This window comes from Mucilaginibacter lacusdianchii (assembly GCF_009770985.1).
GTDB lineage: Bacteria > Bacteroidota > Bacteroidia > Sphingobacteriales > Sphingobacteriaceae > Mucilaginibacter > Mucilaginibacter lacusdianchii.
Window position 1 is genome coordinate 979,901 of record NZ_WSRW01000003.1, and the last position, 57,671, is coordinate 1,037,571.

54 protein-coding genes (2 of these 54 running past the window's edge) are annotated in these 57,671 nt (G+C 39.7%); 21 read left to right on the forward strand and 33 right to left on the reverse strand.

Annotation, left to right across the window (positions count from 1 at the left end):
• The 7 genes from GPM24_RS17800 to GPM24_RS17830 all read right to left on the reverse strand — a co-directional run.
• A protein-coding gene (locus GPM24_RS17800; RefSeq protein ID WP_199269783.1) for a D-2-hydroxyacid dehydrogenase crosses the window boundary here: on the reverse strand, positions 1–707 show its 5' portion. Its footprint begins 250 nt before the window's first position; only the first 707 of its 957 coding nucleotides appear in the window; it begins with the start codon at positions 705–707; its stop codon lies beyond the left edge, outside the window.
• A gap of 103 nt (positions 708–810) precedes the next feature.
• Positions 811–1,881: a 3-phosphoserine/phosphohydroxythreonine transaminase gene (serC, locus tag GPM24_RS17805; RefSeq protein WP_158828453.1), complete on the reverse strand. Its 1,071-nt coding sequence runs from the start codon at positions 1,879–1,881 to the stop codon at positions 811–813.
• Positions 1,882–2,020: 139 nt separating this feature from the next.
• Entirely contained in the window at positions 2,021–2,686 is a 666-nt protein-coding gene (gene rpe / locus GPM24_RS17810; protein WP_158828454.1) for a ribulose-phosphate 3-epimerase, read from the reverse strand.
• A gap of 76 nt (positions 2,687–2,762) precedes the next feature.
• On the reverse strand, positions 2,763–3,041 hold the full coding sequence (locus tag GPM24_RS17815) for a hypothetical protein (protein WP_158828455.1): 279 nt from the start codon (positions 3,039–3,041) through the stop codon (positions 2,763–2,765).
• A 175-nt stretch (positions 3,042–3,216) separates the two neighbouring features.
• Entirely contained in the window at positions 3,217–5,376 is a 2,160-nt protein-coding gene (gene pnp, locus GPM24_RS17820; RefSeq protein WP_158828456.1) for a polyribonucleotide nucleotidyltransferase, read from the reverse strand.
• A gap of 124 nt (positions 5,377–5,500) precedes the next feature.
• Complete coding sequence (gene rpsO / locus GPM24_RS17825; protein WP_158828457.1) at positions 5,501–5,779, reverse strand: 30S ribosomal protein S15; 279 nt, start codon at positions 5,777–5,779, stop codon at positions 5,501–5,503.
• 101 nt (positions 5,780–5,880) lie between these two features.
• On the reverse strand, positions 5,881–6,834 hold the full coding sequence (locus GPM24_RS17830; RefSeq protein ID WP_158828458.1) for an adenylyltransferase/cytidyltransferase family protein: 954 nt from the start codon (positions 6,832–6,834) through the stop codon (positions 5,881–5,883).
• 86 nt (positions 6,835–6,920) lie between these two features.
• Here GPM24_RS17830 and GPM24_RS17835 point away from each other — a divergent pair, with 86 nt between their 5' ends.
• Positions 6,921–7,340, forward strand: a complete 420-nt coding sequence (locus GPM24_RS17835) for an acyl-CoA thioesterase (protein WP_158828459.1) — start codon at positions 6,921–6,923, stop codon at positions 7,338–7,340.
• 12 nt (positions 7,341–7,352) lie between these two features.
• Here GPM24_RS17835 and GPM24_RS17840 read toward each other — a convergent pair whose 3' ends face one another.
• Positions 7,353–8,342, reverse strand: a complete 990-nt coding sequence (locus GPM24_RS17840) for a D-alanine--D-alanine ligase (RefSeq protein WP_199269803.1) — start codon at positions 8,340–8,342, stop codon at positions 7,353–7,355.
• 101 nt (positions 8,343–8,443) lie between these two features.
• Between GPM24_RS17840 and GPM24_RS17845 the strand changes: the two genes are divergently transcribed.
• From GPM24_RS17845 to GPM24_RS17855, 3 genes are all read left to right on the forward strand, one after another.
• Positions 8,444–8,779: a MerR family transcriptional regulator gene (locus GPM24_RS17845; protein WP_158828461.1), complete on the forward strand. Its 336-nt coding sequence runs from the start codon at positions 8,444–8,446 to the stop codon at positions 8,777–8,779.
• 79 nt (positions 8,780–8,858) lie between these two features.
• Positions 8,859–10,967 carry a ComEC/Rec2 family competence protein gene (locus GPM24_RS17850; protein ID WP_158828462.1) on the forward strand — a complete coding sequence of 703 codons (2,109 nt, stop codon included), beginning with the start codon at positions 8,859–8,861 and terminating at the stop codon, positions 10,965–10,967.
• A 50-nt stretch (positions 10,968–11,017) separates the two neighbouring features.
• Positions 11,018–11,662, forward strand: coding sequence for a DUF4412 domain-containing protein (locus GPM24_RS17855; RefSeq protein ID WP_158828463.1), 645 nt, complete (start codon positions 11,018–11,020; stop codon positions 11,660–11,662).
• Between the two features lie 70 nt (positions 11,663–11,732).
• Here GPM24_RS17855 and GPM24_RS17860 read toward each other — a convergent pair whose 3' ends face one another.
• The 4 genes from GPM24_RS17860 to GPM24_RS17875 are packed head-to-tail and all read right to left on the reverse strand — an operon-like array spanning position 11,733 to position 15,032.
• Positions 11,733–12,350: a hypothetical protein gene (locus GPM24_RS17860; RefSeq protein WP_158828464.1), complete on the reverse strand. Its 618-nt coding sequence runs from the start codon at positions 12,348–12,350 to the stop codon at positions 11,733–11,735.
• A 2-nt stretch (positions 12,351–12,352) separates the two neighbouring features.
• Positions 12,353–13,618: an adenosylmethionine--8-amino-7-oxononanoate transaminase gene (gene bioA / locus GPM24_RS17865; RefSeq protein WP_158828465.1), complete on the reverse strand. Its 1,266-nt coding sequence runs from the start codon at positions 13,616–13,618 to the stop codon at positions 12,353–12,355.
• On the reverse strand, positions 13,615–14,058 hold the full coding sequence (locus GPM24_RS17870) for an NUDIX domain-containing protein (protein ID WP_158828466.1): 444 nt from the start codon (positions 14,056–14,058) through the stop codon (positions 13,615–13,617). Before GPM24_RS17870 ends, bioA begins: the two co-directional genes overlap by 4 nt.
• Positions 14,055–15,032, reverse strand: a complete 978-nt coding sequence (locus GPM24_RS17875; RefSeq protein WP_158828467.1) for a cation diffusion facilitator family transporter — start codon at positions 15,030–15,032, stop codon at positions 14,055–14,057. The genes GPM24_RS17870 and GPM24_RS17875 overlap by 4 nt, the downstream gene beginning before the upstream one ends.
• Before the next feature lie 90 nt (positions 15,033–15,122).
• Between GPM24_RS17875 and GPM24_RS17880 the strand changes: the two genes are divergently transcribed.
• The gene (locus GPM24_RS17880; protein WP_199269784.1) at positions 15,123–16,316 is read left to right on the forward strand and encodes a pyridoxal phosphate-dependent aminotransferase; all 1,194 of its coding nucleotides are present in this window, start codon (positions 15,123–15,125) and stop codon (positions 16,314–16,316) included.
• 80 nt (positions 16,317–16,396) lie between these two features.
• Here GPM24_RS17880 and GPM24_RS17885 read toward each other — a convergent pair whose 3' ends face one another.
• From GPM24_RS17885 to GPM24_RS17905, 5 genes are all read right to left on the reverse strand, one after another.
• The gene (locus tag GPM24_RS17885; protein WP_158828468.1) at positions 16,397–16,966 is read right to left on the reverse strand and encodes a hypothetical protein; all 570 of its coding nucleotides are present in this window, start codon (positions 16,964–16,966) and stop codon (positions 16,397–16,399) included.
• Between the two features lie 278 nt (positions 16,967–17,244).
• Positions 17,245–17,832: a hypothetical protein gene (locus GPM24_RS17890; protein ID WP_158828469.1), complete on the reverse strand. Its 588-nt coding sequence runs from the start codon at positions 17,830–17,832 to the stop codon at positions 17,245–17,247.
• 355 nt (positions 17,833–18,187) lie between these two features.
• Complete coding sequence (locus GPM24_RS17895; RefSeq protein WP_158828470.1) at positions 18,188–21,367, reverse strand: efflux RND transporter permease subunit; 3,180 nt, start codon at positions 21,365–21,367, stop codon at positions 18,188–18,190.
• A 35-nt stretch (positions 21,368–21,402) separates the two neighbouring features.
• Entirely contained in the window at positions 21,403–22,605 is a 1,203-nt protein-coding gene (locus GPM24_RS17900) for an efflux RND transporter periplasmic adaptor subunit (protein WP_158828471.1), read from the reverse strand.
• A gap of 17 nt (positions 22,606–22,622) precedes the next feature.
• On the reverse strand, positions 22,623–24,074 hold the full coding sequence (locus GPM24_RS17905) for a TolC family protein (protein WP_158828472.1): 1,452 nt from the start codon (positions 24,072–24,074) through the stop codon (positions 22,623–22,625).
• Positions 24,075–24,419: 345 nt separating this feature from the next.
• Between GPM24_RS17905 and spt the strand changes: the two genes are divergently transcribed.
• The 9 genes from spt to GPM24_RS17950 all read left to right on the forward strand — a co-directional run bounded on the left by spt (position 24,420) and on the right by GPM24_RS17950 (position 34,713).
• Positions 24,420–25,625 carry a serine palmitoyltransferase gene (gene spt / locus GPM24_RS17910; protein ID WP_158828473.1) on the forward strand — a complete coding sequence of 402 codons (1,206 nt, stop codon included), beginning with the start codon at positions 24,420–24,422 and terminating at the stop codon, positions 25,623–25,625.
• A complete protein-coding gene (locus GPM24_RS17915; RefSeq protein WP_158828474.1) occupies positions 25,622–26,740 on the forward strand; it encodes a hypothetical protein in 1,119 nt (372 codons plus the stop codon). The genes spt and GPM24_RS17915 overlap by 4 nt, the downstream gene beginning before the upstream one ends.
• 52 nt (positions 26,741–26,792) lie before the next feature.
• Complete coding sequence (locus GPM24_RS17920) at positions 26,793–28,115, forward strand: inositol-3-phosphate synthase (protein WP_158828475.1); 1,323 nt, start codon at positions 26,793–26,795, stop codon at positions 28,113–28,115.
• 319 nt (positions 28,116–28,434) lie between these two features.
• Positions 28,435–30,948, forward strand: a complete 2,514-nt coding sequence (locus GPM24_RS17925; RefSeq protein WP_233268893.1) for a DUF5686 and carboxypeptidase-like regulatory domain-containing protein — start codon at positions 28,435–28,437, stop codon at positions 30,946–30,948.
• Between the two features lie 32 nt (positions 30,949–30,980).
• Complete coding sequence (locus GPM24_RS17930) at positions 30,981–31,703, forward strand: CDP-alcohol phosphatidyltransferase family protein (RefSeq protein WP_158828477.1); 723 nt, start codon at positions 30,981–30,983, stop codon at positions 31,701–31,703.
• An 11-nt stretch (positions 31,704–31,714) separates the two neighbouring features.
• Positions 31,715–32,305, forward strand: a complete 591-nt coding sequence (locus tag GPM24_RS17935) for a DUF4833 domain-containing protein (protein WP_158828478.1) — start codon at positions 31,715–31,717, stop codon at positions 32,303–32,305.
• A gap of 6 nt (positions 32,306–32,311) precedes the next feature.
• Complete coding sequence (locus tag GPM24_RS17940) at positions 32,312–32,932, forward strand: sterol desaturase family protein (RefSeq protein WP_158828479.1); 621 nt, start codon at positions 32,312–32,314, stop codon at positions 32,930–32,932.
• Between the two features lies 1 nt (position 32,933).
• Positions 32,934–33,872 carry a phosphatase PAP2 family protein gene (locus GPM24_RS17945; protein ID WP_158828480.1) on the forward strand — a complete coding sequence of 313 codons (939 nt, stop codon included), beginning with the start codon at positions 32,934–32,936 and terminating at the stop codon, positions 33,870–33,872.
• Between the two features lie 100 nt (positions 33,873–33,972).
• On the forward strand, positions 33,973–34,713 hold the full coding sequence (locus GPM24_RS17950) for a hypothetical protein (protein WP_158828481.1): 741 nt from the start codon (positions 33,973–33,975) through the stop codon (positions 34,711–34,713).
• A gap of 53 nt (positions 34,714–34,766) precedes the next feature.
• Here the strand turns inward: GPM24_RS17950 and GPM24_RS17955 are convergent, their stop codons facing one another.
• On the reverse strand, positions 34,767–36,107 hold the full coding sequence (locus GPM24_RS17955) for a metallophosphoesterase (protein ID WP_369409714.1): 1,341 nt from the start codon (positions 36,105–36,107) through the stop codon (positions 34,767–34,769).
• 35 nt (positions 36,108–36,142) lie between these two features.
• On the opposite strand from GPM24_RS17955, the gene GPM24_RS17960 reads away from it, so the two are divergent.
• Entirely contained in the window at positions 36,143–36,787 is a 645-nt protein-coding gene (locus tag GPM24_RS17960; protein WP_158828482.1) for an HAD family hydrolase, read from the forward strand.
• 4 nt (positions 36,788–36,791) lie between these two features.
• Here GPM24_RS17960 and GPM24_RS17965 read toward each other — a convergent pair whose 3' ends face one another.
• Both GPM24_RS17965 and GPM24_RS17970 read right to left on the reverse strand, forming a co-directional pair.
• Positions 36,792–37,001: a hypothetical protein gene (locus GPM24_RS17965; protein WP_158828483.1), complete on the reverse strand. Its 210-nt coding sequence runs from the start codon at positions 36,999–37,001 to the stop codon at positions 36,792–36,794.
• Between the two features lie 96 nt (positions 37,002–37,097).
• On the reverse strand, positions 37,098–37,598 hold the full coding sequence (locus tag GPM24_RS17970) for a DUF4385 domain-containing protein (protein WP_158828484.1): 501 nt from the start codon (positions 37,596–37,598) through the stop codon (positions 37,098–37,100).
• Between the two features lie 143 nt (positions 37,599–37,741).
• Here GPM24_RS17970 and mnmE point away from each other — a divergent pair, with 143 nt between their 5' ends.
• Positions 37,742–39,115 (forward strand): tRNA uridine-5-carboxymethylaminomethyl(34) synthesis GTPase MnmE, encoded by a 1,374-nt coding sequence (mnmE, locus tag GPM24_RS17975; RefSeq protein ID WP_158828485.1) that lies wholly within the window; start codon positions 37,742–37,744, stop codon positions 39,113–39,115.
• Between the two features lie 1,000 nt (positions 39,116–40,115).
• Here mnmE and GPM24_RS17980 read toward each other — a convergent pair.
• The 10 genes from GPM24_RS17980 to GPM24_RS18025 all read right to left on the reverse strand — a co-directional run bounded on the left by GPM24_RS17980 (position 40,116) and on the right by GPM24_RS18025 (position 48,839).
• On the reverse strand, positions 40,116–40,550 hold the full coding sequence (locus GPM24_RS17980; protein WP_158828486.1) for a DUF3859 domain-containing protein: 435 nt from the start codon (positions 40,548–40,550) through the stop codon (positions 40,116–40,118).
• Positions 40,551–40,762: 212 nt separating this feature from the next.
• Positions 40,763–41,143: a hypothetical protein gene (locus GPM24_RS17985; protein WP_158828487.1), complete on the reverse strand. Its 381-nt coding sequence runs from the start codon at positions 41,141–41,143 to the stop codon at positions 40,763–40,765.
• A gap of 190 nt (positions 41,144–41,333) precedes the next feature.
• Positions 41,334–41,948 (reverse strand): hypothetical protein, encoded by a 615-nt coding sequence (locus GPM24_RS17990; RefSeq protein WP_158828488.1) that lies wholly within the window; start codon positions 41,946–41,948, stop codon positions 41,334–41,336.
• 54 nt (positions 41,949–42,002) lie between these two features.
• Complete coding sequence (locus GPM24_RS17995) at positions 42,003–42,458, reverse strand: DUF4348 domain-containing protein (protein WP_158828489.1); 456 nt, start codon at positions 42,456–42,458, stop codon at positions 42,003–42,005.
• A 137-nt stretch (positions 42,459–42,595) separates the two neighbouring features.
• A complete protein-coding gene (locus tag GPM24_RS18000; RefSeq protein ID WP_158828490.1) occupies positions 42,596–42,895 on the reverse strand; it encodes a hypothetical protein in 300 nt (99 codons plus the stop codon).
• Between the two features lie 148 nt (positions 42,896–43,043).
• The gene (locus GPM24_RS18005; protein WP_158828491.1) at positions 43,044–43,619 is read right to left on the reverse strand and encodes a DUF6438 domain-containing protein; all 576 of its coding nucleotides are present in this window, start codon (positions 43,617–43,619) and stop codon (positions 43,044–43,046) included.
• 257 nt (positions 43,620–43,876) lie between these two features.
• Positions 43,877–44,290 (reverse strand): hypothetical protein, encoded by a 414-nt coding sequence (locus tag GPM24_RS18010; RefSeq protein ID WP_158828492.1) that lies wholly within the window; start codon positions 44,288–44,290, stop codon positions 43,877–43,879.
• A 97-nt stretch (positions 44,291–44,387) separates the two neighbouring features.
• The gene (locus tag GPM24_RS18015) at positions 44,388–44,972 is read right to left on the reverse strand and encodes an SUKH-4 family immunity protein (RefSeq protein WP_158828493.1); all 585 of its coding nucleotides are present in this window, start codon (positions 44,970–44,972) and stop codon (positions 44,388–44,390) included.
• Positions 44,973–45,418: 446 nt separating this feature from the next.
• Complete coding sequence (locus GPM24_RS18020; RefSeq protein ID WP_158828494.1) at positions 45,419–46,855, reverse strand: DUF3863 domain-containing protein; 1,437 nt, start codon at positions 46,853–46,855, stop codon at positions 45,419–45,421.
• A gap of 55 nt (positions 46,856–46,910) precedes the next feature.
• Entirely contained in the window at positions 46,911–48,839 is a 1,929-nt protein-coding gene (locus GPM24_RS18025) for a glycoside hydrolase family 2 protein (protein ID WP_158828495.1), read from the reverse strand.
• A 376-nt stretch (positions 48,840–49,215) separates the two neighbouring features.
• On the opposite strand from GPM24_RS18025, the gene GPM24_RS18030 reads away from it, so the two are divergent.
• Positions 49,216–50,196: a nucleotide kinase domain-containing protein gene (locus tag GPM24_RS18030; protein WP_199269785.1), complete on the forward strand. Its 981-nt coding sequence runs from the start codon at positions 49,216–49,218 to the stop codon at positions 50,194–50,196.
• A 5-nt stretch (positions 50,197–50,201) separates the two neighbouring features.
• Here the strand turns inward: GPM24_RS18030 and GPM24_RS18035 are convergent, their stop codons facing one another.
• Positions 50,202–50,849 carry an alpha-ketoglutarate-dependent dioxygenase AlkB gene (locus GPM24_RS18035; RefSeq protein ID WP_158828496.1) on the reverse strand — a complete coding sequence of 216 codons (648 nt, stop codon included), beginning with the start codon at positions 50,847–50,849 and terminating at the stop codon, positions 50,202–50,204.
• Between the two features lie 348 nt (positions 50,850–51,197).
• On the opposite strand from GPM24_RS18035, the gene GPM24_RS18040 reads away from it, so the two are divergent.
• Together GPM24_RS18040 and GPM24_RS18045 are read left to right on the forward strand one after the other, a co-directional pair.
• Positions 51,198–52,724, forward strand: a complete 1,527-nt coding sequence (locus GPM24_RS18040) for a PAS domain-containing sensor histidine kinase (protein ID WP_158828497.1) — start codon at positions 51,198–51,200, stop codon at positions 52,722–52,724.
• Positions 52,724–53,092, forward strand: a complete 369-nt coding sequence (locus tag GPM24_RS18045; protein ID WP_158828498.1) for a response regulator — start codon at positions 52,724–52,726, stop codon at positions 53,090–53,092. The genes GPM24_RS18040 and GPM24_RS18045 overlap by 1 nt, the downstream gene beginning before the upstream one ends.
• On the opposite strand, the gene GPM24_RS18050 is transcribed toward GPM24_RS18045, so the two are convergent.
• Together GPM24_RS18050 and GPM24_RS18055 are read right to left on the reverse strand one after the other, a co-directional pair.
• Entirely contained in the window at positions 53,089–54,162 is a 1,074-nt protein-coding gene (locus GPM24_RS18050) for a PAS domain-containing sensor histidine kinase (RefSeq protein ID WP_158828499.1), read from the reverse strand. The genes GPM24_RS18045 and GPM24_RS18050 overlap by 4 nt on opposite strands.
• 656 nt (positions 54,163–54,818) lie before the next feature.
• Entirely contained in the window at positions 54,819–55,946 is a 1,128-nt protein-coding gene (locus tag GPM24_RS18055; RefSeq protein WP_158828500.1) for an FAD-dependent monooxygenase, read from the reverse strand.
• A gap of 99 nt (positions 55,947–56,045) precedes the next feature.
• Here GPM24_RS18055 and GPM24_RS18060 point away from each other — a divergent pair, with 99 nt between their 5' ends.
• Entirely contained in the window at positions 56,046–57,008 is a 963-nt protein-coding gene (locus GPM24_RS18060; protein ID WP_199269786.1) for a helix-turn-helix transcriptional regulator, read from the forward strand.
• Positions 57,009–57,204: 196 nt separating this feature from the next.
• Positions 57,205–57,671 carry the 5' end (the start) of a hybrid sensor histidine kinase/response regulator transcription factor gene (locus tag GPM24_RS18065; RefSeq protein WP_158828501.1) on the forward strand. It continues 3,700 nt past the right edge of the window, so only the first 467 of its 4,167 coding nucleotides appear in the window; its start codon is at positions 57,205–57,207; its stop codon lies off the right edge, out of view.

Consider the following 57,671-nt stretch of genomic DNA (forward strand, 5'->3'; position numbering starts at 1 on the left):
GCTCCTTTTTTCATAGCCGCAAAATCTTCAGCACCTATAATTGGTTTGTCGCTAAATGGTGTGTGGATAGAAATGAAGTCACTTTTGGCGATCAAATCTTCTTTGCTTACGTATTTAACCGGAACCTTAACAGTAACCCCTCCGCCTAAAACCAGTTCCAACTCGTTAACGGCAGAATAAGGATCAAATGCCAAAACTTCCATGCCAACACCGTAAGCAATTTTAGCTACTTCACGACCAATACGGCCAAAGCCTAAAATGCCAATTGTTTTACCACGTAACTCGATACCTTTAGCGTAAGCTTTTTTAAGATCGTTAAACTGAGATGCGCCATCAACTGGCATTTTACGATTGCTGTCAGCTAAAAAACGAACGCCGGTAAACAAATGTGCAAACACCAGTTCTGCAACCGATGCGGATGAGGCGGCTGGCGTATTGTGCACCGCAACGCCCTTTTCCTTAGCGTACTCTACATCAATATTGTCTACACCTACACCTCCCCGACCAATAAGCTTTAAATTAGGGCAAGCGTCAATTAGTGCTTTTCGTACTTTAGTGGCACTACGAACGGTGATAGCATCATAATTTTGAAGTTTTTCAGGAAGCTCTTCTTGTGGTATATAATTAGTATCTACTATAAAGCCGGCTTGCTCAAGCATTTGCTTGCCAACCGGATCGATGCCATCATTGGCTAATAACTTTATCATAATTTGAAATGGATAGTAAATGGTTGATTAGTTAAGTAGTTGATTGGTTATTTAAATGGAACGTTAATTAGTCCCAATTGGCATTAACCAATCAACTCCGGTATTAAGCTTTATATTTTTCAGCCAATTCTTGCATCGCATCAATCAGCACATGTATGCTGGTAGCTGGTAATGCATTGTAAATTGATGCACGGAAGCCACCAACACTGCGATGGCCCTTAATGCCTACAATTCCTTTTTCATCACATAACTTCAAGAATGGTTTCTCGTGTTCTGGGTTGTTTACCACGAAACATACGTTCATTTTAGAACGGTCTTCAGTGGCACATACGCCCTTAAATAATGGGTTACGATCTATCTCCCGATACAATAAAGCGGCTTTAGCGTTGTTTTCCTCTTCAATAGCTGCTACCCCACCTTTCGCTTTTAACCAGCGCAACGTAAGCATAGAAACGTATATAGCAAACACAGGCGGCGTGTTGTACATAGAACCGCCTTCAATTTGTGTTTGATAATTGAACATTGCCGGTATTTTGCGATCTACTTTACCTAATATATCGTCTTTAACAATAACCAGCGTTACGCCAGCCGGCCCCATATTTTTTTGTGCACCTGCGTAAATCAAGCCAAAATCGGAAACATCAAAGTTACGGCTGAATATATCTGAAGACATATCTGCAACCATTGGCACCGGGGACGGCTTGATCTGCTGAAGTTGCGTGCCGTATATGGTATTATTAGATGTTATATGAAAATAAGCTGCATCCGCAGGTACCTCATAATCTTTTGGAATATAAGTGAAATTATTTTCTTTGGAAGTAGCTACGATCTCGACATTGCCAAAGTATTTAGCTTCTTTTAACGCCTTGTTGGCCCAAACACCAGATTCCAGGTAAGCTGCTTTACCGCCGTCGGGCAACAGGTTGTACGGAACCATAGCAAACTGGGTACTGGCGCCGCCTTGCAAAAATAAAACAGAATAGCCTGCAGGAACTTCTAACAGTTCCTTTACCAATTTTACTGCCTCATCCAACACTCCTTCAAATTCGGCCGAACGGTGCGATATCTCTAAAATGGACAAACCTGTTCCATTAAAATCAATCACAGCTTGTGAAGCCTGCTTCATTACTTCGTGAGGTAAGATGCCCGGACCGGCACCGAAATTATGTTTCATAGCACTTATATAATGTTTATAATTCAGTGTTGCTACCAGTGTAGCTGCCGCCGAAGTTAAAAATTTAGTCTATAAATTTGGTAGCTTATTGTAAGATTTTGAAAATACTTTTATACGGCACCAAGCGTAATATGCAATTTTAAGCAACAAGATTATTTGCCTGCTTTAAACTCGTTACAGCTGCTAACGCATCGGGCGCTGAAAAAACTGAATTTCCAGCTACCAAAACATTAGCACCGGCTGCAATCAGCTGTGCAGCATTGTAAGTGCCTACCCCTCCATCAATTTCAATATACAATTCTGGATTGGATGACATAGCCAGCTGTTTAAGCTGAACAATTTTTTTATAGGTATTTGCAATGAAACGTTGCCCGCCAAAGCCTGGATTAACAGACATAATTAAAATCATATCAACATCGGCAATAATGTCTTCAAGGAGGGAAATTGGCGTATGTGGATTCAATGCAACCCCTGCTAAACAACCTAAATCTTTAATGGCGTGTACAGTGCGGTGTAAATGCGTGCAGGCCTCCAGGTGAACGGTGATATTAGCTGCGCCAGCATTTTTAAATGCAGTAAGGTAACGATCAGGGTCGTTAATCATCAAATGGACATCAAGCGGCTTTGTAGCATGCTTTTGGATGGCTTCAACAACTGGTAAGCCAAAAGATATGTTGGGAACAAACATCCCGTCCATTACATCAACATGAATCCAGTCGGCTTCGCTGCGGTTCAGCATTTCTACGTCGCGCTGTAAATTAGCAAAGTCAGCTGCAAGAACGGAAGGTGCAATTAAATGCTTCATGCCGCCAAATATAGGCAGATTAACATATAAGTAAATAAGTAAACAGAAAATAGCTCAGTTATGAGCACAGAAAACGCTAATCACAATTTTGCAACAAATCGTAATATTTCCTCATGAGTTCAGTATCGTAGTTTACCAGCGATTGGTAAGCTTCGTTCACTAATTCATGTAATATAGATGCCCCCAATTGGCCAGCGCCATTAGGAATGCATTCATAATATTTTATTAACTCTTTGACCCGGATGATTTCATAAAGCAAAAGCTGAATTAAATCGGCTTGTGATCCGCCAGGCGAATTGCCAGACACACTATTGCTCAAAAAATCCAAGGGATCATTGCCTGTAGCAGACGTCATTTTTCAATAGGATCGGACTTAGATGTATTTATAGTTAATTACAACATAGTTGCTATGTTCTAATCAACAGCTCACTTTCATAGGGTTTACAAATTAAGTAAAATAAATAAAAAAACCCTACACCTTTTTTAACTAAAATATCAGGTGTAGGGTTTTGCTTAGAAGCCAAAAAGAATTAATCTTTTTTCTCTTCTTGTTGCTTTGGCGCAGCCTCTGGTTTAGGTGGCCTAGGTAATAAGGCTTTACGAGAAAGCTTTAATTTACCTTGCTTGTCGATATCCAACAATTTCACCTTAACAATTTCGCCAACCTCAAATACGCCATCCATTGTTTCGATACGACGGTGGTCAATTTCTGAAATATGCAATAATCCATCTTTGCCTGGCATAATTTCAACAAATGCACCAAAAGGCATGATAGATCTAACTTTACCTTCGTAAATCTCACCTACCTCAGGTTTGGCAGCAATTGCACGAATGCGGGCTACAGCAGCATCAATAGCATCTTTATGGTCAGCAAAAATCTGAACGATACCTTGATTGTCTTTTTCTTCGATGTTGATAGTAGCACCGGTTTCACGCTGCATTTCCTGAATAATTTTACCACCTGGGCCTATAACGGCGCCAATGAATTCTTTATCAATTTTCAGGGTTACAATGCGTGGTGCAAATGGTTTATAGTCTTCACGTGGCTCGCTGATAGTTTTGGCCATTTCGCCAAGGATGTGTAAACGACCTTCTTTAGCTTGTGCCAAAGCTTCGGTTACCACTTCGTATGATAGACCATTTATTTTTAAGTCCATTTGGCAAGCAACAATACCTTTTGCAGTACCGGTTACCTTAAAGTCCATATCACCCAAGTGATCTTCATCACCTAAGATGTCTGATAAAATAGCATACTTGCCGGTTTTCTCATCAGTTATTAAACCCATGGCAATACCAGATACCGGAGCTGCAAGTTTAACACCTGCATCCATCAGAGCCAACGTACCGGCACAAACTGTCGCCATTGATGATGATCCATTTGATTCCAGGATATCCGATACTACACGAATAGTATATGGGTTTTGATCTTCAGGCGGCAATACTTTTTTCAGTGAACGCATAGCCAGGTTACCATGACCTACTTCACGACGGCCAGGACCGCGGTTAGGACGAACCTCGCCGGTTGAGAAGCCAGGGAAGTTGTAATGCAGCATGAATTTGCTGTATCCGTTTAAGAATGCACCGTCAATCATTTGTTCATCGTCTTTACCACCTAAGGTAACGCTGGTTAATGATTGGGTTTCGCCACGGGTAAATACCGCCGAACCATGTGCGGCAGGTAAATAATCAATTTCGCTCCATATTGGGCGAACTTGCCTTAAGCTACGGCCATCCAAACGTTTGTTCTCATCCAAGATCAGGTTACGTACTGCATCGTATTCTACATCATGGAAATATTTTTTAGCAAGACTTTTCGTAACGTCGTCGATCTCGCCTAAAGTTCCGATAAACGCATCACGAACTTCTTTTAATTTATCATGGCGTTCGTGTTTTGATGAGCCTGAACCAGCTATCTCATAAACTTTATCATAAGTAGCAGCATAAACCTGTTGTTTCAAGTCTTCATTGCTATGCTCATGTGAGTAAGTACGCTTAACAGTTTTACCAACTTCTTCAGTTAGTTCTTTTTGAACACGGCAATGATCTTTAATGGCGGCATGTGCAAATTTCAATGCCTCAACCATTTCTTCCTCTTGAATTTCATCTGCTTCGCCTTCAACCATGTTGATGTCGTTTTCAGAACCAGCTACGATGAACTCTAAAGTGGCTCTTTCTAAATCGCTTAAAGCTGGATTGATAACCAACTGGCCATCAATTTTAGCAACGCGAACTTCAGAGATAGGGCCGTTGAATGGGATGTCAGAAACAGACAAAGCTGCTGAAGCGGCTAAACCTGCTAAGGCATCAGGCATGATATTTTTATCAGCCGAAATTAAAGAGATCATCACTTGCGTGTCTGCGTGATAATCTTCAGGGAACAGTGGGCGCAAAGCTCTGTCAACCAAACGTGAAATTAAGATCTCATAGTCTGATAAACGTGCCTCGCGACGTAAAAAGCCGCCAGGTATACGACCTGTAGCAGCATATTTTTCTTGATAGTCAACAGAAAGCGGTAAAAAGTCGATGCCTTCTTTCGCTTCCGGAGATGAAACTACAGTAGCCAGTAACATGGTGTTACCCATTTTTACTACTACTGAGCCGTCTGCTTGTTTGGCCAGTTTTCCGGTTTCGATCTCAATGGTGCGGCCGTCACCTAAATCGATTACCTTTTTAATTGCATTGTAACTCATTGTCGTTTTTGTATGATGCGCTTTTCGTCTTTAGGAGCGCACCTGTTTTATGGTGTGTATTTTTCTTTCAAAAATAAAAAAGCTATCCGCAATTGGGATAGCTTTTTTTCAAAACCTGAAAGTATTATTTGATGATATCTCTCAGCTCAAGAGCTTTGATGATAGCACGATATCTTCCAATTTCTTTTTTGTACAGGTAAGCTAATAAAGCACGACGTTTACCTACTAATTTTTGCAGTGATAACTGAGTGGCAAAATCTTTTTTGTTTTTTTTCAAATGCCCGGTTAAGTGTGCAATACGAGTAGTAAATAAGGCAATTTGGCCTTCTGCTGAACCTGTGTTGGTAGCTGCGCCACCATGTTGTGCGAAAATCTCGGCTTTCGCTTCTTTACTTAAATACATTACTTGAATAATATTAAAGCGTAAATAATTATTGTTAATTAACGCGCAAATATAATTAAAATAATTAGAATGAGCAATTGCTTATTATCGATACGGTAAAGTTATAAAAGATATTTATTAGCCTGACCATAGCTATCCAATTGCCTGATTCCGGTACTGGAAATGTGCTCAAATTCACGGTCGCAAAATATAGATACTATTTTTAACTGCTCACTGCTTAAATCCTGCAAATAACGGTATTGGTTTAGCTCAAATTGCAAGTCGGTACCATTGCGCAAGCCGCGTATAATTGTTACCGGATAACCAAGGCCTTGTACAAAATCAGTCAGTAAACTACTATAAATTTCTAACTGCCTGTTTTTAAGACTTTGCGGTATTTCGTAAGTAGCCTTTTCTTTAGTCGGATTAACACCGCGGGCTATAATTACTTTATCAAAAATATGCTCCGCCTTTTGTAATATATTATAATGACCTTTATGAAATGGGTTAAAGCTGCCCGGATATACAGCGATATTTGGCCGCCTACACTCAACGTATGATATAAGTGTTTCCAAAGCTGGGTTGTTCACTTGCCTGGATAACTGCTTAAGTACCTCTACCCTCTTTTCTTGGTAAACTTTATAATCAACAAACTGAAATTCCTTGAAAATTTGATGTTCATACGCCATCAGTTTTGCGAACGGCTGGCGCAAGATGTTAAGGTCCATTTCGCAAAAGATCGCCGACACATCGCTTGTGGGCTTATGCGTTTTGGTGTCCAGTATTATTCGCGTCACCTCCAATTTTAAATCGGCACTTCCATTAAATGTTTCTTGAAAATAATGTGCCGAATCTTCTTCGTTGGTTGTTGATTGCGGGTCATAAACAACGTCATGATAAACGGTGGCCAGCAACAACGCGTCATTATCAACCAAGCGGCGTTCTGTTATTTGTTGAAAGATGTCGTTCAGGTGATCAAGTGTATGGTAAAAGCGATGAGGCTCAGTATAGCGTTGGAGAACTTCATCGGGTACGCCTAATTGATAAAGGCGGGTGTTAATATCTGCAATATTCATGACCGTTGTATTTTATAAACGATGGCCGCAATATATCACAATCTGTAAACAATGTTGTCGCAAATTATCTTACCTATATTTGCGCCATGGATAAACCTGTTTATAGCACTTTTGAAACCGAACACCGTGTTAGACCAGACGATATAGATATGTTTCAGCACGTACATAATAGTAAATACTTTGATTATGTGCTGGCTGCCCGTTACGAGCAGATGGACACCTGTTACGGCATGGCGATGGAAAAATTTATGGAACGTGGCTTTGGCTGGGTAGTACGCACAGCACATGTAGATTATAAGCGCCCGTTGGTAATGGGCGACTTTTTCTTAGTACGTACCGGCATTGAGAGCATAGATGAAAAAGGTTGCCGGGTGGCTTTTACGATCACCAATAAAGCCACAAAAAAAGTTTGTTGTGACGGATACTTTGATTATACCATGATTGACATGAAAACTGGTCGAGGCGCTAAAATACCCGAAGATATTATAGCGCACTACGGAATATAAGTAAACTTGTAATTACAAGCTATTAGAGGAACCTTCAACCAAAGCACCATAAAAATCTTTAACAGACACACCGGCAGCCCTAACCTGTTGTGGAATTAAACTATTGGCCGATTGCCCCGGTGTGGTATTAATCTCGATGAAATAAAAGTTTCCAGTTCCTTCCTCTATAATAAAATCAACCCGAGACATGCCTTTACAATTTAAGCGGAGGTATACCTCGGTAATTATATCGGCGCTAATACTGTCTTGATCGGGCGTTAAATTGGCTGGGGTAATTTCCTCAGTAACGCCCGGCGTGTACTTAGCTTCGTAATCAAAAAAATCTTTGGAGCTTATGATTTCGGTAGCTGGCAGTACTTTCAGCTCACCGTGTAAGCGAGCTATGCCCCGGCTAAACTCACGGCCTTTTATGAACTCTTCAACCAATATCTGATTGTCTTCGTGAAAAGCTTTTTCCAGTGCGGCAGGTAGTTCGGCAACGTTATGAACTTTACTCATACCCACACTGCTTCCCCCGTTGTTGGGTTTAACAAAAAGCGGGAACTTAAGCGCTGATGCCAGGGTGCTTACATCATGAATATCTTTACGATGCAACTGCACCGACTTGGCCGTATGTAACTTTTTAATGCCCTGAACCAGTGTCTTTGTATAGGCTTTATTCATGGTGATGGCTGATGTGGTGGCATCGCAGGTGTTATATGGGATATTCATCATATCCAGATAGCCCTGAAGTTTGCCGTCTTCGCCAGGTGTGCCATGTACAGTAATAAAGGCTGCGTCAAACTTAATTTTATTACCACCTATAGTTAGGCTAAAATCGTTTTTGTCGACCTCTATATGTTGGCCGCCGCCCAGGTAAAACCAGTGTTCGCGATTGATGAGAATTGTGTATACATTATATTTATCAGCATCAAGATTTGCTGCAACGTTTTTAGCACTATTGATAGACACTTCATATTCGCCAGTGTAACCGCCAGCTAAAAGGGCAATGTTCTTCTTTATCATACTTGCCAAATATAAATATTTTGTGAAGCTGATAAATTAAATCTAAGGAAAACATAATTACAAACGTTTACTATGATAATAAAGTTTAACTTTGCCTTATGCCTTTTAAAGAGCGAGAAATCAGCAAGATGTATTATACCATGGGCGAAGTAACGACCATGTTTGATGTAAACCATTCCTTGATACGTTATTACGAAAAGGAGTTTGATATACTTCAGCCTAAAAAGAATAAAAAAGGCAATCGCTATTTTACGCCCGAAGATATTGAAAATCTAAAAATAATTTTTCACCTCATCAGGGATAAGGGATATACCATACAGGGTGCTAAAGATCATTTGAAAAACAATATAGACGAGTCTAAATCGCAGCAGAGCATCGTCAGCGCACTTGAAAATTTAAAGAAGTTCTTGTTGGAAGTACGTGATCAGCTTTAAATAACTTTTAAATTCCCTCATTCATCCAGAAATTGTAAGTTTATGCCCAGGTACGTTTTGGGTGTACTTCTAAACCTGCATGTTCACTATCCGCAAAAGCGAAGTCCCTTTTATTATATTGTTGCTACCTTTTTTGGTCGGTATCGGTTTAGGGCTGCGCTTTAATTATCCAAACTACGTCTCTTATGCTTATTGGGCTTTTGGTGTAAGTGGTTCGCTATTCCTTCTTTTCAATCTTCTTTATAAGCAATGGCAAGTTCATCGCTATACTTGGTTAGGTGGAATTTCACTTCACTTTACACTGATTTGTGCCGGTTGGTTTTGTGTTTTACTGCGTTCAGAACTTAATAGCCCACACCATTTTTCCAGGCAAAAGGCCGATCATTTGCTTGTAAAAGTAATTGACGAACCTAAGCGGTCTGCCCAATTTTTTCGAATGGTATGCGTGGTTGAAAGTGTGGCCAGCCATAAAGAGCTCCGTCAAGCTAATGGAAAACTATTATTAACGATTGTTGCAGACAGTGACAGCCATCCCGCAAGCTTTGGCGACCAGTTGCTGATACCAGCCAATTATAAATCAGTAGATGCGCCGTTTAATCCGGCTGAATTTAATTACAAACAGTATCTAGCTCATCAGAATATCTATCATCAAGCCTTTATTACAAGGCGTCAATTTGTTAAAACGGCTACTGATCAGGGCAACCCTTTAATAGCTTATGCTTTAAAGATGCGGCAGAGCATGGTAGCAGCGTTTAAACAGCATATACACGATCCTAACGCAGCTGCTGTTGCCTCTACATTGATACTGGGATACAAGGCAGACTTAAGTCCGGATGTAACCCAAGCTTATTCTACAACCGGTACTATACATGTCCTGTCGGTATCTGGTGCACATGTGGCCGTTATATTTTGGTTTATATCATTGCTTCTGCGTCCGCTAAGGCGTTATAAGTATGGGAAAGGGCTGAACATAGTTTTGTCGGTTTTACTCATATGGGCCTATGCACTGCTCACCGGTTTTTCACCTGCAGTTTGCCGTGCTGCGGTAATGATTAGTATGTTAATTATTAGTAAATCTATTTATAGGCAGGTACATAGTTTGAACGTATTAGCTGTTTCGGCTTTCGCCTTGTTGCTATACAACCCATTGCTGGTAACTGATGTGGGCTTCCAGTTATCTTATCTAGCTGTATTTGGATTAATTGTATTGCAACCCATCATCGCAAAACAGTTTAACTTTCCAAACAAGTGGATGCAAAAAGCATGGTATTTATGTTCTGCATCGTTAGCAGCCCAATTAATTACATTTCCGTTGAGCGCGTACTATTTTCACCAATTTCCGATATACTTCTTAATCAGTAACCTATTCATCATTATACCTTCTGAGGTTGTGATGGGCTTAGGCATGTTATTTTTGGTGTTTGCCAAGTTGCCTATTATCGGTGCTGTTGTTGCAATAATACTTGAGTACAGCATCTTATTTATGAATAAAGGGTTGATGAACATAGAAAGATTTCCTATGGCCAGTGTAGGTAAAATATGGTTAACACCAACTGAGCATGTGCTTTTATATTTAATATTAGCTGCGCTGATATCTTTCCTGCTTGCATTTAAAGTTTGGAAATTAAACATCGCATTATTCGGCTTATTAGTGCTTTGTGTAAGTGTGAGTTTTAAAACTTACAACCGAAGTGTTACTAGTTGCGCTATTTTCTTGAATTTAAAGAAACATACCGGAATCATTTTGAGTAAGGGCAACGAGGCTTTGGTTATAACTGACCTAAAACCAACCGACAAAACTTATAAATACAGCATTCAGCCCTGCTTAGATAGTTTACAGCTTGTTAAAAAAATATCAACAATAAATCTGCGGCAAAACTTCAGAACGCCGTATGTACGTAAACAATATAATCTGGTACAGTTTCAAGGCAAAACGATATTGATACTGGACAAACACTTGGATGATGTTAAATTAGCTAATCCATTATGTGTCAACTACATTCTTATAACAGGTAGTCCAAAAATTAACATGCCTTTTATTAACAAACATTACAAGTTCGACACTTTAATTTTAGATGCTAATAATTCTAAACAGCGCCTTGCGGTTTTGTTAAAACAAGGCAAAGCTAATCCTCAAAAAATTTATTCGTTGACACGTAACAAAGCGTTATCTATTGTATCTAATTAAAAAAATCATAACTTTAAATATTAATTATTAACTGCATTCAACTAAAAAACATGAATATTAAATCGTTAAGTGTTGCTTTAGGTATCGCTCTATCAGCAACAACTATGAGCGCCAGCGCACAAAAAGTATTTACCGAAGGTAAAGTTGTTTATTCTGCCTCAGTTATGGGAAGACAAACAGAAGCTACCAATTATTTTAAAGGCGACTCGAGCGTTACTATTCAGCAAAATGGCCCTGCTAATATTAAAATTATAAATAACAGCAAAACTGATTATTTTGCTGTGGTGGTAGACGTACCGGTAGCCAACATCAAAAAAGCTGCTGTAGCTACACCAGCCGAAGTGGAAGAAGTAAACGCCCAAATGCCTGAGTTTGCTTTCACTCCATCTACAGAAACTAAAGTAATCAACGGCTTCAATTGCAAAAAGGTAGTGGCCAAAGATAGCAAGAGTGGCAAGTCTTATGATATCTGGATAACTAACGATATTAAAGCGCCACTAGGCACTGCCGAAAAATTGTTTGGCAAAGCAGGTGGCTTCCCCGTACAGTTTACTGTAGTGCAAAACGGTGCTGAAGTAACCAACATACTAAAGTCAATTGATGCTACTAAAGCTCCAGCAGGTTCTTTTGGTATCCCGGCCGGTTTTGACCGCATTACATTAACAGAATTAAAAGCTATGAGCGGCGGCAGATAATCTTACCTCGCTCAATAAAAAAAGCCTCTTATCATTAAGAGGCTTTTTTTTATTAATATCAAGCTCGTTTTTAGGCGGCTGTATTTATTTCGTTTTTAACACTGCTTACCCAGCTTTCAAACAGTCTGGTTTCAATGGCAACTGCTTTGTCGGCATGTATCTGCCAATCTGCCGAGAATTGTTGCAATTGGTTTATCATTTCTTCCAAGTGGCCTTCTTCTTCCAAAATGATAGATTTAACGTTCACTTTACTGGCTGCTTCGCTTAAAACCTCTTGATAAACAGGATAAAGTTCATCAGCACGTACTTCAATGGCGTACGTTACCAGTAAATATGCGGCAAATCGTAATTCTTTACCCTTCAAATCCAGTTTTGATTTAAGATAACGGCAAACGTCTATGTCCAGCTGGTTTAAATAGCGTTTGCTATGTAATGCAGCTAGTAGATATTCAGGCGCATACGTTGGGCAATCAACAGCCTCTATCTTTTCAATCTGTTTTTTTAAATAAAAAGCATGACGGTGTTCTTCTGCCGCATGCTTAAGAATAATGTAGGTAACCGTTGCAGGATCTTCACTGGCTGATATTTTACGGGCACCAGTATTTTCCATCAGGGATAGCGTATTTAGCCAGCGAGCATGTAAAACATCGTCAGCTACTATGGTTGCAAAAAGGTTTTTTAATTCCATAATCAAATTGTGTCCAAAGCTTGGATTATTGTGCTGTAAATATAGCTCAGTTGCTCGTTGCTAATGCAATACGGCGGTAAAATGTAAATGATATTACCTAACGGTCGTAAAATTATACCAGCATTTAAAAAGTAATGATATAAAGTATCACGTAATGTATTAAAATAAGAAGTATCACCACCTGTATTCCACTCCATGGCGATGATGGTTCCTGTTTGCCTAATGGTTTTTATGCGTGGATGGGATTCAATTTTCTCAGCAAATTGAAGGTGGCTTTCCGCAATCCGATCTATATTCTCCCCAGTTTTAGCATCAATGAATAAATCCATGCTAGCCAATGCTGCTGCACAAGCTATCGGATTAGCTGTGAAAGAATGTCCGTGAAACAAAGTTTTTAATCGGTCGCTTGACAAAAAGGCGTCATAGATTTGTTGTGTGCAAGTAGTAACACCCAACGCCATAGTTCCCCCTGTTAAGCCCTTGGAAAAACACATGATATCTGGTTGTTGCTGCAGGTGGTTACAAGCAAATCGCTTTCCGGTTCTCCCAAAGCCGGTAAACACTTCGTCGGCAATGGTAAACACTTCCTCATTTTTACAGTGCAGCATCAACTCGTCCAGATATTGTGCTTCATACATCAACATACCGCCCGAACCTTGCACCAGCGGTTCGAAGATGAAGCAAGCCAAGCTTGATTTTAATTCTGTTATTCGAGATTTTAAATCCCCAATATTATCTGAATTGGGCAAATCAACAAACTCAACTTCAAATAATAAACTATCAAACGCTGCAGTGAAGGCGCTGCGCCCGCTCACGGCCATGGCACCAAAGGTATCACCATGATAAGCATTGTGAAATGCCAGTATTTTTGTGCGTGGCTGATTTTTGTTGTTCCAATATTGCAGGCACATTTTTAAGGCCACTTCAACTGCCGTTGAGCCATTATCAGAATAAAAAACTTTTTGCTGATTATTTGGCAATATTGCCAGTAACCTCTCAGCCAGTTCAACAGCTGGCTGATGTGTAAAGCCAGCGAAAATCACATGTTCAAGCGTTTTTAACTGCTCGGCTACTTTTTGAGCAATATAAGGATGGGCATGGCCATGAATGTTCACCCACCAAGATGAAACTGCGTCAATATAACATTTGCCATTATCGTCATATACACAGGCGCCTTCCCCCCTTACAATGGCTACCGGCGGAGTGGCGGTTTGCATTTGTGTATAAGGGTGCCATATAACTTCTAAATCTCGTTCACTTAACGTCATAGTTCTTTCAATAATAAGTCAATCACATACTGGTCAATCGGAAAGGTAACATCCTGTGGTACCAGCTCAGTTAATTTCTTCCATCTAAATGCTTGTAATGGTTCGTGCAGTCCGTCAAAATCAAAAGGCTTAATTTTAACAGGTAAGTTTACCGGTGTGGTGTTTATTACCTTATAATATACGCTGATAATTTGAGAATTGTTGAACGCTGACTTGACGTAGAAATCTGTTGTGTAAAAGTGACTTGAAACTTCGATGGGCAAATTGCATTCTTCTATAAATTCACGCTTAAGTCCGTCAATTAAGCCCTCACCGTACTCTAACCCTCCACCTGGAAATTTGGTAAAGCGCTGTCCATACTCCTGCTCGTCGCTTAACAATATTTCATGATTATCATTAATTAACAAGCCGTAAACTCTTACGTTAAAACAGTTTGTCATTGCTCAAAGTGTTTTTTATTGCGGGTGATGTTTTCCATGGTCCATTCAATGTGCGTGCTTTTTACTTCCGAGCGTATGGGGCAATTGGGCATACTACAATAGTGGCAGCATTGGGGTAAACATGGATCGGTATGTATAAAAAGCTCGGTTTTGATGCCTGCTTTTTCATTTATTAACTTATCTACCAGGGCTACCTCTTCATGCACACGATTTAGATCAAAGTAGTTGGGCAGCGTCATGTGACAATCAATGTGGAGTTCGTGCCCGTACTTTTGCGCTCGCAAATTGTGAATGTCTATCCACTCTTCTTTACGTTCGTTGTTGAGCACCTTAATTACTTCACCAACTACCGAAAAGTCCGCTTCGTCCATTAAACCTGCTACCGACCGGCGTAATAACTTGTAACCACTAAAAGTGATATATAATCCGACTGCAATAGACAAAATGCTATCCAACCAAAGCAGGTCTGTATAATATATCAATGATAAACCTAATACCAGCCCGCCGCTGGTTACCATATCAGTAAGCAGGTGTCGGCCATCGGCATCAAGGGTTATCGAGTTTAACGCTTTACCCCTGGCAATCATATAATATCCTAATGCCCCATTAATGGCGCCCGTAACGCCAATAATGATTGCGCCGGTTAACAGATCGTGAATAGGCTCCGGATGAAATATACCATATGTTGATTTAAATAATATTCCTATACCCGCTATAGAGATCAAACCGCCTTCAATAAATACGGAGAAGAACTCTATTTTACCATGCCCGTAAGGGTGATTTTCATCACGAGGTCTGGATGAAAGGTATATGCTAAAAAAGGCAAATGAGCTGGCAACTACGTTTACGATGCTCTCGGCCGCATCAGTAAGTACAAAGTTTGATGCTGTAATAAAGTAAGCGCTGAACTTAGCCAACATGAGCACTACGCTTATTACGAGTGCAACAATAATAATATTCCGTTTTTCTTGCAAGGCAGTAAAAGATGACCGCAAATTTAGTAATAAACAGCTTAAGTAGCAGTAAAGTAATTTTCTATATTTGCTGCAACTTCAATAAAAATCATGAATGTACTAAGCGACAGAATTAACAATTTGTCTGAGTCCCAGACCATTAAGATGGCCAAGCTGGGCCGCGAATTGGCGGCTAAAGGGGTTGATGTTATCAGCCTTAGCTTTGGCGAGCCCGATTTTCATACCCCTGAGCATATCAAGGAAGCTGCTAAGCAGGCAATGGATGATAATTTTACTTATTATACTCCCGTTGCCGGTTATCCTGAATTGCGTAAGGCAATTGCTAAAAAGCTAAAGGATGAGAATGGTTTGGATTACGACTTCAGTGAAATTGTTGTATCAACCGGTGCCAAGCAAGCTATTGCCAATGCTGTATTGTGTTTGGTAAATCCGGGCGAAGAAGTAATTATTCCAACACCTTATTGGGTGTCTTACTCTGAAGTGGTAAAGCTGGCCGAAGGAAAAAGTGTTTTTATTGATACCACTGTTGAGCAGAACTTTAAAATAACGCCAGAACAATTGGAGGCCGCTATAACGCCAAACGCTAAATTGTTTATGTTTTCATCGCCATCTAACCCAACCGGCAGTGTATATAGCCGCGAAGAGTTGGCAGGTTTGGTTAAGGTGTTTGAACGACATCCGCATGTGTACATTTTGTCTGATGAGATATATGAGCACATTAGCTATTTAGATGAACACGCTTCTATTGCACAGTTTCCAAGTCTAAAAGATCGCGTGGTTATTATCAACGGATTTTCAAAATCGTACGCCATGACTGGCTGGCGTATTGGTTACACAGCATCAACTAAAGAGCTGGCCACTGCGTTCGACAAATTACAAGGACAAATTACATCCGGTACTTGTTCTATTACACAGCGCGCGGGTACTGCTGCATATAACGGTGGTTTAGAAGCGGTATTGCAAATGCGCGAAGAATTTAAAAAGCGACGCGATCTGGTTTACAGCCTTTTAAAAGAGATTGACGGTCTTAAGGTAAACCTGCCGGATGGTGCTTTTTACTTCTTCCCGGATGTTACTTCATTTTTTGGCAAAAGCTACAACGGCCGTACTGTGAATGATGCTGACGAATTAGCGATATACATATTAGAAGAAGCGCATGTAGCTGTAGTAGGCGGTGGCTCTTTTGGTGATCCTAAATCAATGCGTTTATCTTATGCAGCTGCCGAAGATAAATTGACAGAGGCAATGCAACGCATTAAAAAAGCTTTAAACCAATTGCAATAATAATTGGCTTAAAGCTTTATCATGAAAAAAGGACTATTGTTTCAATAGTCCTTTTTCATTTATATACGTTTTAAATTTATCTACCAGTTGAATATATAAGCCACGCGTAAGGCAACAAAACTTTTGTATTTATTCTGATGGTTAATATTTTCATATCTGATAGAAGCATCAAAATTATTAGTTTCGTAACCGACAGAAGGTGCAATCACTTTAGCAAACTTTGATGTAAAATCAGGCTTCTCTCTTGTATTTTCTTGCCCTAGTGACGGATCAACTGATGCTACACCAACCTCGCCACCTAAATAAAACTCAGGTAAAAAATAAGCTTTTGCTCCTAACTTGACAGGAATGTATTTAAAGTCTGCTGTGTTGACTGTTCCAGGCCTGGTGTCATGATTAATAAAAAAGTATCCGGTAGAAATAGTGACACCAAGGTTTTGAGTAACATCGTATTGCGCTTTAAGGCTTCCACCATAACCACCGGTGTAATAGTTTTTACCAGGATTAATGTTATACAATCCTTCCACACCAAAACTTACGTGCCATAAATATTCAGAGTAACGTTCGTTGCTGGCAAATACCTGGGCTTTAACTGATTTATTACCCATAAAGGCAATAAACAATACGAGAATAAGTAGTGTTTTTTTCATGTCAGTAATTGGATGTAGTTAACGGAACGAATATAACTTATTATTGTTGATAGTTATATTAAATAACTGATTTTATTAGAATAAAAGGCTTTATTGTAATTAAGAATTACAAATATTTCAAAAGAATAAATATTTCCTAATAACATAACCCACGGGTTATTTGGGTTCGAATGTAATTCAATATCTTTATTAAGATAAGATTGAATTAAAAAAGCATACCTAAAAAGAAAAGCCCTTGCTTAAGCAAGGGCTTTTCTCCATTATAATTAAGAAATTAATTACAGTTTAAAACCGTAAGCTAAACGTGCAGCTACCATACCGTAGTTACCGCTGTGGCTACCAGAGAAGTTTTCGTAACGTACACCGAAGTCAACGTTAGACCAAGAGTAACCAATACCTGGCGCTAAAATTAATTTAGTGCTTTTATCATATTGGTCTGTATCCATTCCTTTATAAGCACCAAACACTGATGTTTCAAATCCGGCACCTACTTCGCCTGATACATAAAAACCGCCGCCAGCATAAGCTTTAATACCTGCTTTTACCGGAACAATACCCATTGATTTGTATTTAATGTCATTGTTATCACCTGCAAACTTCACAGCATCTTTACCAAACATGTTGTAGTAACCAGAAGTTAAAGTTAAAGCAACGTTGTTAGCAACGCCATATTGTAATCTTGCTGTACCACCTAGCATAGCTTTAGAAAAATCATGAGCTCTACCAGTAGGAATACCACCTTCAACGCCGATACCAAATCTCCAAGCATTGGTAGGAGTCATTGATTGCGCTTTAACAGTAGATGACGCAAACATGGTTGCAACAGCAAATGATGCTACAGCTATAAGTTTTGAAATTTTTTTCATAATCGTTTTTAAGAATTAAGTGAATAATAAATTGTTATTTACACAGTCCGTTAAACAAATACTTTGCCATAAAAGCAGTATCTATTCCATATTACATTTCTGTGATGAAGAGGCGAACGGCGTATTTTAACGATTGATAGTGCTTGCACCGCGTCTATTTTGTTGTAAATCAATTTGCTACTTATGGCCGTTTGTTGGGTAAATTGATGACAATCTATTAATGTTAACTTAATACTTCAGTGTAATAAAAAGTGAGAACACACTGTATACATAAGTGAAATTGTGACTAAAATATAGTTTAATATTAAACGATATAAATGAAAAGAGGCATGGAAAACTCCATGCCTCTTTTCATTTATGCCTGTGGAAGCTCACCTTCATCAGGCCGTTGCTTTCGCAGCTCTTCGAGCTTTTGCTTACCATAAGCAAATTTGGTTATGATATAAAATAATACAGGTACAATGAAAATGGCTAACGATGTGGCAGCTAACATACCGCCAAATACTGTCCAGCCAATAGTTTGACGTGCTTGGGCACCGGCACCAGAAGCAAATACCAGCGGCAACACACCTAATATAAATGCCAAAGACGTCATGATGATTGGTCTTAAACGCAGCCTCACCGCTTCCAATGTAGCATCTTCCAGGTCGTACCCACTATCTACCCGCTCTTTGGCAAACTCCACAATCAAAATCGCATTCTTTGCCGACAAACCAATTAAGGTAATCAAACCGATTTGGGCGTAAACGTTGTTGGCCAGCTTAGGTAAAAATATCAGGAACAATATAGCACCGAATGCACCAAGCGGTACGGCCAGGAGCACTGAAAACGGCACCGACCAGCTTTCATATAAAGCAGCCAGGAACAGGAATACAAACCCAATAGATAAAGCAAAGATGTAAACTGTTTTAGAACCTGACAGTAACTCCTCGCGTGTTAAACCAGAAAACTCATAGCCGTATCCTTCAGGTAAACTTTGCGCCGCAACTTCTTGCAGTGCTTTAATGGCATCACCACTACTGTAGCCCGGTTTAGGGCTGCCGTTAATCTCGGCCGAACGGAACAGATTGTAGTGAGATATCAACGGTGCGTTTTCAATAATTTTGTAAGACGTAACAGTACTTAACGGAACCATTGTACCTGCCTGGTTACGTACAAAGTACTGACCCAGGTTTTGGATGTTAGTACGGTAGTTTGTATCTGCCTGCGCTACTACCCTGAAATTACGCCCATAAATTGTAAAGTCGTTTATATATGCACTACCCAAATAGGTTTGCAAGGCGTTGTTAATATCGGATATCTGTACACCTAAACGTTTGGCTTTTTCACGGTCAACTGTAAGTTGATACGCTGGCGTTCGAGCCGTAAAAAACGAAAAGGCACGTGTTATTTCAGGTCTTTGATTAATTGCAGCTGTAAAATTCTGCAACACACTTTCGAAAGTCTTGATATCTCCCCCTGCCTGCTTTTCTTCTAAGATGAATGAGAAGCCGGCCGTGTTACCCAAGCCCGGAATTGCTGGTGGTTGAATTACAATCACATTCGCTTCCTTGTATTTAGCCAAACGCTGTTGTAGCGTAGCTACTATAGATGTTGCATCCTGCCCATCTTCCTCGCGCTGATCCCATGGTTTAAGCTGCACGAATATGGTTGCACTGTTAGACTTAGTTGCAAAGTTTACAGCATTTAAACCACCCAAAGCTGCATAGTGACCTATACCAGGAATACTGTCCAGCGTTTTCATCATGTTGTTCAGTACCCTAACGGTTCTCTCGGTGGCTGAACCTTCCGGTAAATCGTAAGTTACGTAGATACGGCCTTCGTCTTCAATAGGTAAAAATCCGCTCGGCTTACTTTTAAATAAAAAGACAGTACCTACAATAAGGCATATCAAAATGATGACCACCAATTTTGAATGCTTTATACTTTTATCTACACCATTGCGGTATTTGCCAGTTACACGGCTAAACCAGTTATTGAACTTATAAAAGAATCTGTCAAGCCAGCCTTTTGAATGTTCATCAATTTTATGTGGACGTAACAATAGCGTACACAACGCAGGCGTTAATGACAACGCAACAAACGCTGATATCAGCACGGATATAGCAATAGTTATAGCAAATTGCTGATACAAGCGCCCTACAATGCCGGGTACAAAACCAACCGGCACAAAAACCGCTGCCAAAATTAAGGCAATAGCAATCACTGGCGCCGAAATATCACGCATGGCATGTTCTGTTGCTTCACGCGGCGACATGCCCTGCTCCTCCATGTAATGCTGTACCGCTTCTACCACCACAATGGCATCATCCACCACAATACCAATCGCTAGCACGAAACCAAACAACGTTAACGTATTGATAGTAAATCCTAATGGAATGAATAGAATAAATGTGCCGATAATCGAAACCGGAATAGCCAATACCGGTATCAGTGTAGCCCGCCAACTCTGTAAAAATAGGAACACTACGATTACAACCAAAGCTAACGCTTCCAACAAAGTATGAATTACTTCCTCTACCGAAACTTTTACCACGGTAACTGATTCGAATGGAACCAAGTAATCAATGTCGCCCGGGAAAGTTTTCTTCAACTGGTTCATGGTAGCATACACTCCTTCTGCAGTCTCCAGCGCGTTGCTATTTGGCGCTTGGTAAATAAGCAGGTAGGATGCTCTTTTACCGTCCACAAATGAGTTACCCGAGTAATTGAATTTACCTAATTGTACGCGTGCAATATCTTTCAGGTGCACTACATCGCCTGTTTGCGGGCGGGTGCGTACAATGATATTTTCAAACTCTTCTGGCTTTACCAAACGACCTTTTGTAAGTACTGTATACTCGAACGTTTGGCCGTTTACCTGTGGCGGAGCGCCAACAGTACCCGCAGCGACCTGAACGTTTTGTTCTTGCAACGCGCTGGTTACGTCGGCCGCTGTCATGCCAAAAGAAGCAAGCTTATCAGGTTTTAACCAAATACGCATACTAAAATCATCCGCACGCGTAAAAACGTCGCCCACGCCTTTGGTTCTCAATAACGCATCTCGAATAAATACGTTGGTGTAATTGTCCACAAAAGTCACATCATGAGTGCCTTTAGGCGAATACATAGCCACCAGCATTAAAATACTGGGGTTACGTTTACGTACGGTTAATCCCAAACGCTGTACTTCTTGCGGCAACGTAGGTTGTGCAATACTCACCCGGTTTTGCACGTCCAGCGCAGCAATGTTAATGTCGGTTCCTACTTCAAAGTTCACCGTCATGCTCATTTGTCCGTTACCGGTACTATTACTTTGCAGGTAGGTCATGCCGGGCGTACCGTTTACCTGCACCTCAACCGGGGTGGCCACTGTTTGCTCTACTGTAAGGGCGTCGGCACCGGTATAGTTACCGGTTACCTGAACGGTAGGCGGCGTAATATCAGGATACTGACCGATGGGTAAGCTTTGTATTGCCAGTATACCTACTACTACAATTACTATAGAAATAACAATAGCGGTAACCGGCCTTCTTATAAATACATCTGCAATCATTAATATTCGTGTTATATTAAATGTATATCCTGAACTTATTTCCCTTGTTGACCTTGGGTAGGTTTTTCAGCTGGCTGTCCGGCTGCGCTTGTTGATTGCTGGCCATTACCATTAGGTTTACCTCCAGTACCTTGTTGTGCCGGCGGACCTAAAGTTATCTTACCACCATCGCGCAAGCGTTGAAAACCTTCGGTAATAACTTTCTCTCCAGCCTCGATGCCATTCATCACAACTACATTACTTCCCACGCGCGGACCTAAGTTAACTTTGCGTTGTTTGGCAATGGTGTCTTGCGAAACGAATACAAAAAATTCGCCCATTTGCTCGGTGACGGCTTTGTATGGTATCTGTACGCGACTGCCCGATTCGGCGTTTAAAACATTTAGTACTGCACTCATACCATCGCGTAGTTCGTCTTTTGGATTAGCAAATTGAATACGAACTTTCACTGTGCCAGTTTGGTTATTTACACCGCGATCAATGGCAAATACCTTTCCGGGATGCGGATAGGCATCAGCGCCATTGAGTTGCAATTTGAAAGTTGAATCGGTCGAGCGGCGTTGCAGGCGGTAAAACCGGTCCAAATCCTGCTCGGTAACTACAACGTCTACTGCAATGGGGTTTTCGGTTGAAATAGTATTAAGCAATGTGGTGCCTGGTGAAACTTGAGCGCCTAACTTCACTTGAGATATTCCTATACGACCTGTGAACGGTGCTTTAATAATAGAATAAGACAAATCGGTTTGTGCAGATAAAATACCTGCCCTTGCTACAGACACCTGGCTTTGACTGGTGGCCAATGCAGCCACAGCCTGATCGTAAGTTTGGCGCGCCACTGCGTCTTGTTTTAACAAGAAACTGTAACGCTCTGCGTCTTTTTGCGCTTTTACAAAATTAGCCTGTGCGCTTGCTAAATTAGCCCTCGCCTGTTCGTATGTCGCCAAATATTTTCGCCTGTCAATTTCATAAAGCGGCTTGCCTTTTTGAACAACCTCGCCTTCTTTAAAAAATATTCCGGTAATGTATCCTGCCACCTGTGGGCGAAGCTCAACACTATTCAATGCTACTACAGTTGCCTGATATTTGTCGTAATACACTGTTGGTGCCGTTTCGGCCGCAGCAATGTTAACAGGCGTAGCCGGCTGCGCAGCAGCCGCATTTTTATCATCCTTGTTTTTACAGGATGTCCAGAGTAAAACTATGATTGGAAGCGCAGAAAATATATATCGTTTTTTCATGATTTCAGTTTATGTTATTATCTTACCGGAAGTGTACCCAATGCGCGTTGTAAATCTATTTTGCTTGATAACAGCTGGAATAAAGCGTTGTAATAGTTTAATTCTGCTGTACGTAAATCAGTTTGCGCCACTATTAAATCAAGGTAAGTTTTAATGCCCTCACGGTATTGCAAGCTTACTACATTATATACGTCTTTTGCCAAATCGACATTTTGCCGCAAAAATTGCCAATTGGTAAAACTGCTTTTGTAACTGGCTAACGCTTGAGTGTACTCGGTATTAATGGCGTTGCGAGTGTTAATTAAATCCAGATCTGCCCGTCTTACCTGTAGTCGCGCCTTACTTAAGTTTTGCAATCGTCGTCCACCTTGGAAGATAGGAAGATTTAAGGTAAGTCCTACAAAAGCTGTAGGAAAGGCATCTTTGTATAAGCTGGAAAAGTTTTGGTTAAAGTAAAGCAAGTTATACGATCCAATGGCAGACAACGACGGTAAAAAGCCGTACTTATAATAACTCACATTCAAGTTTTGAAGCGATTTTTGCGTTTCCAGTAATCGATATTCAATACGGTTATTTACATCCACAACCTGGTTGGTATCTATCAATGCTTCGCTCTCATAACGGGTAGAATCATATGATAACTGCAAAGGTTTTAATGACCCGAAACCCATAACTTGTTTTAAATATGCAACACGGCTGTTAACGGCCTCTTGCAACTGCTTGCGGCTGGCAAGCGAATTATTAAGCGCAATGGTGGCTTGTTTGTAATCCGTTTTATCAACTACGCCTGCTTGATATCGTGCAAACGCATCCTTTTGATTACGCTGAAGCCGGCCTATATCCTCATTAATAATATCTAATTGCCGCTGAGATAGTAACACATCGAAAAATGCCTTACTAACATCCGACACCACATTTATTTTTGTACTTACTGTATTCTGTTTATAATACTGTCGTGAGTATTTAGCCGCCCTGGAAGCTTGCAGTACATCATTATTGTAAATAACCTGCGTAGCCTGACCACCCAGTGAAGATACATTATTAGCCAATGCTATAACTGTTTGTTGTCCGCCGCCGGTAGCTCCGGTACCAGTGCCATTTCCTCCAGTCCCTGTACCGGTTCCAGTTCCTGAACCGTTTCCTCCAGTGCCAGTGCCATTGTTGGTACCTGTTCCAGTGCCACCTCCACCAGTTCCGGCCGTCAACGCAGCTGAGCGTTGCAAATATCGCTGATAACTGCCAGATGAATTAATTTGAGGAAGCCAAGCTGCCAAGCTGATACGAATGTCTCGTTCATTTATATCTTCATCTATATTGGCTTGCCTGATAACAGGCTGATTGCGTAAAGCATAGTCAATACATTGCTGCAGCGTAAGTAATTGTGAAACACTATCACGAGCACCTTGTGCAAAAGCAGAAGCGGATAGATAAAGTAAAAAGATTGTTATAAAAAGGTACTTTTTTTTCATAAGGGGAAACAAGTTCACGCGTTGAAAACACGATGAGCGGCTATAAGTTTTAGGATAAAGCTGTATGTTTTGTTTAAATTTTCGGATGCGCTGCAATATGACAACAATAGGACAGAAAACATGGTACGCAATAAAAATTTTACAACAAATTGGCACAATACACCTGTTTGCCGGAATTTGTTTAAAAAATTTAAAAATCCGTGATAGTGAATAATAAAAATTTTTAATTATTTTGCAGGATAGTAATATTGGGTTAAACCCCAATGTTTAAAAATTTTACACACCAAGTATAAGTTATTAAGCTTTTGATGGTATTTTTACAAAAAATTTAAGCAGGGTTAATACATGCGTAAAAAATTACATGATAAGATTGCTCAGTTTACTGATGCTAAACTGGCCCGTGAAAAAGGTGTGTATCCTTTTTTCAGGCCTATTGAGTCGGGCCAGGATACTGAAGTAATTATTGACGGCCAACGGGTATTGATGTTCGGCTCCAATTCCTATTTGGGTTTAACCAACCACCCTAAAATTAAAGAGGCTTCTAAAAAAGCAACAGATAAATATGGAACAGGTTGTGCAGGTTCAAGGTTTTTAAATGGGACACTGGATATCCATATTGAACTTGAAAACCGTCTGGCAGCTTATGTAGACAAAGAAGCTGCTGTGTTGTTCAGTACCGGTTTTCAGGTAAACTTAGGTGTTTTATCATGCATCACTGGTCGGAACGACTATTTAATATTAGATGAATACGACCATGCTTCTATCATCGATGGTAGCCGACTGTCTTTTTCACGTGTAATTAAATATGCTCACAACGATATGCAGGATTTGCAGCGCAAGCTAAGCTTGCTGCCTGAAGATGCTGTTAAAGTAATTGCTGTTGACGGTATATTTAGCATGGAAGGCGATATTGTTAAACTGCCTGAAGTAGCTGTGTTAGCCGAGCAATATGGTGCTAACATAATGGTTGATGATGCGCATAGCTTGGGCGTTATTGGTCATAAAGGTGGCGGTACAGCATCACACTTTAACATGACTGATGATGTTGATCTGATTATGGGCACGTTCAGTAAATCATTTGCTTCATTAGGTGGCTTTATTGCCAGCGATGCAGAAACAATTGATTATCTAAAACATCGCGCCCGTTCATTAATGTTTAGTGCAAGTATGCCTCCAGCGTCAGTTGCCAGCGTTATTGCCGCACTTGACATTATTGAAAGTGAGCCAGAACGTATTGACAAGCTTTGGGATAATACAAATTATGCCATGAAGTTATTGACGGAAGAAGGTTTTGACTTAGGTCCGACAGAAAGCCCGATATTGCCTATCTATATTCGCGATAACGAAAAAACCTTTATGGTGACCAAGTTGCTACAGGATAATGGCGTTTTTGTAAATCCGGTGGTGTCTCCTGCTGTACCTTCTGATTCATCTCTACTTCGTTTTTCTTTAATGGCTACACACACTCATAGCCAAATTGACGAAGCGGTTGATAAAATTTCAAGGGTTTTCAAAGAAGTTGGCGTAACAACCGTTAAAGAAAAAATATGATCAAAATAGTTGCGGTAAGCTCCAAAAAGGAGCTTGCTGCCTTTATAGACTTTCCGCATGATCTATATGCCCAAGATCCTAATTACGTCCCTGAGTTATTTATAGCTCAGCGCGATTTATTAACTACACACCCCTTTCATAAGCATTCTTCTTTACAGTGCTACTTAGCTTATGATGATAACAAGTTAGTGGGAAGGATTGCGGCTATCTACAATACCAATCATAACAAGTTCAACAACGCCAGCGATGGCTTTTTTGGTTTCTTTGATTGCATCAACAGCCAAGACGTTGCCAATGCTTTGTTTGAAGTGGCAGCCAAATGGTTGAAGGCAAAAGGAGTAAACAAACTTGTTGGCCCAGCCAATCCGTCTACTAATGAAACCTGCGGTCTGTTAGTGAAGGGTTTTGATAGTCCGCCGGTGGTAATGATGCCTTACAACCCAGAGTATTACATGGATTTGTTTGAAAAGGCGGGCTTACACAAGCAGGTAGATTTGATTGCCTGGAGTTGGAAAGGACAAAACTATAATGATAAATCGTTGCAGATGCTTGATAAGTTGAAAGAGCGCCTGCAACGCAACAGCAATGTGGTTATCCGTAAAATCAACCTTAAAAAATTCAAGGAAGAGGCGGATAAATTACGCGAAGTGTATAATAATGCCTGGGATCAAAACATGGGCTTTTTCCCAATGACCAACGAGGAATTTGATTATACAGCCAAAGATTTGAAATTAATCCTAGATCCGGATTTTGCATACGTGGCAGAGCAGGATGGCAAAATCGTAGGTTTTGGCGTAGCAATTCCCGATCTTAACCAAATATTACGCACTATAAAAAAAGGCCGACTGCTACCCACTGGTATCTTCAAACTGTTATTGAACAAAAAGAAAATAACAGGAATCCGCATTATGCTTCTCGGGGTAATCGAGGGGTATCGCAAGTTGGGTATCGAGGCCTGTTTATACGGCACTATTATTAAGGAATACCGCCGTAAAGACTTGGCATACGCAGAGGCCTCATGGACACTGGAAAATAACGAAATGGTGAACAGAGCTATTGAAGCTATTGGTGGCGATCCTTACAAAAAGTATCGCATTTACGAGAAAAATATATAAGCATATAAATGGCTGCAAAGCCGTCTATTATAAAACCGAAAAAATAACAAAAATGGAAAACAACGTAAAACCAGCTAATGGTAAGTTGGGTATCTTAATTCCTGGATTAGGTGCCGTAGCTACTACCCTTATTGCCGGTGTTGAAGCTGTAAACAAAGGCTTATCACAACCAATAGGTGCCCTTACCCAAATGGGTAATATCCGTTTAGGAAAAAGAACTGAAAACCGTTATCCTAAAATCAATGAATTTGTTCCACTGGCTAACTTAAACGATATTGTTTTTGGTGGTTGGGACGTTTATGCTGACAACGTTTATGAAGCTGCCATGACTGCAAAAGTTTTGGAACCAGGCTTATTAAACTCAGTAAAAGCTGAATTGGAAAGCATTGTGCCAATGACGGCTGCTTTCGATAAAAATTACGCCAAAAATCTTGACGGTACACACGTTAAAACCGGTACTCGTTTAGAAATGGCTAACGAGCTGATGGAAGATATCAAAAACTTCCAGGAAGCTAATGGCTTAGACCGCGTAGTGGTATTGTGGTGCGGTTCAACCGAAGTTTACTTTGAAGAATCTGAAGTGCACCAAAGCGTTGAAGCTTTCGAAGCCGGTTTAGCTGCAGACGATAGCCGCATTGCGCCAAGTATGCTTTATGCATATGCTGCCTTGAAATTAGGTGTGCCTTTCGTAAACGGTGCCCCTAACCTTACAGTAGATATCCCGGCTTTAGTGGAGCTTTCTAAATTAACCGAAACGCCTATCGCTGGTAAAGACTTCAAAACCGGTCAAACTTTAATGAAAACCATCGTGGCTCCTGGTTTGGCAGCCCGTGCTTTAGGCGTTAAAGGATGGTTCTCTACCAATATTTTAGGTAACCGTGATGGTTATGTCTTAGACGATCCGGATAATTTTAAAACCAAAGAGGTATCTAAACTGAGCGTATTGGAAGAAATATTCCAGCCAGAGGTTAGCCCTGAGTTATACGGTGAATTATACCACAAGGTACGTATTAACTACTACCCTCCTCACGGTGATAACAAAGAAAGCTGGGATAACATCGACATCTTCGGTTGGTTAGGTTACCCAATGCAAATTAAAATCAACTTCTTATGCCGCGATTCTATCCTGGCAGCACCAGTTGCTTTAGACTTGGCATTGTTCAGTGACTTGGCTAAACGTGCCGGCATGAGTGGTATTCAAGAATGGTTGTCATTCTATTTAAAATCGCCACAAACAGCTCCAGGCCTACGTCCGGAACATGATATCTTTAAACAATTGATGAAATTACAAAACACTTTACGCCACATGATGGGTGAAGACTTAATTACACACTTAGGCTTGGATTACTACCAAGACTTAGTAGATGTATTGTAATTACCTTTATCGTTAACAAAAAAGGCTGTCATACAACGACGGCCTTTTTTGTTTCATGCTGGTTTATTGTCAGACATTTGACTTTTAAACCACATTAAATATCTTCTTTTTATTAATTTTGTAGGCTGGCAAAAAGTAACTTTTACTGTAACACATTTTAATGAATGCGGTTGTTCATTGACAAATTACAAGATATTTTTACTTTGGTTTAGCGAAATAACAAAAATAGAATTGCCGGTTTTTGGAAGCTTGCTAAACCTTATCCATTGCACGAATGCATTGTTATAACAACAAATTAAGGTCCTTATTTGCGCTGATAGTGTTCACCTGTTGTACGCTGATAGCATCGGCACAAAGCACAGTCGTAAGTGGTACGGTTACTGATGCTATTAGTAAACAACCGTTACCTTATGTGTCAGTTGGCTTCCCCGGAAGTAGTGTTGGCATCAGCACTAACGAACAAGGTAAATTTACACTAAGATCGGATAAGCCGTATAATCAAATACAAGCAACTTTTGTAGGTTACAAAACAACAACTTTAAATATTACACCCGGAACGGAACAAACTGTTAACATCAAACTTTCACCGGATAACCGCCAGTTGAATGACGTTGTTGTTAAATCTGCAAAAAAGCCGCGTTATACTAACCGAGACAACCCAGCGGTAGAATTAATAAGAAAAGTAATAGCCAACAAAGAGAAGAACCGCCCGGAAAGCTACAATTTTGTGGAATACCGCGAATATGAACGGATGGCTCTTTCATTAATGAACGTATCGTCCAATATTACTGACAAACGTTTTTTTAAAAAATATAAGTTTTTACTGGATAACCGTGACACAACAACAGTGCCTGGTAAAAATCTGTTGCCAATTTACTTGAATGAAAAGCTTTCGCAAGTATATTATCGCAAAAATCCCGAAAAAAAGAAGACTACGGTTTTAGGTGAAAAAGGGGTAAATTTTGGCTCATTTATAGATAGCGAGGGCATCGGTGTTTACTTTAAACACCTTTATGCGGATATTGATATATACGCCAATAGTGCAGTGTTATTTACCAATGAATTTTTAAGTCCGATAGCAGACAATGCACCAAACGTATATAAGTTTTTTATTACTGATACAGTTGTTGTTAATAACGTTAAGTTAGTAGAATTAAGCTTTACTCCCCGTAACGTTTACGACATGCTTTATGAAGGCAGTATATTCATCACCCTGGACGGAAACTATGCCGTTCAAAAGGCAGATTTAACGCTGAACAGAAAAATTAACTTGAACTGGGTGAAAGAAATGACGGTAAATCTGGAATTTGAACAGAATCCAGACGGTCGTTTTCATTTAAGCCGCAGTACTACACTTGCCGATTTCGGTCTGAATAAAAATAAAAAAGGTGGTGTATTTGGTCAGCGAACGTTAACCTTTAAGAATTACATCGTCAACTTACCACGTCCTGATATGTCTTATGAGGGGGAACAAGCGATTACCTCTGACGAAGTAAAGCACCGTAGCGACGAGTTTTGGGCACAGAATCGATTAGATACATTAAACACCGCACAGTCTAAAGTTTACAGTAACATTGATAGCTTGGGCCGGATGAAATCATGGCGCCGTACAGTTGATATTGCTTCATTATTAATTGCCGGTTATAAAGGTTTCGGACCGGTTGAGGTTGGTCCAGCCAGTACTTTTTATAGCTTCAACCCTATCGAAGGTTTCCGCCTGCGTTTGGGTGGCCGTACAACGCCGCAGTTGAGCAAACGCTATATGTTTGAAACTTATGGCGCTTATGGCTTCAGGGATGAGAAATGGAAATTCTTCTTCAGCGGCACGTATTCATTCAAAGACAAGTCTATCTATAAATTTCCACAAGATTATATTCGGGCAAGTTTTCAACGGGATGTTCGTATACCCGGACAAGAATTGCAGTTTGTTCGTGAAGACAACGTATTGCTGTCATTCAAACGCGGTAACAACGATAAGTACCTATACAATGACTTTTACCGGGTAGACTATGTACACGAGTTTTCAAACCATTTTTCTTACACACTGGGTTTAAAAAAGTGGACACAAACTCCGGCGGGCTCTTTGTATTTCACCAATCAAATCAATAACTCGTCAAATACAATTAACAATTTGACCACGTCCGAGGCAAGTTTAACGTTGCGTTACGCCCCGCACGAGGAATTCTATCAGGGAAAAATTTACCGCAAACGTTTTTACAACAAATATCCGGTCATTACTTTTGATTACTCGGCTGGCTTAAAAAATGTATTGGGTGGCGAGTATAGCTATCAAAATATAGGTTTGAATATATTCAAGCATACAACCCTACGCCAGTTCGGTTATGCAGACATAACACTGGAAGGCTCTAACATTATCGGCCAGGTGCCCTACCCTTTATTGAATATTCACCGGGCCAATCAAACCTATGCCTACGATTTGCTGTCATACAACCTGATGAACTTCTTAGAGTTTGTGAGCGATCATTATGCCAGTATCAATGTCGATCAGCATTTTAACGGCTATTTCTTTAACCGTATACCACTATTTAAACGTTTAAAGTGGCGTGAAACCTTGGCTATTAAAGCGCTTTGGGGTGGCGTCAGAGATAAGAACAACCCGGATTTGCATCCATCATTATATGTATTTCCGCGTGAGCTGAACGGTGCGCCAATTACTTATGCACTAGGTGATAAGCCTTATGTAGAAGGCAGCGTTGGCATTGAAAACATTTTTAAAGTTTTACGGGTTGACCTCGTAAAGCGGTTTAACTATCTCGATCATCCAAATGTAGCTGAATGGGGTGTTCGTGCTCGTGTAGATTTTGTTTTTTAGTTACCTTAGCACTTTTAATTTTTATGGAAAAAATGGCAGAACAACCTACCTCTTTACGTACCAGTTTACAGTTAGGCATATATAAAATCATCGACCCTTTTGTTAAACTTTTAATCAAAATTGGGTTAACACCCAACGCTGTAACTTCAATTGGCTTTATGCTGAATGTTGGTGTGGCAGTTGTTTTTATTTTAGGTGCCGAAGATAAAAACCGGGATGATTTATCATCAGTAGCATGGGCAGGTGGCTTAATTCTTTTTGCCGGTTTGTTTGATATGCTTGACGGGCAGGTAGCCCGTTTAGGAAATATGAAATCGGTATTCGGCGCCCTTTATGACTCTGTGTTGGACCGTTACAGCGAGCTAATCATGTTCTTAGGCATATGTTATTACCTGGTGGCTAATCATTACTTTTTGAGTTCTATTTTTGCTTTCATTGCCTTAATAGGCTCTATGATGGTTAGCTACGTACGTGCCCGTGCCGAAGGTTTGGGTATTGAATGTAAAGGCGGCCTTATGCAGCGTCCGGAGCGTGTGGTTACCATTGGGCTTTGCGCTTTGCTATGCGGTGTAACATCTAATTATATCGGTGGCGACTATAAATTATATATTCCAGGTCTTCCTTTCCATGTATTCGAAACTATGTCACTGTTCACTGTTCCGATTACTATCTTGGCGGTATTAACCAACATTACGGCGTTTAAAAGGCTGATGGATGCTAAAAAAACACTTTTAGAATCCGAAAACAATAAATAATACTTTATATAATGAGATTTGTGCCCCAGGCATTTTTTGCTTTTATTTTTTTGTTAGTATTTAATGGGGCATCTAAAGCTTCCGGTATCCCTTTAACGTTTGCAGATACTGTAAAGAACTTATATCAGCTTCCGGGCAACCCTTTTCCTGCGTTGCCTACTAATGTATCACGTTTGTTTTATGTGCAGCGTACGCCAAATGCTAACACAATAGTTTATGATTTAAAGCTAAACAGTAATGGCCAGCCAGATGAAGATGAACCCATCCATCCTTACTGGATACGCTATACCGAGGGTGGCAAACATGAAGATTTAGGCCTTATTCAACGCAAATTTGCTTATGGTCTTGTTTCAAAATCGTTAGGTAACGGAAGATTTGATATCAGATTTGTGTCATACAAAAAATTACCACTTACTTTAATGAAGGGCAGCGACGGAAAATATCATATCTTCGCAACAATTTCACAAAAGCAATTCATTATTAACCGTATTTTTGTTAAAATTGAAGGAGGATCGTTCTGGGTTCCCAATGTGCGTTTTGTGGAAATTAAAGGAACTGACCCGACAACAGGTAAAGAAGTTGTTGAACGTTTCAAACCCTGATTAGTGATGAAAAGAAATTACGTTTCAAACTCAAAAGAGTCTGTAAGAATGTTTAAGAGTGACTTATTAGAAAGTCTCTCGAAAGTACATTTCACCGTTCCATTGTTTGTTTATGTACCCGTAATTAGTTATTTAATTTATTTGGCTATAGCAAAAAGCACATTAAGTGCATTAGGTGTTGCCGGTATGTTTTTAGCGGGACTATCGTTTTGGACGTTTGCGGAATATGTACTGCACCGTTTTGTATTCCACTTTGTACCTAAAGCGGAATGGGCATTGCGCATCCACTTTATTTTTCATGGTGTACATCATGATTATCCAAGTGATGCCAAACGTTTGGTAATGCCGCCATCGGCAAGTATCCCCATGGCTTTAATATTGTATTTTGCTTTTAATGCCGTACTACCACCTACTTATATTTTCGCTTTTTTTCCGGGCTTTTTGCTGGGATATTTGGTGTATGATATGACGCATTATGCCATTCACCATTTCAATTTTAAAGGCGGCTTTTGGAAAAGAATTAAACAGCATCATATGCTGCACCATTATTCTGACCCTAGCAAAGGTTATGGTGTAAGCTCTCCTGTTTGGGACAAAGTATTCCGGTCAGATTTTATTAAGAGATAATATGAGTTTTGCCCTCACAAAAGGCACACCTGTTAACTTAAAATCTGCGCTGATTGTTGTGCTGGTATGTATAGCCTACTTAGTAGCATCCTACTTTTTAGTGGGTTTTAAAACCGATCAGTTGGTTTTAACGGGTATTTTCTGCACGGCATATTTTTTGTCTTCCATCACCCGGAAGTTTATTCTTGGGTTTTCGATTTTTATTGTGTACTGGATAATTTTCGATTACATGAAGGCATTTCCGAATTATAATTATAATCCGGTAAGTATTGCAAACTTGTATCACGCCGAGAAGTACTTATTTGGGCTAAATGCAGGTACCATGGTGCTTACACCCAATGAGTATTGGTGGTTACATCACGTTAGCTTTTTAGATGTAATAACAGGCATATTCTATTTGTGCTGGATACCGGTACCGCTTGCTTTTGCTGGTTACTTATTTTTTACTAACCGCCATCAGTTTCTGCGGTTTTCGTTAACTTTTGTTACGGTAAATTTGCTTGGATTTGTAGTTTATTACGTTTATCCAGCAGCACCACCTTGGTACGTTCACTTTAATGGCTTTCAATTTCATGCCGGTACGCCGGGCAATACGGCAGGCTTAGCCAGGTTTGATGCGTTCTTCAAAATTAACGTCTTTAAATCGATATACGCGAAAGGTTCAAACGTATTTGCTGCTATGCCGTCGCTACATTCCAGCTATCCGGTTATTGTTTTATATTACGGCTTAAAGAACCGTTTAGGCATAATCAATATTTTCTTTGCAACGGTGATGGTGGGTATATGGTTTGCAGCTGTGTATACTAGTCATCATTATATGCTAGACGTGTTAGCGGGCATAGTTTGTGCCATTATGGGTATTGTTATATTTAATCTTATTAGTACCAGATATAAGCCTTTGCGCAACGCTTTGTATAAATACGAAGCTGTTATACAATAACCTTTTTTCTGAAGTAATACTTAACCTAAAGTATTACTAAAAGTAAACGGCATGCTATTTGTATCTATATAAACGCATTACATGAAGTATGCGTTTATATATGAAAAAAATAGCTACGCTCCTTATACTAATTGCCGTTTTCTCATCTGGTTTTGCACAAGCAGGTATCATTGATAGCTTAAAGCAACAACTTCAGGTAACCACCGAAGACTCCCTCAAAGCAGATATTTATACAAAGATAGCTACATGTTATCTTGATTTTGACAGCGCACCGAATACTTATACCAAACGTATATATCAAGAAAATGCCATTAACTATACTATGGCTGCACTCCATTTATTTTCAAAACGTGCTGATACAACTGGTTTAAAAATAAGTTACACTAACCTGTCTAAAGCATATCGTTCGCAAAATAAATTTGCTCAGGCTAAATGGTTCGTTTTACAGGCTAACGCGCTGTCGCGCCAGCAAAATAATGTTAACGATATTATAAACTCACTTGTAGAGCTGGCCAGTATCAAGATGGATATCCGTGATTATAATTTGGCACGTAAAGACTTAAATGAGGCTTTAAGATTATCAGTACTTAACAATTCCATTGACGATAATGCGCAGGTTAAACAAGCTTTTACCAGGTTGTACAATTTTATAAAAGTTACCGACGAGGAAAATATTTTCATAAACGCTAACTTGTTAAAAGCTAGCACTTATGCCTCACTCACCTCAAAGAAAAAAGCAGTAAAAACAACAAAAATGACCACCGCTACAAGTAAACGTAAGATTTATGCAGTAAGCAACAAAAAAGTCGATACAAATAATGCGGTTGTTGTTTCTTTGTAGTGGAGAATTGGTAGTAAATAAAAAGAGCTGTCTAAATAGACAGCTCTTTTTATTTAGCTCATTTTTCTTTTTAAAGTAATAACCGTTATCTCTGGCCAGATTCCTAAACGGCCGGAAAAAGCTAAAAATCCAAAGCCACGATTTACATATAAATGTCGATTGTTCTCAGAAGCTAAGCCAGCCCAATCTAGGTAACGATATTTAACGGGACTCCAACGGAATGCATCTGTTTCTACACCAAACTGTGCTCCGTGCGTATGGCCTGATAGCGTTAGATGGATATTACTTGGATGGTATCGTACAATTTCTTCCCAATGTGTTGGGTCGTGAGATAGTAATATTTTGAAAGCTTTAGGATCTACATTAGTCAATGCTTTATCTAAATCCCCAACTTTAATGAAACCTCTTCCCCAATTTTGTACACCAATTAGTACAATCTTATCTCCATTTTTATTTAACTCAATATTTTCATCCAATAAAAGCTTATATCCCAAAGTTTTATGATGCGCTTTTAACTTGTCTAAATTAGTTGCCTTATCCTTAGGTGTGTTCCAAGAAATATAATCACCATAGTCATGGTTTCCCAATATGGAAAACTGCCCGTAAGGTGCCCTTAATTGATTGAAATGGTTCATATAAGGTTCTATCTCCCATGCACCATTATTAACCAAGTCTCCTGTGAATACAAACAAGTCAGACTTTTGAGCTTTCGCTAAATCTATTCCTCGCTGTACAGCTGCCGCGTCATCAAAACTTCCTGAATGTATATCAGACAATTGTGTTATGGTAAATCCATCAAACGCCTCCGGCAAATCATCAAAATATAGCGTTTGTCGATGAACCTTATAATCATACTTACCCTTAAACATGGCATACAAAAATGATGTAAACGGAATAGCGGCTAAAAGAACGGCAGCTTCAGATACAAACTTGCGTCGTGTGGGGATATAGCCGCTGGTAGTAGGCTTGTGTTTAAAGTAATTTATGATTCCTTCAACCAACCTGGTTATATCACCAAAAAACAACGTAAGTACAAAAACAGCTTTGGTAATCAGTAGCGTTAAGAATAAACTGAGGAACCACATATGCCTGGGCGACATGCCGCGTGATAATGCAGACCCCTCCACTACCGTCAATGATAGAAAAGTCACGGCAAGCGATATGCCCAAATAACCCCACAATACAATGCTTCGAGTTAGCGAACTTCGATCAGACATCAGTGTTTTTAAACCTTGATAAACGTACCAGTCCATAAGCAAACTTATACCCATTAAAATGAAAGCGAAGTTTAGGAAACCACCGTGGCGCATAGTATAAATGTGTTTTGCGTGAAAGATAGAACTTAGAAAATCAAGTTTTGTTGGCAGGCTGTAAGTTTGTTGAATTAAACTCATCGGGCTATGAATAAACCGTTACTTTTGCCGCCGACATGAACAGCAATTTGAAAAATAAATTTGATAGTATAATATTTGATTTAGACGGTACCCTATGGGATTCAACCGTTACGGTTGCCAACGCCTGGCAAAAAGCTAAAATGGAATTTGATTATGTAACCAACGATATAACTCCGCAAGATGTGCAAGGTATAGCAGGTATGGCTTACGATGCAATTTTCGAGAAGCTTTTTCCGTACCTAACCACTGAACAGCGAAATGAATTTAAGGCACGATGTGCCAAGTATGAGCTGGAGATGCTTAATGAACACGGTGGCAAACTGTACCCTGATCTAAAACCTACCCTGGCCGACCTGGCAACAAGATATAAATTGTTTGTGGTGAGTAATTGCCAGTGTGGTTACATTGAGTTGTTTTTGACTTTAAACAACTTAGAAAGCACTTTTGCCGGGCATCAGTGCTATGGTACTAAAAGCCAGCCTAAGTACTTAAACATTATTGATATTGTTCAAGATCATAATTTACAAAACCCTGTTTATGTTGGAGATACGCAAGGTGACCTCGACTCGAGCAGCAAAGCTGGTGTACCGATGATATTTGCAGCCTATGGCTTTGGAGAAGTGAACGGCGAACAAATTTCCAACATTGAAAGATTTAGCGATTTACAGGTTCTATTATAAAAAATCATTTTTTACCGGTAGTATCTTTCATATAAGTACTATCGGTGAACTTGCTACTGCTGCTACTGTTGGACGCGTCATCGGTGGCTCCGGCACCCACATTCTGCAATTCATTAATTCGGCGGCCTTTATCTTCATGCTGTTTCTTAGACGGTGAACTACAAGAAGACAATACGAAAGCAGCTATTGCTATTGTATAAAGTCTTTTCAACATACAAAAATTATTGTAGTTCGCTTTATACAGCTATTGTGCCATTATTGATTATCAATAGGATGCGATGTGTAACAAGTCTGTTTCTTTTAAACGCTGTCAAATTTTTTCAAACCGTTGACGGTGCAAATTTGCCATTTGCTGATAATCGGTATCTTGTTTAGCCATTTGCCAATAGTCATAAAATATAGCAGCAGATTGTGCTTTGACTTCATCCACTACCCTGGGTAACTGTTCGCGTCCATGCGCCCCACTTTGGCCTTTTTTATCGTCAGGTACTGGTCCGTCATATTTCTTGCCGCTTTTGTGGTTAGCATATCTTCGCGACCGCGTATAGCCCATCTGCAAAAACTTCCGAGCCATATCCATCCCTACAAAGTCATCTGCCTGTTTATAATTTACAAATAATTGGTAAATAATTTCTGCAGATTCCCGAGCTACTTCTGGAGTTTTAAAACGCCAATACGGTAAAATTTCCGATTTGTAGGGTTGCACCAATAATACCCCTTGTTCACCTTTGCCTATTTTATAGAGTTCAGGGTGCAAACGAAAATCAATTGTTGAAAAATCTAAATTGTAATCGAACCCTGTCTGCTTCATGTAATTACAAGTATATAATTTGGCTGATTGTTTGTCGAAGTGACATTGCTTTAATTAAATTGATGCATTAAATCTTAATTTTTGACGGCGATAAAACATAATACTTAATTAATTTACAGATTTTTGCCTCACTTTATTTCCACATGAATTATAACACTCAAGATACCATTGTTGCGTTGGCTACACCTAATGGAAGCGGCGCAATTGCCGTTATTCGTTTATCTGGACCGGATGCTGTTAAAATAGCTAACAGCGTATTTAAAGGAAAAGATTTAACTAAACAGGCGTCACACACTATACATTTTGGTACTATTATAGATGATAATCTGGTGTTGGATGAAGTTTTAATGTCTTTGTTTGTTGCCCCGCGATCATACACGCGCGAAAATGTGGTAGAAATTTCTTGCCACGGCTCATCTTATATCATACAATCTATCATTAAGCTTCTCATTAAAAAGGGTGCTCGTGCTGCTAAGCCAGGAGAGTTTACCATGCGTGCTTTTTTAAACGGGCAGTTTGATTTATCGCAAGCTGAGGCGGTTGCAGACCTGATTGCGTCTGATTCTAAAGCATCACAACAGGCTGCGCTGCAACAACTAAGAGGCGGATATAGTAATGAACTCCAAACGCTTCGTGAGCAACTTGTGCAATTTGCATCTTTGGTAGAACTAGAACTTGATTTTTCGGAAGAAGATGTTGAATTTGCAAACAGAGCCCAACTGAAGCAATTGATTTTTGACTTAACTCGGATTATTGGCAAATTGATTAAATCGTTTGAATTAGGCAATGCCGTTAAGCATGGAGTAAGCACCGTAATAGCAGGCAGGCCAAACGCTGGTAAATCTACTTTATTAAATGCATTATTGAATGAAGAAAGGGCTATTGTAAGTGACATTGCAGGCACTACCCGAGATACCATTGAAGAAGCACTGAACATCAACGGTATTAATTTCAGGCTGATAGATACAGCAGGTATACGTGAAGCAACCGATGCTATTGAGCAAATAGGCGTTCAAAAAACAATGGAGAAAATCAGCCAATCAGCTTTGCTATTGTATGTTTTTGATGTTCAAAACTTGTCGATTGCAGAATTGGAGATTGATGTAAATAGTTTATGCAAGCCCGGTTTGCCTGTTATTGTAATTGCTAATAAAATTGATTTGCAACAACCGGTAGATTATCAATCTTCATTACCTGAAGGTGTAGTTGTAATTACTATATCAGCCAAGGAAAAAACACACATTGATGAGCTGAAGCAAATAATTTATGATCAAGCTGTGCAAGGTAGATTAAATGGTAACGAAACATTGGTAACTAATATACGCCATTTAGAAGCACTTCAAAAAACTGAACAAGCCCTCATTAAAACGCTTGAAGGTGTAGATATGCAGGTCACGTCTGACTTTCTAGCTATAGATATCAAACAAGCCCTTCTTTATTTAGGTGAAATAACCGGGACTGTTACAACTGACGATTTGCTGGATAATATATTTTCGAAGTTCTGTATCGGCAAATAGTTGCATATAGCTTCTTTTGTTATCATTTGTTTACCTTTTATATTCCTTGTTCATGATAAACCTCCCATAAGTGTTATAGCAATCAAGTGCAAGATGGCAAATGAATAAATAGTGTAGTGCGCCTATAATATGGGTTTATGCCAGAAGCTCTTGCACGCTACAGATGCTATGAGCTTCACTTAGCTGAATAATTCTCTTCTTCACTTATCCTTTTAAGTTGAAATACAATCAAGCCTTTAAGCTTATAATGATAAATGGGGCATATATAAGAACGGATATAATTATATAAAACAACTTATGCTCCTTCCTCAGTACCGCATTGGTTAAGATTATTATGCTGAAGGGCAGAGTCAAAATAGGCATTAATGGGAACTCCCCTACAATAATCGGTTCATATAAGACTTTCCCTGTAAGAAGTATGACGAGAAGTGGGGACCAGCCGATATAGTACAATACGAAAGCAAGTATAGCAACCTTGTGGTTACTGATATATTGATATGTCTTGTTCATCTGCATTAAGGGTCTGCTACTTAATACAGTGCATTTCATAGAGGTAACCTTTCAGTAATCTACGAAATTTCATACTTTATACAGGGATAAAAATCCTTGGATTGAGAACACAAAAAATAATGGACGCAATTGATGAAAAAGGTTATCTTGTAGACACTTTGCATGAAAGTGTCTAACTTTCTACTTTGTCAATCACATTTTTAAGAAAATCGTACTTTTTACTGGTTGGTAATTTCTTGGGCTGCATTAATATTCCCAACCTTTATACTTGACAAAAACAGGTTTAGCTATAGGTGTTCGCCTAATGTAGCGGTTCCTTTGCTGCTTTAACCACTTACGGAAGCCGGATTTCGATTTAGCAGGAATATATGCTCGTCGCTCAATTTGTATAACTCTCAGGCTCATATTGCAAATTTGTTTTTATTTGCTAGTTTAATTTTTAAGAATTGTATATATTTAATAGAATTATTCACAGTCGGCAAGTGGGCATTCAAATGATTGTAAAACTTTTTCTAAGTAACACGGTGCTATTTTCAATGATTTCAAACGTCCATGTGCCTTGCCTCACTTCATAATCGTATTCCATGGTAAAATAATCATGGTTGTTTTCGTTAAGATAGTTATACTTAACCTCAGTAGTTTCCGTCACTGAGACGCCAGTATCCGGGTTACGGATTTGTGGGTGTATGATCCTGCATGTAAAGCGGGCTTCTTCATACTTTACTTCTGAGTCATAACCTTCCAAATAATACTCTATCCCGAAGCTTAGCCCAATAGATCCTTTTAATATGTCAGTTTGCTCAACCAAGTTTATTTCATCCGAATGAAGGAAATAACCCGTCACACTGTTGGATGTATCTGTTCTGCTCTCATTATGAGCTATCACTTTTCCATATCGTAAGAGCTGAACCCGCTTAATTTTCATGAGCTGTTTTAATTAGAGCAAAGAATATCTTTGCATAGATACAGAAAATTGAAAACTATCAGATGTAAAATTCAACTACACTTCACTTGAAATTCAGGGTTATATATCCCCTTGTAATCAACTGTAGTTAAATGAAGAATTTAGTATTCAAAGGTTACAGGTTAAACTTATACGTCTAGAAGGTAAATTTTGAGATAAAAGGATAACACAGACTACTGACTTACCACACGTTTGTAAATCTTATGCTTGTTAAAGATAATGGATGGTTTACCTTTTCTATCTATAAATTTGGTTTGATCTACAGTGTGTAGTCTGTCAGCTGAAAGTGCAACAATGTCAAAGTTAATGTACTCAGTTCTAACCGTATCCTTATCGCTCATTTGAATGTCTGGGACTAATGATATGGTTGCCCAAGCTCTTTTCGGATTCTCAACAATTATATACTTGCCATGAAAGTTGTTTCCAACATCATAGTTCATCCATTCATAAATGTAGTTAGATGCATCTTTAAAAGTGAAAAAACTCTTGATATCTGCTTTGCAGTATTTTCCGTCTGCATTAGATACACTATCTAACTTCCAAGTTCCTATCAACCCCTCTTTTATGATGCTCGATTTACTTTTAACACTGCAAGATGCAAATGCAAATATTGTTACTATGAAGTAACTGGTCTTAATATTCATTCATTATGGTTAATATACGCATTCAGACACCTTCTTTAAAAACTTTTATTAATAAGAGTAATATAGCTAAGTGTCGGAGTTTGTTGCCTTGGGCAGTAATTTATTGAACTCTATTGAATATAAACTCTCTGCCAATTATATAGCTACTCCCTAACTGAAAAAGCTTCAGGCCGGTATCTTCCGTCAAAACCTCTCTTTCGCCTACAAAGTACGAGTGTATACCATATTTGGTTAAACACTGGTGATAAAGCATCAAAATTGTTTTCGGACCGCTAGCAAACAACCCGTAACCCTGCTGGCAAAGTGCTTCTGTTGTGCCGGGACTAAGCACATATTCCTTTAGTCCGTCAAAATCGTCTGTCAGCATTTGCAAAGACTTGTAGATGTCTGCACACAAGTTAAGATGTTGTGTACTGGTTCCACTAAAATACAATTCTGTATAAGCGTCTGTGTACTTCAGTAAGCGAGGGTGCTGTTTGTAAAGTGCTATTTGTGATGTCCATTCTCTCACAATCCGTTCCTCCTTGGCATGACCTACCGTAAGCCGCCATCTATGAGGAGAAGTTTCATCATAATAACGAAAGGAAAAGTTTAGACAAAGTTCATAGGTGTTAAAAGTTACGGAGTCAATAACAATGCCTGCTTCATTTTCAAACTCAGAGACATCCATAATGTCAGTTATCTCTTTAGGCAAAGGATCTTCAATCTTCGTCATGTGTTCACAAGTTAATCACTCATTCTTTAAAAATCAACAAGGCAAGTCAACATCTTAAGTCGATTCATCAGCGATAAGGGTTAGATACCATTTACCCTCTTTACTTACAAACCTATACTGTATATGGACACCGGTATCTTCAATTTGAAGCAGCATCGTTACTTCTCCTTTACCGACCTTGCCCTTATTGATGATGTTGCCTTTGATCTTAGCAATTTTTATGAACTTCCAAGCTCGCTTGTTAATGTACTCAACCGTTTGCTTATTGTCATCGTCTACCGTTATCTTTTTAAGAGGAAACATGATGCTGGCCAGTTGGAAGTCCGCGTTAGTGTTGAACCTTTTAAAGAATGCATCAAATTGTTCAACTTCTGTAGCGGATGTGCTACGTACATTTATTGCGCTAATTGATACATCAATATTGCTGTGCAGTTCAGTATTTGATGTAATACTAAATAGAATAAGTGCACAGAGGTTAACTATAAGTAACGTTTTATGGATGAATGTCATTAGGTAGTGTGATTAAGATCAAGTATTTGAATGTACAATTACCTTTTTACTTTTAGCTTTGAAGTCAATTTAACTTTTCTTGATTTTAGTAATATATAAAGGGTATTCAAATGTTGAATTAATTGAACCTACTCAGTTCATAAATCACTATAAATTACTCTGCCTCCAAATGTTGGCTTAATTACTCTTAAAAAGACTGTCGTCAGAAAGCACAACCCACTTATGATTGCACCAGTTTCACCAACAACAATCTTTAAATGATTGATTTGAAGAAATCGAGTGCTTCTATTGATTTCCACTCCTCTTTTACCAATTGTTCTTCCAGGAATAAAGAACAGCGTATTCAAAATACCGTTCCAATAGCAATATATGAAACCAGCCGTCAATGATAAAAGCAGCACAGAGGTTAATGTTAATTTACGCTTGTTGAATATCATACCGAATAATTTAGAATTACTTTTAATTAGCACATTTTCCTTTTACAAGTTAAGACGTCTACACCTGTTTGCAAATAAGTGTCACAAGCAGTTAAAACAAAAGTGTCCTCTNCGTCTACACCTGTTTGCAAATAAGTGTCACAAGCAGTTAAAACAAAAGTGTCCTCTGAATAGACGTTTCAAATAGTATGGTGTCTTTAACAAGTTTTAGATTCACTTGCCTATAGCTCTCTGCAATACTGTAAAACACTCGATGCACCGAATCTGGCATACAAGCGAATTTTGCTTTGATATGCTTAACCTTACCTTGGTAGTGTATTATGACTTCAACGCTCTGATCATCGTCTACGTGTTTGTAAGATGTACGAAGTTGTTGGTAGTGGATTTTCTCTAAATTTACATTCAGCGCATCCCAAAGTGTCCGACTAATTCGCCCAACGTAGTAACCCTCAAGAATTCTGTCTCTATCAGGTGGCGTTTGAAATGATACAGGGCCACCGTAAGACTTATAAGCTAAAGTGCTATCGATACTTATTGCTATCCTCTGGCAAGGGCCAAAACAATTACCTGTTGCTACTTCTATCTTGGTAATCTCATTCTGTCTAAGTTGAATTAAGTCGTGCTTTCTGTGCTTTTCCCTATAACATGCAAAGCACAAGCATAATGTTATAAGTGCAGCAAACAACAGCATATTTGCTGTAAAAGGTAAGGTAGGTAGGTTCATGGTTTACTTACTGTAATGTAGCAATCTTTCCTTACTTCATAGCATGAAGCGCCTCCTTATTCTAGCCTTTGTAGCCTTGTTCACTTTTAAAGCATTAGCACAGAACGCGGTTATAAACTCAGCAGACACCACTTCATTCCGTACTGTTTGCACTTCATGGTTGACCGTGGCCCATGTCGAGGCACTTTCGGTGTATATCTTAAGTGTTAAAGACTACAAGGCGAGCCATCTATCAAATCATAACATGGATAGCGCAATCATACTTTACAACTTCCTGACATATAACTATCACTGTCAAATAGCATTTCGTATGCTAATTTGCGCTTATACACTGCCCATCCCTGTGACCATTTATAGTCATCATCACCTTGCGTATCGCCAAATGCAGTTCCAGCACCAAATACAAAAAACCGACCAGTACCTGCATGAACCAGAACCAAGCCACGCTTGTGCGTCTTCTTCTCGGCAATCAATGCTATGATATCCTTAATACCGTCTCCATTGAAGTCAGCCTCTAAGTAAGCAGGTTTAAGATAGGCTTTCAGTTCATACTTCTCATCAAGCTTATGCTGTTTGAATGCCCGGGTAAACCAAGCTGGCAAAGACTGCTGTTGGGCATTGGCGTGATAGGCTGTGGTTAAAAGCAGCAGCAACGGAATGAGTCGCTTCATTTATGATGATGAGGTTTAGTATAAACGGGCAATATAAGCATTATAAAACGACCTACGAAGTGACGAGCATACCTTTCCAAAGAAAGCACGTAGTGTGTTACGGATTTGCACGATAGTAAGCCCTATCGCTGAGCAGCCTATCTAATTCCTCTTTCCAAAAGCCTCGTTCATTCACGGCATCAAGATCTACTATTAGCATACGTTGCCGCATGGCGCTATATTGTTCGTCTGTAAAGTTTCCATTCAACATGGCATCCTCGCCATTGTTGTTAATGACATCGTTCACAAAGTTCCGGTAAATAAGGAGAAAGGTAAGCAGACATTCCAAAGACTTATTACAGTAACTCGGTGCAAAGTAATCGTCGTGATCTAACCATTCTATGGTGTCATCCTGTTTCACGTTTATAGCAATCGGACTACCGCTACCATCTGAGCCTATAACAACATACTTGTTCGGTTCTATATCAAGATAATACTGGTCTTCTAACTTCGCTATACCTTCATATAAGTCCTCGCTATCATTCACAAAGGAGATGTAAGGAGCTGCATCTTTGGGCAATCCCACTTCTAAATAAGTAATGGTGTCAGGCTGGAGGTTCAGGGTTAAAAGCTTGTGCCGGGTTATAGGTAAAACACCTTCTCCTCCTTCAATCCAATTCGCTAAATACTCTTGTGCTGTCATGGAAATCTAAGATCAGCTAAATATAGTGAAACTTATTATATCTATTGATATACGAACTGTCCTACGCGAATTAAGCAAATGGTCTGAGTGGAGCAAGCACCGATTAGGTACGGGCCCTTAGAATGCTTTATAAAAAGCTGTCGCCGAATTTGCCGCTTTGGTTGCTTTAACGTTATTGCTTTCCAAGATTCATAAATTGAATATCTTTTAGAGCGAGCAGCATATACTTGCATTTATTTGCCAATGCTTCACATTAAAGATTTGCTTGTTTCTAAATGAAGTCTCGCATGTACTTGATAATCAATTATATATAACTTTTTGTATCGGTAAATGAGGGCGAAAAGATAAATTTAAGGTTTTAACTGAAGCAAAAACTTTTTTTAAGTCTAAATTTTACGGTTTCAATGTAATGTTATAGATAGCTGTTAAAGTCTAAGCGACAACAGCTATCTTATCAGTTCTGGATAAAATTTTCCAATTAGCTCTTTTTCATCATTTTTTAGTGCAATGGGTAAAATTGGCTTATCCTGCGGTCTTACTCCTTTCTGGTTTATGCGGTTCATCAGACTCCAGTCTTTAACCGGTTTTTTTGGCGACGGATCTGCGGGTTCTTTTGCTGTCAAGTCGTATCTTGTAAAATCCACTACCATTTCTGGTGTATTTTTATGCCAATTTCTTAATGTAGCCAAGCGGAATTTTTGATTCATATACCACTTAATTTCCTGATCGCCCCATGAATTTCCGATGCCTAGTCCTTTTTCCACGAAACGGTAGTTCCATTGGCTGTTATCACGATAGTGCTGGCGCCAAATCTCGCCGTACTCGCCAAAGGAAACGAACTTCACATCGGGCCAACGCTCAAGGGTTGCGCTTGTCCACTTTTCTAACGCCCGGTATGCCAGTGTGTCGTCCCAATTTTTACGTTCGGCAATTTTTACCAGTGCTGCTTCCCATATGTTGGGTATCCAGCCAAAGCCGTTCAGTTCAAAACCCTTATCAAAATGTATCGATTGCGTATGCATAACGGAGTAGTGCCCGATATCCAAACCCCAATCACCATATGTTTCAATGGGGCCAACCCCACGGCGGCTTGCAGCGCCGTTAAATGGGGTACTTCCCCACACATTGCCACTTTGCAACGCGCACAAAAAATCCACACTCCATCCATCCAGATTTACACAGTCTATAAAATCGCCTTTACCCTGCGCAGGTTTACAAAAATGCTCTTTAGACGGATAAAAAGGATAAGATGGGGAACCATCAGCCCCACCGCCATCCGTTTCGTGCTGGCTCCAAATAACGGCATGCGCCACATGAATATTTTCTTTCTCGGCCAAATACGCCAAATTATTGGCCGACAGAAAACCGCCCATAATGCCTTTTGGCCGATAGCCGCCGCCAACCATATATGTAATTCGTTGCAAGGCTTCTGTCATTTCCAAGTTGATCCGGTGTCGCGGTAGGTACATGGCTGGAAAATAACCCGGAAAGTAAGACACTTCATCTCCGTACCTCTGCTGACATTCTGCAGCATATTTACGTATGTCAACATAATTCTGACGCTTATCTTCCAGTGCGTTTAAAGTGAACCCCCATGTTAACCGCCCGCCTGGTACATTTTTAGAAAAAATTTCTCGTAAACGCTTTACCACTTCTAAAGTATGCGCAAAGCCTTCATCCCTGTTAATAAGCTTTACGTCCCGTGAAACTTCCCAGGGCGATGTACGAATCATAATGCAAAAGGTTACAAACCGGCTTCCCATCAAAGATGACATTTCATTGCCTGTAAAAAGGCCTAATGAATTGGCTTTATGTATCCTCGGATCAGCAATCACGGCTGCGCCGCCCAATAAACTATTTTTGCAAAATGCTCTTCTTTCCATCGATTCATTATTTACAAAGACAATCTAACAAAGGATTTAAAATCAATTCTTCAAATTATTGATTAGTCGGTAAATGACTACCACCACTTTTTAGATCTTTATTTGATTTGTTCGGCTCGCGGTTAAGAGTCTCCCCTGCTTGTATAACCGCCTGGTTAACTTCACGAATACGGCCAACATCCATCTTCTCTACCTCGCGGTCGTAGGTTAGCAAGCCGTTTACCTCATGTTCCACATCGGTAGTTTGGGTGTAAATGGCAGCACTTAAGCCCCTATAACGCATCAATTGTTCCACTTGGTCAAGTAAAAAAACATATTTGTCTGTAAGCGCAGCTTTTGTTGGTTCGTAGGCGTAAGCGTTATTTTCAACCGGCCACATATGTCCGCGCACGAATAAGCCAACACCACCAAACTCGCCCAATGAAGCAGCTCGTTTGCTGTCGGGTTCTGAAGCTTTGTAAGGACCTATGTATATATGAGTGTCCACAAAATCGCCATTTTTAGGATCGCCATACGCCTTTTGATAGTTGGGGTTGTTATTAAACCCTGAATTTCCATTTACCAAGCGCGAAGGATCATATTGCTTCACCCAATCTGTAATGTTTTTCACGTCAAAGGCACCCCAGTTTTCGTTGAATGGAACCCAGGTAACAATGCATGGTGAATTATAATGGCTGTCGATAATCTCTTTAAGTTCTTTGCGGAAAGCACCCCGGGTTTTTAGCGTATCCTCATTAGGATACCAAATGGCGGGCATATCCTGCCAAACCAGCAACCCTAACTTATCTGCCCAATAGTAAAAGCGTTGCGGCTCTGTTTTCATATGCTTACGAATGAGGTTATAACCGGCTTTTTTGGTAAACTCCATATCCGACTTTAAAGCGTCGTCTGTTGGTGCAGTCAAAATACCATCGGGCCAATACCCTTGGTCAAGCAAACCAAGCTGCATTACAAACTTACCGTTTAGTAATGGCCGTACAACGCCTCCAACTTTACCAAGTGCTACGTCTCTCATGCCAAAATAGCTCATTACCTCGTCGGATGTTGTACCGTTGGTGGATTTTAGCGTAATTTTCAAATCATACAGGAAAGGCATATCCGGCGACCATGGTTTTGGGTTACCAATCGGAATGAAGAATCCATTATTGGTGTTCCCTTCCACCCTAGCAATTTCTTTTTTCCCATCAAGAACCGAAACTGACACTCTTGCTGCTGAATTGGCGTTTACTTCGAGCTTTACTCTCCTGCCTGCCAAATCAGGTAGTATACGAATGTCTTTGATGTAATACTTGCTTACAGGTTCCATCCATACGGTTTGCCAAATACCGGAAGTAAAAGTGTAATCGCCGCGTGGGCCGTTTTTACCTGAAGGCGTGCGTCCTTCATTAGGATCATAAGCGGCTACAACAATGCTATTATCTCCTTTTTTAAGAAGGGAAGTCACATCAAATGAAAAAGCATCATAGCCTCCTGAATGGTTACCCGCCTTTTTTCCGTTTACAAAAACGGTTGTGTTGTAATCTACCGCATCAAAATGTAATAAGATTTGCTTGCCTTGCCACTCTACAGGTAGTTTAAAATTTCGTTGGTACCACATGTTCACCTCTTGCTTTCGCTTAATGCCAGATAACACCGACTCCGGGCAGTAAGGCACCTTTATTTTCACTGCGCTACCTGAAAACGGCAATGCTTTTGATGGGTTATATGCTGATACAACAGATTTACCACCCTGATAATTCCAGGTTCCGTTCAGGCAAATCCATTCATTGCGACGAAGCTGGGGCCGTGGATATTCATCAAGCGGCACGTCGGCAGACATAGCTGCCTTCGTCCAACGAGTGGGCAATTCTGCTTCTTGTGAATATGCTTTTTGTGAATGGATGAAATTAAAAACTGTCAGCAGCAGCGCTATAATCGAGAAGTAATGCTTTGCGATATATTTTTTGACGTGATAGCCTTGTTCAAAATTTATTGGTAATTGCATATTGCAAGCTGTGATTTTAGCATAAATAGCCGGATCATCACAGTAACCATTGAACTTTTTGTGGCAAACTGCTTGCTTCTGTTTATTTAGGTTAAAGTAAAAGCTTAGATTAGGTTTAGATTCTTGGTTTAACATTATCGGCATTGGTTATGATAAGTAAGTATAAGTAAATATCATCTTCACTTATACGAAATCTAATGTATTTATTTTTAATTATAAATGGCATCTGATTTTACGATTTGCTTTTTTAGCAAGTAAAATGATGCGGCTTTTTGTCGTTAATCAAACCTTTGTTGTAGGAGCTTTATAACATTATGACAACTTCCTAACCTATTCCAATAATAAGCACAGAGGCAATATTTTGCTATTTTTGACAATGATGATAAGGGTTGTTAAACAGCTTCCGAAGGCCATCTATGTATTGGATACTTACTGGAAGTTTGCAGCAGAACGGCAGGAAATTTTTTTTAACCGAATTGACGGGAAAAACTTGCTCACTGCTGACCCCATTTTAATAAAGCATAAGTTTACCAATGCTTACCGTGCTGCCGACCGGGTAAGTCAGTATCTTATTAGTCAGGTTATTTACCGAGGCGACCAAACGCCAAATGAACTACTTTTCCGCATTCTATTATTTAAAACCTTTAATAAAATAGAAACCTGGGAGCTTCTTCGATACGAATTAGGCGAAGTGACTTGGCGTAACTATTCGTTTAATCAATACAGCAAAATCCTGCATCAGGCTCTTGGAGCCGGAGAAACGATCTATTCTGGTGCTTACATGATGGCTTCGGGTGCCAGCGCGTTCGGCTATGCCAAAAAGCATGAGAACCACTTGAAGTTATTAGAACAAGTGATGAGGGCACAGTTAGCCGACCGGATTGCAGAAGCTCAATCTTTGGAAGCTGTATATCAGCTGTTATTAAGCTATCCAACTATCGGTAAGTTTTTAGCCTACCAGTACGCTATTGATATCAATTATAGTACCCTTACAAATTTCGACGAGATGGAATTTGTGATGCCCGGCCCCGGCGCGAAGGACGGCATTCGGAAGTGCTTCAGTAGTTTGGGCGATTACAACGAGGCTGACGCAATTAGATATGTTACCGACTTGCAGGAACAGGAATTTGATCGCTTAGGCATTCAATTCAAAAGTTTATGGGGCAGGCACCTTCAGCTTATTGACTGCCAAAACTTATTTTGTGAAACAGATAAGTATGCACGCGTTGCACACCCCGAGGTGGGCGGCATATCTAATAGAACAAGAATCAAGCAACTTTATACTAATAATCAGCAGCCTATACATTATTTTTTTCCGCCTAAATGGGAGCTGAATGACAAGCTTAGCAGCAGCTGATATTTTCAGCTTAAGCTTTTTATTTGCTCAAGACTTATATTAAACTTTTCCTGTAGCAGCTGAGCCACCTTGCCTTCCGGATTAATTGGGTGTACTTTTTTAGGTTTTACCTTACGGTAGGTGATGGATACTCTTCTATCCCTGTGCTTCACATCTCCATCTATTTTATCTTTTTTTCTTGGCGGTATGCCATGTTTCCATTTTTTCCGCGCATCATCCTGCATTACATACACCGATCGCCTGGGTACTTCAACGTCTATAATTTCTTCGTTTTTGCCCCTAATAAACCGCATAACGCAGCCACTGCCCAGATTTACGCCGCAAATTTGATTTTCATAATATGCACGGTCTTTATGCGGCTTAAGCCCCTCTCCCGGCACATATTCATTAATGATAACTTGATCGGGCTGAAGAACGATAATATTTTTTTCAACCAACTGTTGAGATAATTGATTCATAAGTGGCGGCATCGAAACCGGAAAAGGTATCAAATCATAAGGCTTCTCCAGTTCGTTACGGTAGCCGTAATATTGTAATCTTCTTAAATAATCTACAATCCATGTTTGGCTGTCGATTTCTTTTAATAATTGTAACTCTGTAGCTTCATCAATAAAGTCAGGATATAAGAATAAGCCGGGTACTGCAGTTTCCATATTTAAATATTTAGTGCGCTTACGCTCATAAATATGAAGCAAGCAAGTTTTGAGATGCAACAAGTTCGGTGTCATTAGGTTTGGAATGTCTTCGATCAACATGTTAAATGTTTTTAAATAAACCTATAGATTTTAGGTATGTATAATCTAAAGGCAAAACATGTTGTTACTTGCGAGTATTGGCAGAATTCATTTTGCATGAAATGTATTGTGCCCGACGTTACCTTTTTTGCTTAAGCACCGGTTTAGCTGTTTAAGGAGTAATTATTAGTTTAATTAAATCAAACTTAAACCGCATAGTACTGTACTATAAGAAATATTTGCGAGCCAGATCCTGAACGTACATACATGAAACACGATAATTTACTACGCCCCTTTCCTGAAAATTCTGACCTTTTCCTGTTTGTTGCTGCGATGGACGCTACTGTTAACGGCATTGTAATTACAGACAATCGACAACCGGATAACCCAATCATTTACTGCAATAAGGCCTTTGAAGAGTTGACTGGTTATCGTCATGATGAAATCATAGGGCATAATTGCCGGTTTCTTCAGGGCGATGATCGGAACCAAAAGCAGCGCCAACTTATTCGCGATACTATTGAACGAGGTGAGCATTGTAGTTTGGAAATCCGTAATTACCGCAAGGATGGCACCTTGTTCTGGAATCAGCTGGTGATATCGCCCGTGAAAGATGGCGACGGAAATATAACGCATTTTGTTGGCGTGCAAAATGACGTAACCCGAAGACGGGAAGCGGAAGATGCATTGAAGGAAGAAAAAGAATTGCTCGAATCAAGAGTAGCTAGCCGTACCAAAGAATTACAGGAAAGTGAAGAATACTTGGGTAGTATTGTCGAAACAATTCGTGAAAGTTTGGTTGTACTGGATGAGCAAATTAATGTATTATCGGTTAATGATCACTTTTGTAAGTTTTTTAAACTGGATACCAAAGAGGTGGTTGGTAAGCAATTATACGATATTAGTAACCGCGCCTGGGATATTCCCGAACTACGGGCCGTTTTAGAAGATATTTTGCCACACAGCAATCCGTTTGAGGGTTTTGAAGTAGAACATGAGTTTCCGCATATTGGCAAACGCCTGTTAGTTTTAAACGCCCGGCAGATTAAATTGCGGGGTAAGTTTAAGAACCGCGTTCTGCTGGCGATGGAAGACTTCACCGACCATCGCCAAGTTGAACAACGGAAAGAAGATTTTATTTCGGTAGCCAGTCACGAAATGAAGACGCCGCTAACCACTATCAAAGGACATCTTCAATTGTTAACAAAGCGTGCAGAAAAAGCGGGTGTGCAAGCCGACCTCAAATCTTTAGCCATCACTGCCAAGTCGGTAGAACGCCTGGATACGCTGATTAATGATTTGCTTGATGTATCCAAGATACAGTCAGGCCGTATGCAGTTTAACTTTACGGAATTTGATTTCATGAATGTCGTGAACAATTCCATAGAATCAGTACGTGAAACTATGGATACGCATCAAATAGTAGTTACCGGCGCGGCAGACAAGAAAGTTCAAGGTGATTTTTTTCGGCTTGAACAAGTGATGATCAATTTGCTGACCAATGCCATCAAATATTCGCCTGCTGCTAAAGAGATTAGCGTACACCTGAGCGTATTGGCGGGTTTTTTAAAAGTAGCTGTCAAAGATACAGGCGTAGGTATAAAGCGCGAAGATCATAAAAAGATTTTTGAACGTTTTTACCGGTCAGACGGTGTGCAATTCAGCTTCCAGGGTTTGGGTATTGGGCTGTATATATCTAATCAAATTATTGCAGAACACAATGGCACGTTGTGGGTGGAGAGTGAAGAAGGACAAGGTTCAGTGTTTAATTTTACTATTCCTTTTATAAAATAATGAATAAAAAGAAAATATTAGTTTGTGACGATGATGAGGACATACTCGATCTGGTGTCCATAGTTTTAGAAGATCACTACGAGGTGATTGTAGAAGCAGACAGTAGCAAATTGATAGGGAAAGCAGAAGCACTACAGCCTGACGTTGTGTTGCTAGATATGTGGATGCCGAAAATTAGCGGTGACCAACTAACTGGATATTTTAAAAAGTTACCGAAATTGGCAAATGTACCTGTTATCATTTTTTCGGCCAGTAAAGATGGTAAGGAAAAGGCACTAGCTGCTGGTGCGAATGATTTTATTGCCAAACCTTTTGATATTGACGAACTAGTGAAAGTAGTTGACCAACACTGCAAAGCAGCAGCTTAAAGTGGTAATGTGAAAAAGAAGGCTGTACCTGAACCCGATTCAACCTGCTCTAAACCGATCTGACCACCGTGGCGGGCAATAATTTCAGACGTTAGAAACAGGCCTATACCACTGCCTGGAATGTTATCATGCCCGTTTTTAACTCGGTAAAACTTATCAAATATTTTAGGTTGTTCAGCCAGTGGAATGCCAATGCCGTGGTCGCGGATACAAACGCGCACAGCGCTTTCCGTAACCGAGAGGCGAACATCGACCTGATTATGATCAGGCGAGTACTTGACCGCATTGTTCATCAGGTTGGTTAACGCCTGCCCAATTCGGTACCGATCTGCCTCAATGGGTGGAATTTGATCTTCAGTTTCTACTTTTATAGCGTGGCTTTGTTGTACCAGCATGGTATTGGCAGCTACTTCTTCTGCTAACACTTTGATACTGAAAGATTCTTTACGTAGCCGCATTTCGTTGGCTTGTGTTACGTCTTGCTGTAGAGCATCATTAAGCAGACGGGTAATCTTTTCTGTTGCGCTTAGTGCGCGGTAGGCAATCTGCTCGTATTGTTCATTACTTGTACGGGCTACAAAACGGTGTAAAAGCTGCAAGTAACCCTTTACTGCGGAAAGCGGTGTTTTTAGCTCATGATTGGCGATATTAAGCACTTCATCTCTTAATAATTCCAGATCCTTTTTTTCAGTAATATCTAAGCTAGTGCCAATAATGCGCCGAGCCTGGTCTCCTTCAAAAATTACCGTTCCGTTAATTTGGAGCCAATGTATTCGTTGATCGAGGTGACGAACGCGACAATCAAAAGTGTATAAGCCACAATCTGGCGACAGCGCCCGTTGTAATGCCTCATCTCTACGCGCACGATCTTCTGGTAGTATAGCGTTAATGACACTTTTTAACGTAAAATCATCCTCAGCTGCTAAACCGAAATTCAGCTTATTTTGCAAGGTGTATTGCAGCTGCCCGGTAACTAAGTCCCATTCCCAAAAGCCTAGTTTCACTTGGGTCAGGGCAATATCCATATGGGCATTGGCTATCTGTGAGGGTTGTAAATATGAAGCGGACAAGGGTATAACAAATTAAGCAACGGTAAATAGATATTACAATACTACTAAACACTTATGGGCTTATTGCGCATCGAATTAAAATTTTACTTAAAAATTAAATGACGCATTAGCTTAGCGTAACACAAACGAATTTTATTACTGCTTGCATAAGTGTATGACGAAATTGCAAAGTGACAGTTTTCCATTTAGATATAAGTTAAAACATCTTTAATAAAAATATAATTTTCCAACGTCAATGTTGCATTTCTCATCAAAATGGCCACTGGCGTTTTTAATTGATGCAATATTTTAACAATATATTCGTCTTGTTGTTTATGTTGCTCAATAAATTATCACTTAGAGCTATTCCTATGCCTTCACACATCCACAGCCAACTTTTCCGTTTAAAATACGCCTTTGGCTAAATGCAACTTACAATCATACCCAACAAAACAAAGAGATAGCCAAACGCAAATTTCATTCTATCAAATATATTCTCATTCATATCATTTAAAAGATAGAAATTAAATCTAATGTTACACGAGATAACGAAAAAGTCATTGAGTTTTGACTCAATGACTTTTTACAAGGTTCACTTTTACTGGCGAGAACATCATCAGAAATAATTTCTATAAACTGGCTGTAATGAATAAAACCAAATATATAATCGGATGCCTCTATTCAGTCTTTGAAGATTGTTGCTGATTACCCCATGCCTCAAATGACGCTTTTAAATCCGCTTCGGTTTCAGGAAGCTGAACGTTAAGCGAGCGATTTACGCGTGCCTGAACGCTCTTTACAAGAGGTTTAAACCCTTCATTGTATTTTGCAAAAGCAATTTCGTGGTTTTCATTAGCATGCAGTTCTTTAGCTAGCAGCGTGGCGCCTTGCATAGCCAGGCTGGTGCCCATACCGGTAAAAAAACTTGGCGCGTATGCAGCATCCCCTATCAGGCCTACACGTCCCATTGTCCAGGTCGGCATATCAATCTGGCACGCTTCATCAAAATAAAGATCATTGGCACCAAGCATGGAGTTAAGAATTTCAGGAATTTTCCAGTTCGTGTTTCCTCCAAAGTATTCTTTCAAAATTAATTTAGGTCGTTCCCGATCCCTGTAATTCCAATCCATTTTGGGTGCTCGGAATACCAGGATACTATTCACTCCGTTTTTAAACTGATAGTTAACAGCTTGTTTGCCCAGTTCACGATATACAATACCAGTAGATTCCGCCCTGCCCGTTTGTATACTATCTGTGGCAGCGAATGCGAAGTATACACCCAGAAACTTTTTAAATTCTTCTTCAGGTCCGAAAGCAAGTTTTCTGACAGTAGAGTGTGTTCCATCTGCTCCAAACACCAAGTCGTATGTTTTGCGTTCACCTTTTTCTAAATGCACTTCCACACCATTCTCGTGCTGAATCAATGCGGATATACTGTTACCAAAAATTACTTTCACTTCATCTTTTGGTAGAGTATTATAAATGATTTCTAGTAAATCTCCACGGTGGATTTCTATATCGCCCAGATATTCAGGCAAAGTATTGATGGCAAACTTAACCAAAGTCTTATCTCCGGCATCCACAATCTCATCGGTATGAACAAATTCGGCAGATTTAATTTGATCATATATGCCCATTTCCCTGGCTATATTCAAAGCTTCGCCACGTACATCAATAGGCGAACCTGTTGTTCTTAAATCTTTGCCCAATTCAACCACGGTTACCGCGTAGCCAAACTTATTTAACCAATAGGCCAGCGTTAGTCCCGCAAAGCTGGCACCAGATATTAATACTTGTTTTTTCATTTTAAACTTACTTTACTGTTGTGTAATCTTATTCACCACAAAATTAAGTGTAGCTTTACAAGTAAAATATTCCATAAGCTAGCATTTTTAGTCGAAAAAGTGAGCAGACAAGACGATAATAATCTTAACCGTGATATCCGGCAATTCACTAACAAGTTGGGGGTGATATTAGAAGATGTGTTACAACATTTTCAGGTGATCTTTTTTAGAGGATTCACCTTTTTACCTGACATGGCCATGCACTTCGGTTCATTTGTTGTAACGGACGATTTCATTCGCACCACGGGTCAATCCGACATATCCGATGGCATTGGTTTTATATTTCACAACATTTTTGAAGACTTTTCGCATAACAGAACATACAAGCGTGCAACCAACAACCCTATGGAACCACCATATGTGCGAATCTTTCCCTACGCAATTAGTCAAACGTTGCAATTCAAAAAAGAAACCCGTGTATCACATGTTTCTATCAGCATAAGTGCTTCGTATTTGAAGAACTTTTTAAACGAAGACGCTGAGCACTTTGCATACCTATTTGATAGTGCTAATAATTTTTGGATAGAGGAATTAATGAACGATGATATTTTGCGCACCGTAAACGACATTGTTAAAAAGGAAGAGCCAACTGCTGTGAAAAGCTTTTATTACAAAATGAAAGCAATGGAATTACTTTTCTACTTGTTTGAGCGTTTGAAAAAGCGCGAAAGTACCACTAGTTTGAAGCTAACCGCAAAAGACATTCAAGCTGTGTATCGGGTTCGAGATAAAATTGTTTCCTCATTGAGCTGTCCTAGCAGCATTGCAGAATTAAAACAGATTGCAGGTATGAATGAACTAAAGCTCCGACGGTTGTTTAGGCAGGTATTTGGCATGGGTGTTTACGACTATTATCAAAGTTTGCGTATGAAAGAAGCTGCACGGCTTTTACGTGAAGATAAGCTATCAGTGTCGGAAACAGGCTATCAAATGGGGTTTGAAAATCTGGGTCATTTTACGAAAGTTTTTGAAAAGCATATTGGTAAAAAGCCAAAAAAATATGCTCAAATATTTGTGCGATGATATTCGTACCCACTCATCGTCATCTTTATAAATATAAGGGCCTTCGGATGCATTTTACGAATTGACATTTTATACATAAATCTTAACATAGCGTTTTTTTCAATACTCTGTTATCGCATCTTATTATAGTAAAGATTATTTTTATTGCTTCCTGCATCCTAACTGCCGGAATGAAAAACCAATTCTTCAGTTCAACATGTCGTTATCTTTTTTGGCTTTGCGACTTCAAGTTGCAGCACAATGCTTCTTGGCTTTTTTTGCCTTTTCATTTTGTTTATCACTCAATCCAATAGCGGCATATGCACAACCCGACCAGTTCCGTTTTAAACACCTCACCGTTGATGAAGGCCTGTCTCATACAGACGCTAACGACATCATTCAAGACCATAAAGGATTTATCTGGATTGCTACCTATTTCGGCATCAACCGTTATGATGGATACACTATAAAAAAATTTTATAATAACAACGAACCCCAAAAAAATGCCTTCAAAAATCGGGTTCGATGTCTTTTTTCCGATGATCAAAATAAGTTGTGGGTGGGAACTGAAGGCGGCATTCAGCAATTTGATCCCAATACGGAAACCTACACCGACTTTCGTATAGCTGGAGAAAACTCATTAACGCCAGAAAAGATCTGGAAAATTGGTACAGATCAGATATA

Excerpts from the sequence above, each read along its gene's own strand:
- GPM24_RS17940 (WP_158828479.1), top strand. The coding sequence starts at position 32,312 with ATGAAAAGAAATTACGTTTCAAACTCAAAAGAGTCTGTAAGAATGTTT.
- serC (WP_158828453.1), bottom strand. The coding sequence starts at position 1,881 with ATGAAACATAATTTCGGTGCCGGTCCGGGCATCTTACCTCACGAAGTA.
- pnp (WP_158828456.1), bottom strand. The coding sequence starts at position 5,376 with ATGAGTTACAATGCAATTAAAAAGGTAATCGATTTAGGTGACGGCCGC.
- GPM24_RS17895 (WP_158828470.1), bottom strand. The coding sequence starts at position 21,367 with ATGATTGCAGATGTATTTATAAGAAGGCCGGTTACCGCTATTGTTATT.
- GPM24_RS17860 (WP_158828464.1), bottom strand. The coding sequence starts at position 12,350 with ATGGAATTAAAAAACCTTTTTGCAACCATAGTAGCTGACGATGTTTTA.
- GPM24_RS17885 (WP_158828468.1), bottom strand. The coding sequence starts at position 16,966 with ATGAAAAAAACACTACTTATTCTCGTATTGTTTATTGCCTTTATGGGT.
- GPM24_RS17960 (WP_158828482.1), top strand. The coding sequence starts at position 36,143 with ATGAACAGCAATTTGAAAAATAAATTTGATAGTATAATATTTGATTTA.
- GPM24_RS17970 (WP_158828484.1), bottom strand. The coding sequence starts at position 37,598 with ATGAAGCAGACAGGGTTCGATTACAATTTAGATTTTTCAACAATTGAT.
- GPM24_RS17995 (WP_158828489.1), bottom strand. The coding sequence starts at position 42,458 with ATGACATTCATCCATAAAACGTTACTTATAGTTAACCTCTGTGCACTT.
- GPM24_RS17980 (WP_158828486.1), bottom strand. The coding sequence starts at position 40,550 with ATGAAAATTAAGCGGGTTCAGCTCTTACGATATGGAAAAGTGATAGCT.
- GPM24_RS18055 (WP_158828500.1), bottom strand. The coding sequence starts at position 55,946 with ATGAAAAAACAAGTATTAATATCTGGTGCCAGCTTTGCGGGACTAACG.
- GPM24_RS18010 (WP_158828492.1), bottom strand. The coding sequence starts at position 44,290 with ATGAAGCGACTCATTCCGTTGCTGCTGCTTTTAACCACAGCCTATCAC.
- GPM24_RS17890 (WP_158828469.1), bottom strand. The coding sequence starts at position 17,832 with ATGAAAAAAATTTCAAAACTTATAGCTGTAGCATCATTTGCTGTTGCA.
- GPM24_RS17870 (WP_158828466.1), bottom strand. The coding sequence starts at position 14,058 with ATGACAAACTGTTTTAACGTAAGAGTTTACGGCTTGTTAATTAATGAT.
- GPM24_RS17915 (WP_158828474.1), top strand. The coding sequence starts at position 25,622 with ATGATCAAAATAGTTGCGGTAAGCTCCAAAAAGGAGCTTGCTGCCTTT.
- GPM24_RS18005 (WP_158828491.1), bottom strand. The coding sequence starts at position 43,619 with ATGAACCTACCTACCTTACCTTTTACAGCAAATATGCTGTTGTTTGCT.
- GPM24_RS17845 (WP_158828461.1), top strand. The coding sequence starts at position 8,444 with ATGCCTTTTAAAGAGCGAGAAATCAGCAAGATGTATTATACCATGGGC.
- mnmE (WP_158828485.1), top strand. The coding sequence starts at position 37,742 with ATGAATTATAACACTCAAGATACCATTGTTGCGTTGGCTACACCTAAT.
- GPM24_RS17955 (WP_369409714.1), bottom strand. The coding sequence starts at position 36,107 with ATGAGTTTAATTCAACAAACTTACAGCCTGCCAACAAAACTTGATTTT.
- GPM24_RS18020 (WP_158828494.1), bottom strand. The coding sequence starts at position 46,855 with ATGGAAAGAAGAGCATTTTGCAAAAATAGTTTATTGGGCGGCGCAGCC.
- GPM24_RS18030 (WP_199269785.1), top strand. The coding sequence starts at position 49,216 with ATGATGATAAGGGTTGTTAAACAGCTTCCGAAGGCCATCTATGTATTG.
- GPM24_RS18015 (WP_158828493.1), bottom strand. The coding sequence starts at position 44,972 with ATGACAGCACAAGAGTATTTAGCGAATTGGATTGAAGGAGGAGAAGGT.
- GPM24_RS17945 (WP_158828480.1), top strand. The coding sequence starts at position 32,934 with ATGAGTTTTGCCCTCACAAAAGGCACACCTGTTAACTTAAAATCTGCG.
- rpsO (WP_158828457.1), bottom strand. The coding sequence starts at position 5,779 with ATGTATTTAAGTAAAGAAGCGAAAGCCGAGATTTTCGCACAACATGGT.
- GPM24_RS17990 (WP_158828488.1), bottom strand. The coding sequence starts at position 41,948 with ATGACGAAGATTGAAGATCCTTTGCCTAAAGAGATAACTGACATTATG.
- GPM24_RS18000 (WP_158828490.1), bottom strand. The coding sequence starts at position 42,895 with ATGATATTCAACAAGCGTAAATTAACATTAACCTCTGTGCTGCTTTTA.
- GPM24_RS17830 (WP_158828458.1), bottom strand. The coding sequence starts at position 6,834 with ATGAATATTGCAGATATTAACACCCGCCTTTATCAATTAGGCGTACCC.
- spt (WP_158828473.1), top strand. The coding sequence starts at position 24,420 with ATGCGTAAAAAATTACATGATAAGATTGCTCAGTTTACTGATGCTAAA.
- GPM24_RS17855 (WP_158828463.1), top strand. The coding sequence starts at position 11,018 with ATGAATATTAAATCGTTAAGTGTTGCTTTAGGTATCGCTCTATCAGCA.
- GPM24_RS17850 (WP_158828462.1), top strand. The coding sequence starts at position 8,859 with ATGTTCACTATCCGCAAAAGCGAAGTCCCTTTTATTATATTGTTGCTA.
- rpe (WP_158828454.1), bottom strand. The coding sequence starts at position 2,686 with ATGAAGCATTTAATTGCACCTTCCGTTCTTGCAGCTGACTTTGCTAAT.
- bioA (WP_158828465.1), bottom strand. The coding sequence starts at position 13,618 with ATGACGTTAAGTGAACGAGATTTAGAAGTTATATGGCACCCTTATACA.
- GPM24_RS17835 (WP_158828459.1), top strand. The coding sequence starts at position 6,921 with ATGGATAAACCTGTTTATAGCACTTTTGAAACCGAACACCGTGTTAGA.
- GPM24_RS17950 (WP_158828481.1), top strand. The coding sequence starts at position 33,973 with ATGAAAAAAATAGCTACGCTCCTTATACTAATTGCCGTTTTCTCATCT.
- GPM24_RS17905 (WP_158828472.1), bottom strand. The coding sequence starts at position 24,074 with ATGAAAAAAAAGTACCTTTTTATAACAATCTTTTTACTTTATCTATCC.
- GPM24_RS18045 (WP_158828498.1), top strand. The coding sequence starts at position 52,724 with ATGAATAAAAAGAAAATATTAGTTTGTGACGATGATGAGGACATACTC.
- GPM24_RS17815 (WP_158828455.1), bottom strand. The coding sequence starts at position 3,041 with ATGACGTCTGCTACAGGCAATGATCCCTTGGATTTTTTGAGCAATAGT.
- GPM24_RS17880 (WP_199269784.1), top strand. The coding sequence starts at position 15,123 with ATGAATGTACTAAGCGACAGAATTAACAATTTGTCTGAGTCCCAGACC.
- GPM24_RS18040 (WP_158828497.1), top strand. The coding sequence starts at position 51,198 with ATGAAACACGATAATTTACTACGCCCCTTTCCTGAAAATTCTGACCTT.
- GPM24_RS17965 (WP_158828483.1), bottom strand. The coding sequence starts at position 37,001 with ATGTTGAAAAGACTTTATACAATAGCAATAGCTGCTTTCGTATTGTCT.
- GPM24_RS17935 (WP_158828478.1), top strand. The coding sequence starts at position 31,715 with ATGAGATTTGTGCCCCAGGCATTTTTTGCTTTTATTTTTTTGTTAGTA.
- GPM24_RS18025 (WP_158828495.1), bottom strand. The coding sequence starts at position 48,839 with ATGCAATTACCAATAAATTTTGAACAAGGCTATCACGTCAAAAAATAT.
- GPM24_RS17900 (WP_158828471.1), bottom strand. The coding sequence starts at position 22,605 with ATGAAAAAACGATATATATTTTCTGCGCTTCCAATCATAGTTTTACTC.
- GPM24_RS17930 (WP_158828477.1), top strand. The coding sequence starts at position 30,981 with ATGGCAGAACAACCTACCTCTTTACGTACCAGTTTACAGTTAGGCATA.
- GPM24_RS18035 (WP_158828496.1), bottom strand. The coding sequence starts at position 50,849 with ATGGAAACTGCAGTACCCGGCTTATTCTTATATCCTGACTTTATTGAT.
- GPM24_RS17920 (WP_158828475.1), top strand. The coding sequence starts at position 26,793 with ATGGAAAACAACGTAAAACCAGCTAATGGTAAGTTGGGTATCTTAATT.